This window comes from Pseudomonas sp. 31 R 17 (genome assembly GCF_900004915.1).
GTDB classification, from domain to species: domain Bacteria; phylum Pseudomonadota; class Gammaproteobacteria; order Pseudomonadales; family Pseudomonadaceae; genus Aquipseudomonas; species Aquipseudomonas orientalis_A.
The window spans coordinates 1-57,282 of sequence record NZ_CVTN01000073.1 but is presented as its reverse complement, the minus strand read 5'-3'; the positions used below and the strand labels follow the sequence as shown (position 1 = coordinate 57,282).

54 protein-coding genes (1 of these 54 only partly in view) are annotated in these 57,282 nt (G+C 59.2%); 33 read left to right on the top strand and 21 right to left on the bottom strand.

The genetic code is table 11. The features are described 5' to 3' along the window. Together BFP89_RS17630 and BFP89_RS17625 are read left to right on the top strand one after the other, a co-directional pair. Positions 1–989 carry the 3' portion of a fimbrial protein gene (locus BFP89_RS17630; RefSeq protein WP_065886705.1) on the top strand. Its footprint begins 325 nt before the window's first position, so only the last 989 of its 1,314 coding nucleotides appear in the window; its start codon lies beyond the left edge, outside the window; its stop codon occupies positions 987–989. Continuing rightward, positions 986–1,750: a fimbrial biogenesis chaperone gene (locus BFP89_RS17625; protein ID WP_083208097.1), complete on the top strand. Its 765-nt coding sequence runs from the start codon at positions 986–988 to the stop codon at positions 1,748–1,750. Before BFP89_RS17630 ends, BFP89_RS17625 begins: the two co-directional genes overlap by 4 nt. A 179-nt stretch (positions 1,751–1,929) precedes the next feature. Here the strand turns inward: BFP89_RS17625 and gyrB are convergent, their stop codons facing one another. The 4 genes from gyrB to dnaA are packed head-to-tail and all read right to left on the bottom strand — an operon-like array spanning position 1,930 to position 8,123. Continuing rightward, a complete protein-coding gene (gene gyrB, locus BFP89_RS17620) occupies positions 1,930–4,347 on the bottom strand; it encodes a DNA topoisomerase (ATP-hydrolyzing) subunit B (protein WP_065886704.1) in 2,418 nt (805 codons plus the stop codon). Between the two features lie 4 nt (positions 4,348–4,351). After that, complete coding sequence (recF, locus tag BFP89_RS17615) at positions 4,352–5,455, bottom strand: DNA replication/repair protein RecF (RefSeq protein WP_065886703.1); 1,104 nt, start codon at positions 5,453–5,455, stop codon at positions 4,352–4,354. A 20-nt stretch (positions 5,456–5,475) separates the two neighbouring features. After that, complete coding sequence (gene dnaN, locus BFP89_RS17610; RefSeq protein ID WP_065886702.1) at positions 5,476–6,579, bottom strand: DNA polymerase III subunit beta; 1,104 nt, start codon at positions 6,577–6,579, stop codon at positions 5,476–5,478. Positions 6,580–6,617: 38 nt separating this feature from the next. Continuing rightward, complete coding sequence (gene dnaA / locus BFP89_RS17605; RefSeq protein ID WP_065886701.1) at positions 6,618–8,123, bottom strand: chromosomal replication initiator protein DnaA; 1,506 nt, start codon at positions 8,121–8,123, stop codon at positions 6,618–6,620. 585 nt (positions 8,124–8,708) lie between these two features. Between dnaA and rpmH the strand changes: the two genes are divergently transcribed. The 5 genes from rpmH (at position 8,709) to mnmE (ending at position 12,637) form a co-directional block, all read left to right on the top strand. Beyond that, on the top strand, positions 8,709–8,843 hold the full coding sequence (rpmH, locus tag BFP89_RS27670) for a 50S ribosomal protein L34 (RefSeq protein WP_003213577.1): 135 nt from the start codon (positions 8,709–8,711) through the stop codon (positions 8,841–8,843). 13 nt (positions 8,844–8,856) lie between these two features. Further along, on the top strand, positions 8,857–9,264 hold the full coding sequence (rnpA, locus tag BFP89_RS27665) for a ribonuclease P protein component (protein ID WP_020302575.1): 408 nt from the start codon (positions 8,857–8,859) through the stop codon (positions 9,262–9,264). Then, positions 9,257–9,502: a membrane protein insertion efficiency factor YidD gene (gene yidD / locus BFP89_RS27660; RefSeq protein WP_003233592.1), complete on the top strand. Its 246-nt coding sequence runs from the start codon at positions 9,257–9,259 to the stop codon at positions 9,500–9,502. Before rnpA ends, yidD begins: the two co-directional genes overlap by 8 nt. 2 nt (positions 9,503–9,504) lie before the next feature. After that, a complete protein-coding gene (yidC, locus tag BFP89_RS17595; RefSeq protein WP_065886700.1) occupies positions 9,505–11,187 on the top strand; it encodes a membrane protein insertase YidC in 1,683 nt (560 codons plus the stop codon). A 79-nt stretch (positions 11,188–11,266) separates the two neighbouring features. Continuing rightward, positions 11,267–12,637: a tRNA uridine-5-carboxymethylaminomethyl(34) synthesis GTPase MnmE gene (gene mnmE, locus BFP89_RS17590; protein ID WP_065886699.1), complete on the top strand. Its 1,371-nt coding sequence runs from the start codon at positions 11,267–11,269 to the stop codon at positions 12,635–12,637. A gap of 8 nt (positions 12,638–12,645) precedes the next feature. On the opposite strand, the gene BFP89_RS17585 is transcribed toward mnmE, so the two are convergent. The 3 genes from BFP89_RS17585 to BFP89_RS17575 all read right to left on the bottom strand — a co-directional run bounded on the left by BFP89_RS17585 (position 12,646) and on the right by BFP89_RS17575 (position 16,618). Continuing rightward, entirely contained in the window at positions 12,646–15,078 is a 2,433-nt protein-coding gene (locus BFP89_RS17585) for a TonB-dependent siderophore receptor (protein ID WP_065886698.1), read from the bottom strand. Between the two features lie 89 nt (positions 15,079–15,167). Continuing rightward, complete coding sequence (locus tag BFP89_RS17580) at positions 15,168–16,112, bottom strand: FecR domain-containing protein (RefSeq protein WP_065886697.1); 945 nt, start codon at positions 16,110–16,112, stop codon at positions 15,168–15,170. Beyond that, positions 16,112–16,618, bottom strand: a complete 507-nt coding sequence (locus BFP89_RS17575; RefSeq protein ID WP_065886696.1) for a sigma-70 family RNA polymerase sigma factor — start codon at positions 16,616–16,618, stop codon at positions 16,112–16,114. The genes BFP89_RS17580 and BFP89_RS17575 overlap by 1 nt, the downstream gene beginning before the upstream one ends. A 541-nt stretch (positions 16,619–17,159) precedes the next feature. On the opposite strand from BFP89_RS17575, the gene mnmG reads away from it, so the two are divergent. From mnmG to BFP89_RS17490, 17 genes are all read left to right on the top strand, one after another. Next, the gene (gene mnmG / locus BFP89_RS17570) at positions 17,160–19,052 is read left to right on the top strand and encodes a tRNA uridine-5-carboxymethylaminomethyl(34) synthesis enzyme MnmG (RefSeq protein ID WP_065886804.1); all 1,893 of its coding nucleotides are present in this window, start codon (positions 17,160–17,162) and stop codon (positions 19,050–19,052) included. Continuing rightward, on the top strand, positions 19,049–19,693 hold the full coding sequence (rsmG, locus tag BFP89_RS17565; protein WP_065886695.1) for a 16S rRNA (guanine(527)-N(7))-methyltransferase RsmG: 645 nt from the start codon (positions 19,049–19,051) through the stop codon (positions 19,691–19,693). Before mnmG ends, rsmG begins: the two co-directional genes overlap by 4 nt. A gap of 18 nt (positions 19,694–19,711) precedes the next feature. After that, positions 19,712–20,509 carry a ParA family protein gene (locus BFP89_RS17560; RefSeq protein WP_057725767.1) on the top strand — a complete coding sequence of 266 codons (798 nt, stop codon included), beginning with the start codon at positions 19,712–19,714 and terminating at the stop codon, positions 20,507–20,509. A gap of 9 nt (positions 20,510–20,518) precedes the next feature. Beyond that, entirely contained in the window at positions 20,519–21,391 is an 873-nt protein-coding gene (locus tag BFP89_RS17555; RefSeq protein ID WP_065886694.1) for a ParB/RepB/Spo0J family partition protein, read from the top strand. Between the two features lie 160 nt (positions 21,392–21,551). Then, positions 21,552–21,959, top strand: coding sequence for a F0F1 ATP synthase subunit I (locus tag BFP89_RS17550; protein WP_065886693.1), 408 nt, complete (start codon positions 21,552–21,554; stop codon positions 21,957–21,959). Between the two features lie 16 nt (positions 21,960–21,975). Continuing rightward, the gene (gene atpB / locus BFP89_RS17545; protein WP_057725770.1) at positions 21,976–22,845 is read left to right on the top strand and encodes a F0F1 ATP synthase subunit A; all 870 of its coding nucleotides are present in this window, start codon (positions 21,976–21,978) and stop codon (positions 22,843–22,845) included. 133 nt (positions 22,846–22,978) lie between these two features. Further along, positions 22,979–23,236 carry a F0F1 ATP synthase subunit C gene (gene atpE / locus BFP89_RS17540; RefSeq protein ID WP_002555987.1) on the top strand — a complete coding sequence of 86 codons (258 nt, stop codon included), beginning with the start codon at positions 22,979–22,981 and terminating at the stop codon, positions 23,234–23,236. 56 nt (positions 23,237–23,292) lie between these two features. Beyond that, the gene (locus tag BFP89_RS17535; RefSeq protein WP_003195835.1) at positions 23,293–23,763 is read left to right on the top strand and encodes a F0F1 ATP synthase subunit B; all 471 of its coding nucleotides are present in this window, start codon (positions 23,293–23,295) and stop codon (positions 23,761–23,763) included. A 12-nt stretch (positions 23,764–23,775) separates the two neighbouring features. Beyond that, on the top strand, positions 23,776–24,312 hold the full coding sequence (locus BFP89_RS17530; RefSeq protein ID WP_003195833.1) for a F0F1 ATP synthase subunit delta: 537 nt from the start codon (positions 23,776–23,778) through the stop codon (positions 24,310–24,312). A gap of 21 nt (positions 24,313–24,333) precedes the next feature. Further along, positions 24,334–25,878, top strand: coding sequence for a F0F1 ATP synthase subunit alpha (atpA, locus tag BFP89_RS17525; RefSeq protein ID WP_003177064.1), 1,545 nt, complete (start codon positions 24,334–24,336; stop codon positions 25,876–25,878). A 50-nt stretch (positions 25,879–25,928) separates the two neighbouring features. Further along, positions 25,929–26,789, top strand: coding sequence for a F0F1 ATP synthase subunit gamma (atpG, locus tag BFP89_RS17520; RefSeq protein WP_003195829.1), 861 nt, complete (start codon positions 25,929–25,931; stop codon positions 26,787–26,789). Between the two features lie 27 nt (positions 26,790–26,816). Next, a complete protein-coding gene (gene atpD / locus BFP89_RS17515; RefSeq protein WP_065886692.1) occupies positions 26,817–28,193 on the top strand; it encodes a F0F1 ATP synthase subunit beta in 1,377 nt (458 codons plus the stop codon). A gap of 44 nt (positions 28,194–28,237) precedes the next feature. Further along, complete coding sequence (locus BFP89_RS17510; protein WP_003195825.1) at positions 28,238–28,654, top strand: F0F1 ATP synthase subunit epsilon; 417 nt, start codon at positions 28,238–28,240, stop codon at positions 28,652–28,654. Between the two features lie 123 nt (positions 28,655–28,777). Beyond that, entirely contained in the window at positions 28,778–30,145 is a 1,368-nt protein-coding gene (gene glmU, locus BFP89_RS17505; RefSeq protein ID WP_065886691.1) for a bifunctional UDP-N-acetylglucosamine diphosphorylase/glucosamine-1-phosphate N-acetyltransferase GlmU, read from the top strand. Between the two features lie 220 nt (positions 30,146–30,365). Further along, entirely contained in the window at positions 30,366–31,133 is a 768-nt protein-coding gene (locus tag BFP89_RS17500; RefSeq protein ID WP_065886690.1) for a DeoR/GlpR family DNA-binding transcription regulator, read from the top strand. Between the two features lie 10 nt (positions 31,134–31,143). Next, the gene (glmS, locus tag BFP89_RS17495) at positions 31,144–32,976 is read left to right on the top strand and encodes a glutamine--fructose-6-phosphate transaminase (isomerizing) (protein ID WP_065886689.1); all 1,833 of its coding nucleotides are present in this window, start codon (positions 31,144–31,146) and stop codon (positions 32,974–32,976) included. A gap of 72 nt (positions 32,977–33,048) precedes the next feature. Continuing rightward, positions 33,049–33,408 (top strand): hypothetical protein, encoded by a 360-nt coding sequence (locus tag BFP89_RS17490; RefSeq protein WP_065886688.1) that lies wholly within the window; start codon positions 33,049–33,051, stop codon positions 33,406–33,408. A gap of 133 nt (positions 33,409–33,541) precedes the next feature. On the opposite strand, the gene BFP89_RS27655 is transcribed toward BFP89_RS17490, so the two are convergent. The 10 genes from BFP89_RS27655 to BFP89_RS17445 all read right to left on the bottom strand — a co-directional run bounded on the left by BFP89_RS27655 (position 33,542) and on the right by BFP89_RS17445 (position 43,520). Continuing rightward, positions 33,542–33,715, bottom strand: coding sequence for a DUF3077 domain-containing protein (locus tag BFP89_RS27655; RefSeq protein WP_083208096.1), 174 nt, complete (start codon positions 33,713–33,715; stop codon positions 33,542–33,544). 237 nt (positions 33,716–33,952) lie between these two features. Next, the gene (locus tag BFP89_RS17485; protein ID WP_065886687.1) at positions 33,953–35,164 is read right to left on the bottom strand and encodes a multidrug effflux MFS transporter; all 1,212 of its coding nucleotides are present in this window, start codon (positions 35,162–35,164) and stop codon (positions 33,953–33,955) included. Beyond that, the gene (locus BFP89_RS17480; protein WP_065886686.1) at positions 35,157–36,134 is read right to left on the bottom strand and encodes a diiron oxygenase; all 978 of its coding nucleotides are present in this window, start codon (positions 36,132–36,134) and stop codon (positions 35,157–35,159) included. Before BFP89_RS17480 ends, BFP89_RS17485 begins: the two co-directional genes overlap by 8 nt. 2 nt (positions 36,135–36,136) lie before the next feature. Further along, a complete protein-coding gene (locus BFP89_RS17475) occupies positions 36,137–37,216 on the bottom strand; it encodes a SagB/ThcOx family dehydrogenase (RefSeq protein ID WP_057726031.1) in 1,080 nt (359 codons plus the stop codon). Between the two features lie 622 nt (positions 37,217–37,838). Beyond that, entirely contained in the window at positions 37,839–38,771 is a 933-nt protein-coding gene (locus BFP89_RS17470) for a phosphatidate cytidylyltransferase (RefSeq protein ID WP_065886685.1), read from the bottom strand. 1 nt (position 38,772) lies between these two features. Next, entirely contained in the window at positions 38,773–39,393 is a 621-nt protein-coding gene (locus tag BFP89_RS17465) for a lysophospholipid acyltransferase family protein (protein ID WP_065886684.1), read from the bottom strand. 9 nt (positions 39,394–39,402) lie between these two features. Then, positions 39,403–39,846, bottom strand: a complete 444-nt coding sequence (locus BFP89_RS17460) for a hypothetical protein (RefSeq protein ID WP_065886683.1) — start codon at positions 39,844–39,846, stop codon at positions 39,403–39,405. Further along, a complete protein-coding gene (locus BFP89_RS17455) occupies positions 39,836–41,134 on the bottom strand; it encodes a phosphatase PAP2/dual specificity phosphatase family protein (protein ID WP_065886682.1) in 1,299 nt (432 codons plus the stop codon). The genes BFP89_RS17460 and BFP89_RS17455 overlap by 11 nt, the downstream gene beginning before the upstream one ends. A gap of 2 nt (positions 41,135–41,136) precedes the next feature. Continuing rightward, positions 41,137–42,885 (bottom strand): bifunctional alpha/beta hydrolase/class I SAM-dependent methyltransferase, encoded by a 1,749-nt coding sequence (locus BFP89_RS17450; protein ID WP_065886681.1) that lies wholly within the window; start codon positions 42,883–42,885, stop codon positions 41,137–41,139. A gap of 11 nt (positions 42,886–42,896) precedes the next feature. Beyond that, entirely contained in the window at positions 42,897–43,520 is a 624-nt protein-coding gene (locus BFP89_RS17445; protein ID WP_065886680.1) for a CDP-alcohol phosphatidyltransferase family protein, read from the bottom strand. Positions 43,521–43,830: 310 nt separating this feature from the next. Here BFP89_RS17445 and hflK (BFP89_RS17440) point away from each other — a divergent pair, with 310 nt between their 5' ends. The 8 genes from hflK (BFP89_RS17440) (at position 43,831) to cfaB (ending at position 52,973) form a co-directional block, all read left to right on the top strand. Continuing rightward, on the top strand, positions 43,831–45,735 hold the full coding sequence (gene hflK, locus BFP89_RS17440) for a protease modulator HflK (protein WP_065886803.1): 1,905 nt from the start codon (positions 43,831–43,833) through the stop codon (positions 45,733–45,735). Between the two features lie 12 nt (positions 45,736–45,747). Next, the gene (hflC, locus tag BFP89_RS17435; protein ID WP_065886679.1) at positions 45,748–46,737 is read left to right on the top strand and encodes a protease modulator HflC; all 990 of its coding nucleotides are present in this window, start codon (positions 45,748–45,750) and stop codon (positions 46,735–46,737) included. Beyond that, entirely contained in the window at positions 46,734–47,768 is a 1,035-nt protein-coding gene (hflK, locus tag BFP89_RS17430) for a protease modulator HflK (RefSeq protein ID WP_065886678.1), read from the top strand. Before hflC ends, hflK (BFP89_RS17430) begins: the two co-directional genes overlap by 4 nt. Further along, positions 47,765–49,648, top strand: coding sequence for a cation-translocating P-type ATPase (locus tag BFP89_RS17425; protein WP_065886677.1), 1,884 nt, complete (start codon positions 47,765–47,767; stop codon positions 49,646–49,648). Before hflK (BFP89_RS17430) ends, BFP89_RS17425 begins: the two co-directional genes overlap by 4 nt. 114 nt (positions 49,649–49,762) lie before the next feature. Then, entirely contained in the window at positions 49,763–50,014 is a 252-nt protein-coding gene (locus BFP89_RS17420) for a BufA2 family periplasmic bufferin-type metallophore (protein ID WP_065886676.1), read from the top strand. A gap of 62 nt (positions 50,015–50,076) precedes the next feature. Then, complete coding sequence (locus tag BFP89_RS17415; RefSeq protein WP_065886675.1) at positions 50,077–50,922, top strand: MNIO family bufferin maturase; 846 nt, start codon at positions 50,077–50,079, stop codon at positions 50,920–50,922. Further along, positions 50,913–51,701 carry an HvfC/BufC N-terminal domain-containing protein gene (locus tag BFP89_RS17410; RefSeq protein ID WP_065886674.1) on the top strand — a complete coding sequence of 263 codons (789 nt, stop codon included), beginning with the start codon at positions 50,913–50,915 and terminating at the stop codon, positions 51,699–51,701. The genes BFP89_RS17415 and BFP89_RS17410 overlap by 10 nt, the downstream gene beginning before the upstream one ends. An 87-nt stretch (positions 51,702–51,788) precedes the next feature. Then, on the top strand, positions 51,789–52,973 hold the full coding sequence (cfaB, locus tag BFP89_RS17405; protein ID WP_065886673.1) for a C17 cyclopropane fatty acid synthase CfaB: 1,185 nt from the start codon (positions 51,789–51,791) through the stop codon (positions 52,971–52,973). A gap of 136 nt (positions 52,974–53,109) precedes the next feature. Here the strand turns inward: cfaB and cls are convergent, their stop codons facing one another. After that, positions 53,110–54,549 carry a cardiolipin synthase gene (cls, locus tag BFP89_RS17400; protein WP_065886802.1) on the bottom strand — a complete coding sequence of 480 codons (1,440 nt, stop codon included), beginning with the start codon at positions 54,547–54,549 and terminating at the stop codon, positions 53,110–53,112. A gap of 130 nt (positions 54,550–54,679) precedes the next feature. On the opposite strand from cls, the gene BFP89_RS17395 reads away from it, so the two are divergent. Next, positions 54,680–55,201, top strand: coding sequence for a DUF3617 domain-containing protein (locus BFP89_RS17395; protein ID WP_065886672.1), 522 nt, complete (start codon positions 54,680–54,682; stop codon positions 55,199–55,201). 38 nt (positions 55,202–55,239) lie between these two features. Here BFP89_RS17395 and BFP89_RS17390 read toward each other — a convergent pair whose 3' ends face one another. The 3 genes from BFP89_RS17390 to BFP89_RS17380 all read right to left on the bottom strand — a co-directional run. Beyond that, on the bottom strand, positions 55,240–55,800 hold the full coding sequence (locus tag BFP89_RS17390) for a gamma carbonic anhydrase family protein (RefSeq protein ID WP_065886671.1): 561 nt from the start codon (positions 55,798–55,800) through the stop codon (positions 55,240–55,242). Further along, complete coding sequence (locus BFP89_RS17385) at positions 55,797–56,675, bottom strand: metal ABC transporter substrate-binding protein (RefSeq protein ID WP_065886670.1); 879 nt, start codon at positions 56,673–56,675, stop codon at positions 55,797–55,799. Before BFP89_RS17385 ends, BFP89_RS17390 begins: the two co-directional genes overlap by 4 nt. A gap of 11 nt (positions 56,676–56,686) precedes the next feature. After that, positions 56,687–57,282 (bottom strand): metal ABC transporter permease (locus BFP89_RS17380; RefSeq protein ID WP_065886669.1); only part of this gene is annotated, 596 nt, incomplete at its 5' end.

Below are 57,282 nucleotides of genomic sequence, written 5' to 3'. Positions count from 1 at the left end.
AAATCGGCAACGGTTCAGGGGCTTCGGTCAACGATGGGTTGCCCGGTTACTACGCCACTTGGTTCCCCTATGTCGGGATCAAACTGACGCACCTGAACTCCGGCAAGGTGTTCACACGCTATTGGCAGGACGCCAAAATTACCCAGTACGACACGGTCGGCAGCAAGATCCAGATCAAAGCCAAACACTTGAGCATGATCCAGGGCGACCTGGCTCGCGTGTCCAGCCTGCCGCCTGCGTCGGGCTCGGGAAGCAACTATTGCGGCGGCCAGGCGGCCTCCAGTGGCAGCGGCACCTACAGCTACACGTGTACCCAACCCAATGGCTATGTGCAGTTTCGCGGCGGCGGCATCGCCTCGGACCCCATTGGCTCGGACTCCAATAACCACTACAACTTCTGGGGCGCGGCCAACGGCATCGCATTTGGCATGCGCTCCGCGTCTTCGATCAGCTACACCGCCACCTGCGTGGCCCGCAACGTCACGCCGGTGGTGAGTTTCTTGCCGATCACCGCAACTGAACTGAACCAGGGCATGACGCGCAGCAGTGACTTCACTATCGGCCTGGAATGCAGCAACACCGCAAGCTCCGGCACTGCCAACAACCAGACTGCATTGGGTATTCAAGTGGCCTACAGCGCGTATACCCAGGCCCAGTCGCTGGGACTGTTGACGGGTGGCGGCGGGGTTACCTACCTGGTATCCAACGGCTACGGCACCGACCCGTCGGTCGCGACCGGCGTGGGGATCAGATTGCGCAACGCCAGCAACGGCAACGCGATGAATTTCCTCGGATGGTCAGGCACCGGCACGGGCGCCACCGGTGGCTGGTACCCGGTGCTGGCGGGCGCCAGCAATGCCGGCAGCAGTACGTCCGGCTACACCAGCTACCTGCAGACGATCACCGCGACCCTCAGTACTTTGCCAGGCGCAACGGCCAAGCCGGGCAGGGTGAACGCCACCGCTTACGTCTTGGTGAAGGTGCAATGATCAAGTTGATGTTCTACGCAGTGCTGGTGTGGGCATGCTTTGCAATGAGCGCGTCCTCCATTTCGCATGCCGGCGTGATGCCCGAGCAGACCCGGTTGATCTTCCATGAGGGCCAGACCCAACGCTCGTTGATGCTCGCCAATACCAACCCGTATCCGGTGGTGGTGCAAACCTGGGTCGACGACGGCGAAGGCAACCGTGCGCCGGAAAACTCAACCTCGGCGATGATCGCGCTGCCCTCGGTATTTCGTCTGCAACCTCAAGCGTTGCAGGGCCTGCGCATTGTTTACGACGGCAGCGCGTTGCCCAAGGACCGCGAGTCGGTGAGCTGGCTGAACCTGTACGAAATCCCGCCAGCCAAGACCGATGCGCCGGCGCTGCCTACGCGCATTGCCGTAGCGATGAACACCCAAATGAAAATTTTCTACCGTCCCGCTCACCTGCCCAGCCAACCGGAAAGCATGGCGAGTAGCCTGACGTTTCGGATTGAACAGCAGGCCGGTGCCTGGGTGCTGGTATGCCATAACCCAAGCCCCTATCACGCTTCGTTTTCTTCTTTACGCGTGAGTGCCACAGGACATGAATATCCTGTGGCAAAGGCACTCGACATGATGACCCCGCCTTTGAGCGAGAAAACCTACCCACTGGGCCATTTCACCGACGACGCAAGGGCCAGCGTGCCCGTCAACTACACCCTAATCGATGATGACGGCCATTATCTGGATGGTCACGCAACCGCCTACGTGCACCGAGCGCAGTAATGGACATGGCGAGATTCGCTCCCCCTGTGGCAACGTCACCATCGCGCATCCCACTGTCTTATGAGCAAAAAAAAGCCCGCTATCAGCGGGCTTTCTTCTGAAATGACTACCTAACCCCAGGGGCTGGTCGAACCATTTCTTTGTGAAACGTCGCAACTATTCTGTGAACCTGCACCTGATCAGAAATCCAGGTTGGACACCGCCAGCGCATTGCTCTCGATGAAGTCACGACGAGGCTCGACCGCATCACCCATCAGGGTGTTGAAGATCTGGTCGGCGCCAATGGCGTCTTCGATGGTCACGCGCAGCATGCGGCGCTGAGCCGGGTCCATGGTGGTTTCCCACAGCTGATCCGGGTTCATTTCGCCCAGGCCTTTGTAGCGCTGGATGGTGTGACGCTTGGTGCTTTCAGCCATCAACCAGTCCAGGGCTTCCTTGAACTCCTTGACCTGCTTCTTGCGTTCGCCACGCTGAATGTAAGCGCCGTCGTCCAACAGGGTGCTCAGTTGCGCGCCGAGGGTGACGACCGTCTTATAGTCATTGCTGCCGAAGAAGTCGCGGTTGAAGGTGACGTAGTTCGACAAACCGTGGGAGATCAATTCGATCTCCGGCAGCCATACGTTACGTTCACGGTCTTCGCGCAGGCTGGCTTTGTACACCAGGCCAGACTTCTCCACCGTGCGCAGACGCACTTCGTACTGGGCCAGCCAATCCTGCATGTGTGCATGATCGCCCAACTGTTCCAGGGTAATGGCCGGCAGGTAGATGAAGTGCTCGGTCAGCTCCTGAGGGTACAGGCGCGACAAGCGCTTGAGCGTTTTCATCACCATGCGGAAGTCATTGACCAGGCGCTCCAGCGACTCACCGGAGATACCTGGGGCTTCGTCGTTCAAGTGCAGGCTCGCATCTTCCAGGGCCGACTGCGTCATGTACTCTTCCATGGCATCGTCGTCTTTGATGTATTGCTCTTGCTTGCCCTTTTTCACTTTGTACAACGGCGGCTGGGCAATGTAGATGTAGCCGCGCTCGATCAGCTCAGGCAACTGACGGAAGAAGAAGGTCAGCAGCAGGGTACGGATGTGCGAACCGTCGACGTCAGCATCGGTCATGATGATGATGTTGTGGTAGCGCAGCTTGTCGATGTTGTACTCGTCACGGCCGATGCCGCAGCCCAGTGCCGTGATCAAGGTGCCGACTTCCTGGGAGGAAATCATCTTGTCGAAGCGCGCTTTCTCGACGTTGAGGATCTTGCCCTTCAACGGCAGGATGGCCTGGGTGCGACGGTTACGACCCTGCTTGGCGGAACCGCCAGCAGAGTCACCTTCCACCAGGTACAGTTCGGAGAGGGCAGGGTCCTTCTCCTGACAGTCAGCCAACTTGCCCGGCAGACCGGCGATGTCAAGAGCGCCTTTGCGACGGGTCATTTCACGGGCTTTACGCGCCGCTTCACGGGCACGCGCGGCGTCGATCATCTTGCCGACAACCAGCTTGGCTTCGTTCGGGTTCTCCAGCAGGAAGTCGGAGAAGTACTTGCCCATCTCCTGTTCCACAGCGGTCTTCACTTCGGAAGACACCAGCTTGTCTTTGGTTTGGGAGCTGAACTTCGGATCCGGCACTTTTACCGAGATGATCGCCGTCAGGCCTTCACGGGCATCATCACCGGTGGTGGCGACTTTGTGCTTCTTCGCCAAGCCTTCCGCTTCGATGTAGGTATTGAGGTTACGCGTGAGCGCGGAACGGAAACCCACCAGGTGAGTACCGCCATCGCGCTGCGGAATGTTGTTGGTGAAGCACAACAGGTTCTCGTTGAAGCTGTCGTTCCACTGCAGGGCGATTTCAACGCCGATGCCGTCTTCACGCTGGATGTTGAAGTGGAACACCTGGTTGACTGCAGTCTTGTTGGTGTTCAGGTATTCAACGAACGCACGCAGGCCGCCTTCGTACTTGAACAACTCTTCCTTGGCGCTGCGCTCATCCTTGAGGATGATGCCGACACCGGAGTTGAGGAACGACAGTTCACGAATCCGCTTGGCCAGGATGTCCCAGCTGAAGTGGATGTTCTTGAAGGTTTCAGCCGAGGGCTTGAAGTGGATCTGGGTGCCTGTGGTTTCACTGTCACCGACGATTTTCATCGGTTCCTGTGGCACACCGTGAACGTAAGTCTGTTCCCAGATCTTGCCGCTGCGGCGTACGGTGAGCACCAACTCTTCGGACAGCGCGTTCACTACCGATACACCTACACCGTGCAAGCCACCGGATACTTTGTAGGAGTTGTCGTCGAACTTACCGCCGGCGTGGAGCACGGTCATGATGACCTCTGCCGCCGAGACGCCTTCTTCTTTATGCACATCTACCGGAATACCGCGGCCGTTGTCGCGCACGGTAATGGATTCGTCCGGGTGGATGATGATGCTGATGTCGTCGCAGTGACCGGCCAGAGCTTCGTCGATGGAGTTATCGACCACCTCGAACACCATGTGGTGCAGACCGCTACCATCATCGGTGTCGCCAATGTACATACCGGGACGTTTGCGTACGGCATCCAAACCTTTCAGCACTTTAATGCTGGTCGAGTCGTACGTGTTTTCTTCGCTCATGCCTTCACTCCCGATGGTCGTGGGTCTGGGTGATACGGCCTTGTTCCACGTGGAACAAAGCGACTGGCGTTTCCGTCTGCCAGCCTTCCCTCAATAATTCGTGGTCTACACAGGTGATAAACACTTGGCAGCGTAAGTCTTCCAATAAGCGGCATAACGCGCGGCGGTGTTGCTCGTCGAGTTCGGACGGCAAGTCATCCACCAGATAAATACACTGACCGCGTCGGGCCTGGCTGACCAGGTGCCCCTGCGCGATACGCAATGCACACACCACCAACTTCTGCTGGCCGCGGGACAGAATATCCGCAGCATTGTGAGCGCCTAATCTAAGACGCAAATCAGCACGTTGGGGTCCGGCCTGGGTGTGGCCAATCTGCTGGTCACGGTGCAGGGAGGTCGCGAGCACTGCACTCAGCTCGCGTTCCTTGTCCCAACCACGGTAATAACTCAGCGTCAGCCCCTCGAGGTCCAACAGCTCGCTCAAGGTCTGCTCAAAGACTGGTTTCAAGGCTTTGATATAGGCACGGCGGTATTCATCTATTTCGTCGCTGGCCAGGCACAGCTCCCGGTCCCAGGCCGCTTGTGAAGCGGCGTCAAGTGTACCATGCCGCAGCCATGAGTTCCGCTGCCTGAGGGCCTTCTGCAAGCGCTGCCACGTGGCCATGAAACGGGGTTCCACGTGGAACACTCCCCAATCGAGGAATTGTCGGCGGATTTTTGGTGCTCCTTCCAACAGACGGAAGCTGTCGGGGTTGATCAACTGCAACGGCAGGATTTCCGCCAACTGCGCTGCGCTGCGTGCATTTTGCCCATCGATGCGAATCTGAAACTCCCCGCTGCGATCACGGGATATCCCCAATGCGCTGTGCCCACCTTCAGCCAATTCAACTTGGCCAAATACCGTGCACGCTAACTGCTCGTATTGGATCACCGGCAACAAGCGAGCGCTGCGAAAGGAACGGGCGAGCCCCAGCAGGTGGATGGCTTCCAGCACGCTGGTTTTGCCACTGCCATTGGCGCCATGAAGAATGTTGATGCGAGGGGAAGGGGAGAAGGTCACCGGGTGCAGATTGCGCACCGCGGTGACCGAGACACGACTGAGGGACATCTAGCTTCTGCTGAGCATGATTACAGACGCATCGGCATAACAACATAAGCCGAGTCGTCGTTATCGGATTCTTGTACCAGTGCGCTGCTATTGGAGTCCGACAGAATCAGGCGAACCTGTTCGGTGGTCATCACCCCCAGCACGTCCAGCAGATAGCTCACGTTAAAGCCGATCTCCAGGTTGCCGCCGTTGTAGTCGACGCCGACTTCTTCTTCCGCCTCTTCCTGCTCCGGGTTGTTCGCCTGGATCTTCAGCTGACCATTGGCCAGCTGCAGACGAATACCCCGATACTTCTCGTTAGACAGAATGGCGGTACGGCTGAACGCTTCACGCAAGGCCTGGCGATCGCCAAGTACCAGCTTGTCGCCACCTTTAGGCAACACGCGCTCGTAGTCGGGGAACTTGCCGTCGACCAGCTTGGAGGTGAAGGTGAATTCGCCAGTGGTCGCGCGGATGTGGTGCTGACCCAGAACGATGCTGACGTTGCCGTCCGGCTCAGTCAGCAAACGCGCCAATTCGAGGATACCTTTACGCGGCACGATGACCTGGTGACGATCCGGCTGGCCGATATCGGCGCGCATCGAACACATCGCCAGGCGGTGACCGTCAGTGGCGACCGCGCGGATGATCCCTTCGGACACTTCCAGCAGCATGCCATTAAGGTAGTAGCGCACGTCCTGCTGGGCCATGGCGAAACTGGTGCGCTCGATCAAGCGACGCAGCTTGCTCTGCTCCAGGCTGCAAGTCAGCGAACCTGGACCTTCTTCCACCGTCGGGAAATCGTTGGCCGGTAATGTAGAGAGGGTAAAACGGCTGCGCCCGGCTTTGACCACCAGTTTCGATTCATCAACCTTGATGTCGATCAGCGCGTCGTTCGGCAGGCTCTTGCAGATATCCATCAGCTTGCGTGCCGGCACGGTGATCTCGCCAGGTTCGGCGGGCTCTTCGAGCTGCACACGGCCAACCAGCTCGACTTCAAGGTCAGTACCGGTCAGGGACAACTGCTGGCCTTCGACCACCAGTAATACGTTGGAAAGCACCGGCAAGGTCTGTCGGCGCTCGACGACGCCTGCGACCAGTTGCAGGGGTTTCAACAGGGCTTCGCGTTGAATGGTGAAATGCATGGTCTAGTCCCTTGCCTTAATAAGCTGCGCTGGTGTCATCAGGTAGTCAGTGTACGCAGCAGGTTCTTGTAGTCCTCGCGAATATCCGCGTCGGATTCCTTAAGTTCGTTGATCTTGCGGCACGCGTGCAAAACCGTGGTGTGGTCGCGACCACCAAATACATCACCGATTTCCGGCAGGCTGTGGTTGGTCAACTCTTTGGAGAGGGCCATGGCCACCTGACGCGGGCGTGCGACCGAGCGCGAACGGCGCTTGGACAGCAGATCGGAAATCTTGATCTTGTAGTACTCGGCAACGGTGCGCTGGATGTTATCCACACTCACCAGTTTGTCCTGCAGCGCCAGCAAGTCTTTCAGGGATTCGCGAATCAGCTCGATGGTGATGTCGCGCCCCATGAAGTGGGAGTGCGCAATGACCCGCTTGAGCGCACCTTCAAGTTCACGCACGTTTGACCGAATACGTTGGGCAATAAAGAACGCGGCGTCGTGGGGCAGGTCGACTTTGGCCTGGTCGGCCTTTTTCATCAGGATCGCGACGCGGGTTTCCAGCTCGGGCGGCTCGACGGCAACCGTCAGACCCCAGCCGAAGCGCGACTTCAGGCGCTCCTCAAGGCCTTCAATTTCTTTCGGATAACGGTCACTGGTGAGAATGACCTGCTGTCCGCCTTCGAGCAGGGCGTTGAACGTGTGGAAAAACTCTTCCTGGGAACGTTCCTTGCGCGCGAAGAACTGAATGTCATCGATCAGCAGCGCATCAACGGAGCGGTAGAAACGCTTGAACTCGTTGATGGCGTTGAGTTGCAGGGCCTTGACCATGTCAGCCACGAAGCGCTCCGAATGCAGGTAGACCACCTTGGCATTCGGGTTCTTCTTTAACAGATGGTTACCCACAGCGTGCATCAAGTGCGTTTTACCCAAGCCGACGCCGCCATAAAGGAAGAGCGGGTTGTAACCGTGCTTGGGGTTGTCGGCCACTTGCCAGGCGGCCGCACGGGCCAACTGGTTGGACTTGCCCTCGACGAAATTCTCGAAAGTAAACGTGCGGTTCAGGTAGCTGGTGTGCTTGAGCGCGCCCTCGACCTGCACCGTGCGCTGCTCGGCACGAACGGGAGCTTGTTGAGAGCTGGCTCCGGCCATGGGATCGAAGCTGTCACGGGACGGCTCTTCATTCTGCGGTGCATTTTTAGGCGCAGATGATTTGGCCGGCGTCGGTGCCGGCGCTGCAGCAACCGGTGCAGCCTGGGACTGCGATGCAGCCGCAGCCAATGGCGCATTCGGGGCAGCGCGAGGGGCGGAGCTGCGTTTGCTGCCTATTAATAAGGAAAGCACGGGGGCGATGCCGTTGCCATGTTCGTCGAGCAATTCGAGAACGCGGCTCAGGTACTTCTCGTTGACCCAGTCGAGAACAAAACGATTGGGCGCGTAGACACGCAACTCGTCGCCTTCGGCTTCGACCTGTAGCGGACGGATCCAGGTGTTGAATTGCTGGGCAGGCAGCTCATCGCGCAAAAGCTCCACGCACTGCTGCCAAAGTTCCACTGACACGGATATCCCCTAAGTTGAAAGCCGGTGAGGCAAAAACAGCCGCCATTGTAGCGGCCAGCCGTCCACTTATCCACATGAAGGTTGCTCACAGGGCACCCAAAATCAACGCCTTAACGGGAATAAAGGCGACCGCCGGTGTGTGAATAAGCTCTGTGGATAACCGTACCTGAGCTCGTTGCACAAGTAGGGGCAAAAGTCTGTGGGTAACTGGCCTGTGGATAACAACCCATTCCACCCACAGCTTATCCGACAGCGCAGCACAGGCAGAGCACCGTTTCTCCCCTGTGTTGTCATCCTCTGTACACCACGTTTAATCTGGCCTGAAGGTAGTTATCCACAGAAGAACGCCTCTATAGCTTTTATAAGCTTTACAGAAAAGCTTTAAATAACTTCCTTCTTTATTTTTATATCTATGTCACTCCTCGTGGAAGCCAGGCGGATGGAAAGGGGGAGGTGGCCTCCAGATATCTAATTGAAGGAAAAGCTGGTTGGAAATTGACCTAGAGGCTTGCTTTCTCTAGAATCGCCGGTCTCTTAAAACGGGGGCCATTCCGGCCCGTTGTGGACGAACCAGGTAACAACGCCATGAAACGTACTTTCCAACCAAGCACCATCAAACGCGCCCGTACTCACGGCTTCCGTGCTCGCATGGCTACCAAGAACGGCCGTGCTGTCCTGTCGCGTCGCCGCGCCAAAGGTCGTGCGCGTCTGGCAGTTTGATAATCCGGTACTGGTGGTGAGTCAGGACTTCAGTCGGGAAAAGCGTCTGCTAACCCCCCGGCACTTCAAGGCAGTCTTTGACTCCCCCACCGGCAAGGTTCCGGGGAAAAATCTCCTGCTCCTTGCGCGTAACAACGATCTTGATCACCCCCGTCTCGGGTTGGTGATCGGCAAGAAGAGCGTAAAGCTCTCCGTTGAGCGCAATCGCCTCAAGCGTCTGATGCGCGAATCGTTTCGCCTCCACCAGGACACTCTGGTTGGGTGGGATATTGTTATCGTCGCGCGCAAAGGCTTGGGGGATGTAGAAAACCCCGAATTGATTCAGCATTTCGGCAAGCTCTGGAAACGTCTGGCGCGTACCCACAAACCAGCACCAGCAGTCAGCACCGAAACTGTAGGGGTAGACAGCCTTGATGCGTAAACTGGCAATCGTTCCGATCCAGTTTTATCGCTATGCCATTAGTCCTCTGATGGCCAGCCACTGTCGTTTCTACCCCAGTTGTTCCTGCTACGCGTTAGAAGCCATAGAAAACCATGGTCTTCTGCGCGGTGGCTGGCTGACCTTTCGTCGTTTAGGTCGCTGTCATCCGTGGAATGCCGGTGGTTATGACCCGGTTCCACCTATCCCTACCTCCCGTTCTTCTTCGATGGCCGAGTAATCATGGATATTAAACGCACGATCCTGATCGTCGCCCTGGCAATCGTGTCCTACGTCATGGTCCTGAAATGGAACCAGGACTACGGCCAGGCTGCCCTGCCGACTCAGAATGTTGCTACCAATCAGGCTGCGCCGGCTATTCCGGACACCCCGCTGGGTAACAATGCGTCCGCGAGTGCCGATGTTCCCAGCGCGAATGGCGAGACAAGTGCCCCGTTGGAAACGCCAGTGGTCACCAACAAAGACCTCATCCACGTTAAAACGGATGTGCTCGACCTGGCGATCGACCCGCAGGGTGGCGATATTGCCCAGCTGAAGCTGCCGCTTTATCCACGTCGCCAAGACCATCCGGATGTTCCGTTCCAGCTGTTCGATAACGGCGGTGAACGTACCTACCTGGCGCAAAGTGGCCTGACCGGCACCAATGGTCCGGACGCTCGTGCTACCGGTCGTCCGATTTATTCGACCGAGCAGAAGAGTTATCAACTGGCTGATGGCCAGAACCAGTTGAACGTCGACCTGAAATTCAGCCTCGACGGCGTCAATTACATCAAGCGTTTCAGCTTCACCCGTGGTTTGTACGATCTGAAGGTCACTTACCTGATCGACAACACCAGCGACAAGGCCTGGAGCGGCAACCTGTTTGCCCAGCTCAAGCGTGACGCCAGCTCCGACCCTTCTTCCAGCACCGCCACCGGCACCGCGACTTACCTGGGCGCCGCCCTGTGGACAAGTAACGAGCCGTACAAAAAAGTGTCGATGAAAGACATCGACAAGGGCGCGCTGAAAGAAACCGTTCAAGGTGGCTGGGTAGCGTGGCTGCAGCACTACTTCGTAACCGCGTGGATCCCGAACAAGGGTGAAGCGAACGTGGTGCAAACCCGCAAGGACAGCCAGGGCAACTACATCATTGGTTTTACTGGCCCGGCATTGACCGTCGCACCAGGCGCCAAGGCTGAAACCAGCGCCACCCTGTATGCCGGCCCGAAAAGCCAGGCGGTACTGAAAGAGTTGTCCCCAGGCCTGGAACTGACTGTGGATTACGGCTTCCTGTGGTTCATTGCCCAGCCGATCTTCTGGCTGCTGCAACATATCCACAGCATTGTCGGTAACTGGGGCTGGTCGATCATCTTCCTGACCATGCTGATCAAGGGGATCTTCTTCCCGCTGTCGGCCGCCAGCTACAAGTCGATGGCACGCATGCGTGCCGTGGCGCCGAAACTGGCTGCGCTGAAAGAGCAACATGGTGACGACCGGCAGAAAATGTCGCAGGCCATGATGGAGCTGTACAAGAAAGAGAAGATCAACCCGCTGGGTGGATGCTTGCCGATTCTGGTACAGATGCCGGTATTCCTGTCGCTGTACTGGGTACTCCTGGAAAGCGTGGAAATGCGCCAGGCACCGTTCATGCTGTGGATAACCGACCTGTCGATCAAGGACCCGTTCTTTATCCTGCCGATCATCATGGGCGCAACCATGTTTATCCAGCAGCGTCTGAACCCGACTCCGCCGGACCCGATGCAGGCCAAGGTAATGAAAATGATGCCAATCATCTTCACCTTCTTCTTCCTGTGGTTCCCAGCGGGCCTGGTACTGTACTGGGTAGTCAACAACGTGTTGTCGATCTCCCAACAGTGGTACATCACACGTAAAATCGAAGCGGCTACCAAAAAAGCCGAGGCGTAATTTACTCTGTGGATAACCACTCAAGACGCCCCCTAGTGGGGCGTTTTGCATTCCGACACTTTAATTCTGGAACCTGCTGATGAGCGCTCCCCGTGAAACCATCGCTGCTGTCGCAACCGCTCAAGGTCGCGGCGGCGTCGGTATCGTTCGAATTTCCGGGCCGCTCGCCAGCGCGGCCGCCAAGGCGATCAGTGGACGGGAATTAAAGCCGCGGTTCGCCCATTACGGCCCGTTTCTGGATGGCGACGCAAGTGTGCTGGACGAAGGCCTGGCGCTCTACTTCCCGGGGCCAAACTCCTTCACGGGTGAAGATGTACTGGAGCTGCAGGGCCATGGTGGTCCGGTTGTCCTGGACATGTTGCTGCAGCGTTGCCTGCAATTGGGCTGCCGCCTGGCCCGTCCGGGTGAGTTCAGCGAGCGCGCATTCCTCAACGACAAACTCGACCTGGCCCAGGCCGAGGCCATCGCCGACCTGATCGAAGCCAGTTCTGCACAGGCTGCGCGCAACGCTTTGCGTTCGTTGCAGGGGGCGTTTTCCCTGCGTGTGCATAACTTGACCGAGCAGCTGATCAGCCTGCGTATCTATGTCGAGGCGGCCATTGATTTTCCCGAAGAGGAAATTGATTTCCTCGCCGATGGCCATGTCCTGGCAATGCTGGATAAGGTCCGCGATGAGTTATCCACAGTGCTGCGCGAAGCCGGGCAGGGTGCATTGCTGCGTGACGGCATGACCGTGGTGATTGCGGGGCGACCCAATGCCGGCAAGTCCAGCCTGCTGAATGCGTTGGCGGGGCGCGAAGCAGCCATCGTTACCGAAATTGCCGGTACCACTCGCGACATCCTGCGCGAACATATCCACATCGATGGCATGCCGTTGCACGTGGTTGATACGGCAGGGTTGCGCGACACCGATGACCAGGTGGAGAAGATTGGCGTAGAACGCGCGCTCAAAGCCATTGGCGAAGCCGACCGTGTGTTGTTGGTGGTGGACGCCACTGCCCCCGAGGCGGTGGATCCTTTTGCGTTGTGGCCGGAATTCCTCGAGCAACGGCCAGACCCGGCCAAAGTGACCTTGATCCGGAACAAGGCCGACCTGACGGGTGAAACCATCGCGATGCAAACCAGTGAGGATGGCCATGTGACTATCAGCCTGAGTGCCAAATCCGCGGGTGAGGGTCTGGAGTTGCTACGTGACCACCTCAAGGCCTGCATGGGCTACGAGCAGACCTCGGAAAGCAGCTTCAGTGCACGCCGCAGGCATCTGGAGGCGCTTCGCCATGCCAGTGCGGCGTTGGAGCACGGGCGAGCACAGCTGACCCTGGCGGGCGCTGGAGAGCTGCTGGCTGAGGATTTGCGTCAGGCGCAGCAGCTGCTAGGTGAGATTACCGGCGCATTCAGCTCCGATGACTTGCTTGGCCGAATCTTTTCCAGTTTCTGTATCGGCAAATAGTCAGGTCTTTACCAGTTGTAGGACACCGTACCCAACAGGGTGCGGCTGTCACCCCAATAGCAGCGCCCCGCATCGTTGCAACCAGACACATACTCCTTGTCGAACAGGTTCTTGGCGTTCAGGTCCACTGACCAGTGCGGGTCGATCTGATACCCCACCACGGCATCCACCAACGTGACACTGCCCGCATCCAGCTTCCCGTAGAGCGTCGGCGCCGTGTAGGAAAAAGTGCTGTCGAAATAACGCACACCTCCCCCCACGGACAGGCCCTTGAGCTGACCCTCCAGGAAACGATATTTGCTCCATACCGAAGCCTGATTGCGAGGAACGCCGGTCATCTGGCGCCCTTCGACCAGGGAGGTGGCGGAATCCTTGGTAATCCGCGCGTCAGTGTAGGTATAAGCCGCCGTTACGTTCAGGTTGGGCGTAAGGTTGCTGTTGATTTCAACTTCGGCGCCCTTGGCGCGGCTCTCACCCACCTGGCGATAACTGTTGGTGGTGGCATCCAGGTAGGTGTCGTCCTGTTTGCGCAAGTCGTACACCGACAGCGTCATCGCCGTGTCCCAGCCGATCGGCTCGTACTTCACACCCGCTTCATATTGGCTGCTGGTGATGGGTTTCAACGGGGCGCCGGCATTGGAAATCTGCTGAACCGGAACGAATGCCGTGGAATAGCTGACATACGGCGTAAGGCCGTTGTCGAACTGGTACATCACGCCACCTTGGTAGGTGAACTTGCGGTCTTGACTGCCGGTGCTGCTGGCCTTGTTGACCTTGTCGCGGAAATCGCTGTCGACCCAGTCCTGCCGCCCCCCGAGCAGGAACAGCCAGTGGTCATACTTGCTCTGGATCTGAGCGTATGCGCCTTTCATCTGTTGCTCGAGCAAGGTGTTTTGCACCGCGATCGGCGTGAGCGGTTCGCGCAGGTACACCGGGTTATACACATTGATGGTACCGGCGAAACCGGCGTCCCAATCCTGGTTGAACGAGGTGCGGTCGTAACTGGCGCCTAACAACACGGTGTTTTCCGATGCACCGATATCGAATTTGCCCTCGAGCTGGTTATCCAGGGAATAAACCATGGATTTGTTATAGCGATCGTAGGCGGTCATGTTCAGCTGAGTACCGAAGCCCCGATTATTCAGCGCGCTCGGCCAGGTTTCATGGCGGTTGATGCGTGACTGCATGTACCGGGAATTCTGGCGGAACTGCCAGTCGTCGTTGAAGCTGTGGCTGAACTCGTAACCGGTGCTCCAGGCTTCGCGCTCAAAGGTATTCCAATCCGGGTCGCCGAGCATGGTGTGCTTGGACAGTTTACCGTTGAGATTAGTAAGCAAAGTGCCTGCAGCCGGCAGGCCAAGTTCCAGGTTGGTGTGGTCCTTCTGGTAGTTGGCCAGGAGGGTCAGGGTGTTGTAGTCGTCGAAATTCAGGGTCAGGGAAGGGGCGATGTAAACACGATCATCCGGTACATGGTCGGTCTGCGTGTCGGATTTGCGGCCCAGCATTACCAGGCGGCCGAGAACATTGTCGCTGTCATTGAGCGGACCGGAGATATCCACACCCAGTTGGTGTCGGTTGTTTGAACCATACCCCAATTGCACCTCGCCGCGCGGGTTGGCGGTCGGATGTTTGCTCACCAGGTTGACCAAGCCGCCCGGTGCGTTCTCACCGTAGAGCAGCGAAGAAGGACCGCGAAACACTTCGACCCGCTCCAGGCCATACGGCTCGCTGGTGGTGTCGTACCGATTACCTTGCACACGTAGGCCGTCTCTCAACAGGCCGTAACCGTAGTCCGTGGCGTTGAAGCCTCGAATGAAAAAGAGATCGCCCGCCAGCCCATCGCCCGCGGCAAAAGGCGGCGCGAAGATGCCGGGTACATACCCCAGCACTTCGGTCAGTGTTTGCGATTTCTGATCCTTGATACGTTGCCCGGTCACCACCGATACCGAACGGGGTGTCTGCGACAGAGGCGTACTGGTTTTGGTGCCGACCCGGCTGTTCTGCGCCTTGTAGCCCACATCCCCTGCTATGTCCTGATTGAAGCCATCCGGTTGATAAGCACTGACGGTGGTCGGTGCGAGCGTGAGCTGGCCCGTAGGGACTGTGTGCAATCCATAGCTGCCGGGGGCCTGGGCGACGGCTTGCAACCCGGAATTCTGCAGCAACAGGGCAAAACCTTGATCCACCGAATAATCACCATTGAGTCCGGAAGTGGTCAGCCGTGAAGTCTGTTGTGGCGAGAAGGACAGGATCACATTGGCCCGGGCGGCAAACTGGCTTAACGCACTGTCCAGGGGACCGGCTGCGATGACGTAGTGCTGGGTGGTGCTGGCGGCCATGACCCCTGTGGATAACAACGTACCGCCGGTGCTGGCAAGCAGCAGGCCGTAGGTGATGGCATGGCAGGAAAGTCGCTGACGGAGCGGGATGGAAAGGCGCATAGATGGGTAAGCCCTGAAGGTAGCGTCGTGATTACCTGAAGGGCCGTGCGTGATAAAAAAAAGATAACCCCCCTGAGGATTATTTTTTATCAACCGATCCGGTTAACCGACACCCAGTAGCGCGTGAAGTACTTCACCTGGATCGGCAAGGTCGCTTGCAGGTTGGCCAGTACCGCGTCGGTCGAGTCCAGACGGAACGTGCCGGAAACGCGCAGTCGAGCCGAAGCCGGGTCACAGTGCAGCACGCCCGGCCGGTAGCGCGCCAACTCATCAATGACATCGCCGAGTCTGGCATCGAGCACGATCAGTTGACCGTCCGCCCAGGCGGCTTGTGCCACGCCATATCGCTGGGGGAGGCTAATCGTGTATCGATTAAAATCAGCGCTTTCCCCAGCTCCGAGGGTCTGGTTGTGGTCGGGTTGATCGCCTGGGGACAAATTGACCCGATCTTCCAGCACACCGACCCGGGTGAAATCCGGCAATTGGCGAACAGTAAACCGAGTGCCCAGTGCCTGAACCCGCCCGTGGCGAGTCTCCACATACAAGGGCGTGTTGGCGCCACGTTTGCCACTGTGGATAAGTACTTCACCGTCACGCAGTCGAATCAAGCGTTGGCGCGAGTCGAACATCACATCAATGGCTGTGCTGGTGTTGAGATCAACCTGAGTGCCGTCGGCCAGTTCGACCCTTCGATGTTTACCCACAGGCGTGCGGTAGTCGGCCCATACGTTACCCACGGACGTGTGTTGTTGAACATTCCAACCCAAATATCCGCTGCCGCCCAGTACCAGCATCCACTTGAGCACCTGGCGGCGTTTCTGCGTGCTGGTCAATGCGCGGCGTGTGAAGTCCTGGGGCAGGGCGCCAAGGCTGCGCTGCAACTGCTCCAACTGGTTCCACGCCGCCTGATGGGAAGGGTCGCCATTGAGCCATTGTTGCCAGGCCAGCCGATCAGCCGGCGTCGGCGATTGCGCCTGGAACTGCACATACCAACTGGCGGCCGTCTCGAATGTCTTGCGATCAGGGGCGGGCATCAGAGGCTGGCCATGATCAGTGAACACTCGGTCAGGGCACGGACCATATGTTTCTTCACAGTGGTCAATGACACCCGCAGTTGATCGGCGATCTGTTGATAAGTCAGCCCCTCGATCTGCGACAGCATGAAAATCCGTCGAGCACGTTCGCCTAAGCTGCACAGTGCCTTATCCACAGCCACCAGGGTTTCGATAATGATTGCCTTGTCTTCTTCACTGATGGCGGTGGCTTCAGGACGCTCGGCCAGGGTTTGCTTATAAGCCTGCTCAATGGCGTGCCGGCGATAGCGATCAATCACCAGGCCCCTTGCAATGGTCGCCAGGTAATCCCGTGGCTCAAGGATCTGCACGGCGTCGCGTCCACCGAGGATACGCACGAACGTATCGTGGGCCACGTCGGCGGCATCGCAGGCGTTATGCAATTTGCCCTTGAGCCACCCGTGTAACCACGAATGGTGTTGCTCATAGATGCGCTGCACAGCTGCCGTGTGTGAAGGAGGGGACATAGGCGCGACGAGGTAGGTTAATGATAATCGCTATTATTAACTGCCCTCGTGTGTTCCCACAATAGCCGTCTTGACCGCGAATCCGCGCTGAATCCTTGGGCTGGTCGACATTGAATCAGCCGTTTCTGTGGATTAAGCCCTGTGAATAACCGCCCTTGTGCCCGGTTGATAACCACGCTTGAAACCTGAGTAAAAACCCGTCTGTGGATAACCACCCGTTTAATCCACAGGCTTAAAGCACTTATCCAAGCCCCTCATTGGCACATGACCACAGACTTTTGAATCTCTGTACACGACGTAAATAAAGGCCTGTATAAATCTATCCACAGAAAGGATGCTCAGTAGAAATAAACATAAAAACAAAGATTTAATAAATTTCTCTCTTTTAATTTCTATTGTCCGTGATCCATCCACAGCTGGTTAAATTTTGTGCAAAGGGTTCTTTAGGCAGGGCGAAGTCCCTATACTTGCCGCCATAAGCTGCAAAACTCTTTCAACCAACAATTCCTGATTACCTACATAAGCAGGCACGAGGTGCGTGGTGGATTTCCCTTCCCGTTTTGAAGTGATCGTCATCGGCGGCGGTCATGCCGGTACCGAGGCAGCACTGGCGTCAGCACGCATGGGCGTAAAAACCCTGTTGCTGACGCACAACGTGGAAACCCTCGGCGCCATGAGTTGCAACCCTGCCATTGGTGGCATCGGCAAAAGCCATCTGGTCAAGGAAATCGATGCCCTTGGCGGCGTAATGGCCATGGCCACCGACAAAGGTGGTATTCAATTTCGCGTGCTCAACAGCCGCAAAGGCCCGGCCGTACGTGCCACTCGTGCACAAGCCGACCGTATTCTGTACAAGGCCGCCGTACGTGAAACCCTGGAAAACCAGCCGAACCTGTGGATATTTCAACAGGCCGCAGACGACCTGATTGTCGAGCAGGACCAGGTACGCGGGGTTGTCACGCAAATGGGCCTGCGCTTCTTCGCAGAATCCGTGGTGTTGACCACCGGGACCTTCCTTGGCGGACTTATCCACATCGGCATGCAGAACTATTCCGGTGGTCGCGCCGGTGATCCGCCGTCGATTGCCCTGGCACACCGTCTGCGTGAATTGCCGCTGCGCGTGGGCCGCTTGAAAACCGGGACTCCGCCGCGTATCGACGGACGTTCTGTGGATTTTTCGGTGATGACCGAACAGGCCGGCGATACGCCGATCCCGGTCATGTCCTTCATGGGTTCCAAGGAGCAGCACCCCAAACAGGTCAGCTGCTGGATTACCCATACCAATGCGCGTACCCACGAAATCATTGCCGCGAACCTCGACCGTTCGCCGATGTATTCCGGGGTGATCGAAGGCATCGGCCCGCGTTACTGCCCGTCGATTGAAGACAAGATCCATCGCTTTGCCGACAAGGAAAGCCACCAGGTGTTTATCGAGCCTGAAGGCTTGACGACTCACGAGCTGTACCCGAACGGGATTTCCACTTCCCTGCCGTTCGACGTACAAATCCAGATCGTGCAATCGATTCGCGGCATGGAAAATGCCCACATCGTTCGCCCTGGCTACGCCATCGAGTACGACTATTTCGATCCGCGTGACCTGAAATACAGCCTGGAAACCAAGGTGATCGGCGGTTTGTTCTTCGCCGGGCAAATCAATGGCACCACCGGTTACGAAGAAGCCGGCGCCCAGGGTTTGCTGGCCGGTACCAACGCCGCATTGCGTGCCCAGGGCAAAGACAGCTGGTGCCCGCGTCGCGATGAAGCGTATATCGGCGTGTTGGTCGACGACCTGATTACCCTGGGCACCCAGGAACCGTACCGGATGTTCACGTCCAGGGCCGAATATCGCCTGATCCTGCGCGAAGACAACGCCGATCTGCGCTTGACCGAAAAAGGTCGCGAGCTGGGTCTGGTCGATGACGCGCGCTGGGCGGCCTTCTGCAAAAAACGCGAGAGCATCACCCTCGAAGAGCAGCGCCTGAAGAGCACCTGGGTTCGCCCGGGCACTGAACAGGGTGATGCGATCGCCGAAAAATTCGGCACGCCGCTGACGCACGAATACAACTTGCTCAACCTGCTATCGCGTCCGGAGATCGATTACGCTGGCCTGGTCGAAGTGACCGGCGGCGGCGCAGAAGATCCACAGGTCGCCGAACAGGTGGAAATCAAGACCAAATACGCCGGTTACATTGATCGCCAGCAGGACGAAATCGCCCGCCTGCGCGCCAGTGAAGACACCAAGCTGCCTGTGGATATCGACTACACCGGGATTTCCGGGCTGTCGAAGGAAATTCAAAGCAAGCTGGGGATAACTCGGCCGGAAACCCTCGGCCAGGCTTCACGTATCCCCGGCGTTACCCCTGCAGCAATTTCGCTGTTGATGATTCATTTGAAAAAACGCGGCGCGGGCCGTCAGTTGGAGCAAAGCGCTTGAGTTCGTTGGTTACCTCGCAACACGCCGAAGAGTTATCCACAGGTGCGCGCCAGTTGGGCGTCGACCTGACCGAAGCCCAGCACGCCCTGCTGATGGGCTACCTGGCCCTGTTGATCAAATGGAACAAGGCTTACAACCTGACCGCAGTGCGTGATCCGGACGAAATGGTCTCGCGCCATCTGCTCGACAGCTTGAGCGTGATGCCGTTTATCGAAAACGGTCGCTGGCTGGACGTCGGCAGCGGCGGCGGCATGCCTGGCATTCCACTGGCCATCCTGTTTCCCGAGTCGCAAGTGACCTGTCTGGACAGCAACGGCAAGAAGACCCGCTTCCTAACCCAGGTCAAACTCGAACTCAAGCTGGACAACCTGCAAGTTGTCCACAGCCGCGTCGAAGCCTTTACGCCTGAACAGCCCTTCAACGGAATTGTTTCCCGGGCATTCAGCAGCATGGAGAACTTCAGCAACTGGACTCGCCACCTGGGCGACCACGACACCCGCTGGCTGGCAATGAAGGGCGTCCATCCAAGCGACGAGCTGTTAGCATTGCCGGCGGACTTCCACCTCGATAGCGAACACGCCTTGGCCGTACCCGGTTGCCAAGGCCAACGCCATCTGCTGATACTGCGCCGCACGGCATGATTGGGAACACAAGCAAGAATGGCTAAGGTATTCGCGATAGCGAACCAGAAAGGTGGCGTGGGTAAAACCACCACCTGCATCAACCTCGCAGCATCCCTGGTCGCGACCAAGCGCCGGGTGCTGTTGATCGATCTCGATCCACAGGGCAACGCCACCATGGGTAGCGGTGTGGATAAACACGGCCTGGAAAACTCGGTCTACGACTTGCTGATTGGCGAGTGTGACCTGGGCCAGGCCATGCACTACTCCGAGCACGGCGGTTATCAACTGCTGCCGGCCAACCGCGACCTGACGGCGGCGGAAGTGGTGCTGCTGGAAATGCAGATGAAAGAAAGCCGTCTGCGCAGCGCGCTGGCGCCCATCCGCGAGAATTACGACTACATCCTGATCGACTGCCCGCCGTCGCTGTCGATGCTCACGCTCAACGCCCTGGTGGCCGCCGACGGGGTGATTATCCCCATGCAGTGCGAATACTTTGCGCTTGAAGGCTTGAGCGACCTTGTGGATAACATCAAGCGTATCGCCGAATTGCTCAACCCGAACCTGAAAGTCGAAGGCCTGCTGCGGACCATGTATGACCCGCGCCTGAGCCTGATGAATGACGTTTCGGCGCAGCTCAAGGAACATTTCGGCGACCAGCTCTACGACACGGTGATTCCACGCAACATCCGCCTGGCCGAAGCGCCAAGCTATGGCATGCCGGCGCTGGCCTACGACAAATCATCCCGTGGCGCCATTGCCTACCTGGCGCTGGCCGGTGAGATGGTGCGTCGCCAACGTCGCAATTCACGCACCGCTGCAGCCCAGCCAACTTAAGGAATCCCCATGGCCGTCAAAAAACGAGGTCTCGGACGTGGACTGGATGCACTCCTGAGTGGTCCGACCGTCACTTCGCTGGAAGAGCAAGCGGTGCAGGCCGACGAGCGTGAGCTGCAGCACCTGCCGCTGGACCTGATCCAGCGCGGTAAATATCAGCCGCGCCGGGACATGGACCCGCAGGCACTGGAAGAGCTGGCCAACTCGATCAAGGCCCAGGGCGTGATGCAACCCATCGTGGTGCGCCCCATTGGCGGCGGCCGCTTTGAAATCATCGCCGGCGAACGCCGCTGGCGCGCCAGCCAGCAGGCGGGCAAGGACACCATCCCGGCGATGGTGCGCGACGTACCGGATGAAACCGCCATCGCCATGGCGCTAATCGAAAACATCCAGCGCGAAGACCTCAACCCGATCGAAGAAGCGATCGCGTTGCAACGTCTGCAGCAGGAATTCCAGCTGACCCAGCAACAAGTGGCCGAGGCAGTGGGCAAATCCCGCGTGACCGTGTCCAACCTGCTGCGCCTGATCGCGTTGCCGGAAGTCATCAAGACCATGTTGTCCCACGGCGATCTGGAAATGGGTCACGCCCGTGCTTTGCTCGGTTTGCCGGAAAATCAACAGGTTGAAGGGGCGCGACACGTTGTCGCACGCGGGCTTACCGTTCGTCAGACCGAAGCCCTGGTTCGCCAATGGTTGAGCGGCAAACCTGCTCCGGTCGAAACCGTCAAAACTGATCCGGACATCGCGCGCCTTGAGCAGCGCCTGGCCGAGCGCCTAGGCTCTGCGGTACAAATTCGCCACGGCAAGAAAGGCAAAGGGCAATTGGTCATCGGATATAACTCCCTTGATGAGCTTCAAGGCGTCCTTGCCCACATCCGTTGAAACATTCGCTGAAACATTTACTCATGTAGCGTGTGATCGGAAATCACTACCCGGCAGTTGAATAGGGGCAGAACCGCCCCTATACTCTGCGCGCATTTTGTCGGCACAAAGTATGCCAAGTTATTGATTTCCGGCAGCCGACCATTGAGGAGCAAGCGTGATGGAAACCCGCACGCCAAACACGTTGCCGTTCCATCGCTTGGCTGTTTTTCCGGTTTTATTGGCGCAACTTGTCGTTTTGCTGATCGCTGCATTGGCGCTTTGGTACTGGCATGGAGTCGTAGCCGGATATTCAGGACTCTGCGGAGGCCTGATAGCCTTGCTGCCCAATATGTATTTTGCTCACAGGGCCTTTCGGTTTTCCGGCGCCCGAGCAGCCCAGGCCATCGTCCGGTCTTTTTATGCCGGCGAGGCGGGGAAACTGATTTTGACGGCAGTGCTGTTCGCACTGACCTTTGCAGGTGTGAAGCCATTGGCGCCGCTGGCTGTATTCGGCGTCTTCGTGTTGACCCAATTGGTCAGCTGGTTCGCTCCCCTGCTAATGAAAACAAGACTTTCGAAACCTTAGGGCGTTTGAGGCAACCATGGCAGAAACAACCGCTTCGGGCTATATCCAGCACCACTTGCAGAACCTGACCTTCGGTCAGCTTCCCAACGGCGGCTGGGGCTTTGCCCACACCGCAGCAGAAGCCAAGGAAATGGGTTTCTGGGCCTTCCACCTGGATACTCTGGGCTGGTCGGTCGCATTGGGTCTGATCTTCGTCCTGATTTTCCGCATGGCGGCAAAAAAGGCGACTTCCGGTCAGCCAGGTGCTTTGCAGAACTTCGTTGAAGTATTGGTCGAATTCGTCGATGGCAGCGTGAAAGACAGCTTCCATGGCCGCAGCCCGGTGATCGCACCGCTGGCACTGACCATCTTCGTCTGGGTGTTCCTGATGAACGCCGTCGACCTGATCCCGGTTGACTGGATTCCTCAGCTGGCCATCCTGATCTCCGGCGATGCGCACATTCCATTCCGTGCCGTATCGACCACTGACCCGAACGCTACCCTGGGCATGGCCCTGTCGGTGTTCGCGTTGATCATTTTCTACAGCATCAAGGTCAAGGGCATCGGCGGCTTCATCGGCGAACTGACCCTGCACCCGTTCGGCAGCAAGAACATCTTCGTTCAAGCCCTGCTGATCCCGGTGAACTTCCTGCTGGAATTCGTGACCCTGGTTGCCAAGCCGATTTCCCTGGCCTTGCGACTGTTCGGCAACATGTATGCCGGCGAGCTGGTGTTCATTCTGATCGCTGTGATGTTCGGCAGCGGTCTGCTCTGGCTTAGCGGCCTGGGCATCGTTCTGCAGTGGGCGTGGGCTGTGTTCCACATCCTGATCATCACCCTGCAGGCCTTCATCTTCATGATGCTGACCATCGTCTACCTGTCGATGGCGCACGAAGAGAACCATTAAGACCAGTCTCGACTAGTCTGATGTCCTTCCCGGTGAAACGGGAAGGTGGCCCAACAGGGCTATGAAACGATTTGTTTTACCGCTTTAAAATCTAAAAAACCTAAACCATACGACGTAAAAGTCGGGAGGAAAGATGGAAACTGTAGTTGGTCTAACCGCTATCGCTGTTGCACTGTTGATCGGCCTGGGCGCCCTGGGTACTGCCATTGGTTTCGGCCTGCTGGGCGGCAAATTCCTGGAAGGCGCAGCGCGTCAGCCGGAAATGGTTCCAATGCTGCAAGTTAAAATGTTCATCGTTGCCGGCCTGCTCGACGCCGTGACCATGATCGGCGTTGGTATCGCACTGTTCTTCACCTTCGCGAACCCCTTCGTTGGTCAACTCGCTGGCTGATCACTCGACTTTTCGAGTGATTGGGGTGATGGACAACGAATGAGCGAGGTGTTGGCGTGAACATTAATGCAACCCTGATTGGCCAATCCGTTGCGTTCTTCATTTTTGTAGTGTTTTGCATGAAGTTCGTGTGGCCTCCGGTCATCGCGGCTTTGCACGAACGTCAGAAGAAGATCGCGGACGGTTTGGACGCTGCTAGCCGTGCAGCTCGCGACCTGGAGTTGGCCCACGAGAAAGTGGGTCAGCAACTGCGCGAAGCTAAAGCACAGGCAGCCGAGATCATTGAGCAAGCCAAGAAGCGCGGTAACCAGATCGTCGAAGAGGCTGTTGAAAAAGCCCGCGTCGAAGCTGACCGTGTAAAGGCTTCGGCTCATGCCGAGATCGAACAGGAACTGAACGGCGTCAAAGACGCGCTGCGTGCCCAACTGGGTGCTCTGGCGGTCGGCGGTGCCGAGAAGATCCTCGGTGCCACAATCGATCAAAACGCGCACGCGGAGCTGGTTAACAAACTGGCTGCTGAAATTTAAGCGAGGGCGATCATGGCAGAACTGACCACGTTGGCCCGACCTTACGCTAAGGCAGCCTTCGAGCACGCCCAGGCCCACCAGCAGCTGGCCTCTTGGTCAGCCATGCTCGGCCTGGCTGCAGCAGTGTCGCAAGACGACACCATGCAGCGCGTGCTCAAGGCCCCGCGCCTGACGAGCGCAGACAAGGCCGCCACTTTTATTGAAGTGTGCGGCGACAAGTTTGATGTGAAAGTGCAGAACTTCATTCACGTCATTGCCGAAAACGACCGTCTCCCGCTCTTGCCGGAGATTGCCGCTCTGTTCGACCTGTACAAGGCCGAAGCAGAGAAATCGGTAGACGTTGAAGTGACCAGTGCTTTTGCATTGAACCAAGAACAGCAAGACAAACTCGCCAAGGTTCTCAGTGCACGACTCAATCGGGAAGTGCGCCTGCAAGCTTCGGAGGACGCATCCCTGATTGGTGGTGTCGTTATCCGTGCCGGCGACCTGGTTATCGATGGCTCGATTCGCGGAAAAATCGCGAAACTTGCCGAAGCATTGAAATCTTGAGTTTGAAGGGGCAGCAGAGCAATGCAGCAACTCAATCCTTCCGAAATAAGTGAAATTATCAAGGGCCGCATCGACAAGCTCGATGTGACCTCCCAAGCCCGTAACGAAGGCACTGTCGTCAGCGTATCTGACGGCATCGTGCGGATTCACGGTCTGGCCGACGTCATGTACGGCGAGATGATCGAGTTTCCGGGCGGCGTCTACGGTATGGCCCTCAACCTGGAGCAAGACTCCGTAGGTGCCGTTGTATTGGGCGCATACACCAGTCTGGCCGAAGGCATGAGCGCCAAGTGCACAGGCCGCATCCTGGAGGTTCCGGTTGGTAAGGAACTGCTGGGTCGCGTAGTCGACGCACTGGGTAACCCTGTTGACGGTAAAGGTCCACTGGGCAACACCGAGACCGACGCGGTCGAGAAAGTTGCTCCAGGCGTGATCTGGCGTAAGTCGGTAGACCAGCCTGTACAGACTGGCTACAAGGCTGTCGATGCCATGATCCCTGTCGGCCGTGGCCAGCGTGAGCTGATCATCGGTGACCGTCAGATCGGTAAAACCGCTCTGGCCATCGACGCGATCATCAACCAGAAGAACAGCGGCATTTTCTGCGTCTACGTAGCCATTGGTCAGAAGCAATCGACCATCGCCAACGTGGTTCGCAAGCTGGAAGAAAACGGCGCCCTGGCCAACACGATCATCGTGGCTGCCAGTGCTTCGGAATCTCCTGCGCTGCAATTCCTGGCACCGTACTCCGGTTGCACCATGGGTGAATTCTTCCGCGACCGCGGTGAAGACGCGCTGATCGTTTATGACGATCTGTCCAAGCAAGCAGTGGCTTACCGCCAGATTTCCCTGCTGCTGCGCCGTCCACCAGGCCGTGAAGCCTACCCAGGCGACGTGTTCTATCTCCACTCCCGTCTGCTGGAGCGCGCATCCCGCGTTTCCGAAGAGTACGTAGAGAAGTTCACCAACGGCGCAGTGACCGGCAAAACCGGTTCCCTGACCGCATTGCCGATCATCGAAACCCAGGCTGGCGACGTTTCCGCGTTCGTTCCGACCAACGTGATTTCCATCACCGACGGTCAGATCTTCCTGGAATCGGCCATGTTCAACTCAGGCATCCGTCCTGCTGTGAACGCCGGTGTTTCGGTATCCCGTGTGGGTGGTGCCGCTCAGACCAAGATCATCAAGAAGCTCTCCGGTGGTATCCGTACCGCTCTGGCTCAGTACCGTGAACTGGCGGCATTCGCCCAGTTCGCTTCTGACCTGGACGAAGCGACCCGTAAGCAACTTGAGCATGGTCAGCGCGTTACCGAGCTGATGAAGCAGAAGCAATACGCCCCGATGTCGATCGCTGACATGGCGTTGTCGCTGTATGCCGCTGAGCGTGGGTTCCTGACCGACGTTGAAATCGCCAAGGTCGGCAGCTTTGAACAAGCGCTGATTGCTTACTTCAACCGCGATCACGCCGAATTGATGGCGAAGATCAACGTGAAGGGTGACTTCAATGACGATATCGACGCTGGCATGAAAGCCGGTATCGAGAAGTTCAAGGCCACCCAAACCTGGTAAGCCGCAGCGGGAGCCGCAAGGCTCCCGCTTGCTAACCTGATAGGTGTTACATGGCAGGCGCAAAAGAGATTCGCAGTAAGATTGCGAGCATCAAAAGCACGCAAAAGATTACCAGCGCCATGGAAAAAGTGGCGGTCAGCAAAATGCGCAAGGCACAAATGCGCATGGCTGCTAGCCGTCCTTATGCGGAGCGTATCCGCCAGGTAATTGGGCATCTGGCCAACGCCAACCCGGAATACCGCCACCCGTTCATGATCGAGCGCGCCGTCAAGCGTGTCGGTTATGTGGTAGTGAGCAGTGACCGTGGTTTGTGCGGTGGCTTGAATACCAACCTGTTCAAGGCCCTGGTCAAGGACATGGCGGTAAACCGCGAAAACGGCGTCGAGATCGATCTGTGTGTTGTGGGTAGCAAGGGTGCGGCCTTTTTCCGTAACTTCGGCGGTAACGTCGTTGCAGCTATCAGCCACCTGGGTGAAGAGCCGTCGATCAATGATTTGATCGGCAGTGTGAAGGTGATGCTGGATGCGTATCTGGAAGGCCGGATTGACCGCCTGTCCGTGGTATCCAACAAGTTCATCAACACCATGACCCAGCAGCCAACCGTGGAGCAATTGATTCCACTGGTGGCGACCCCGGATCAGGAACTCAAGCACCACTGGGACTACCTCTACGAACCAGACGCCAAAGAGCTGCTTGACGGCTTGATGGTGCGCTACGTGGAGTCGCAGGTGTACCAGGCGGTGGTCGAGAACAACGCAGCTGAACAAGCGGCGCGGATGATCGCGATGAAAAACGCTACCGATAACGCCGGTGATCTGATCAGCGATTTGCAGCTGATCTACAACAAGGCGCGTCAGGCTGCGATCACCCAAGAGATCTCGGAAATCGTCGGCGGCGCTGCCGCGGTTTAACGGTTCAAATATTCAGAGGATCCAGCTATGAGTAGCGGACGTATCGTTCAAATCATCGGCGCCGTTATCGACGTGGAATTCCCACGCGACAGCGTACCGAGCATCTACAACGCGCTGAAAGTACAAGGCGCGGACACTACTCTGGAAGTTCAGCAACAGCTGGGCGACGGCGTAGTTCGTACCATTGCGATGGGTTCCACCGAAGGCTTGAAGCGCGGTCTGGACGTTGTCGACACGGGTGCTGCCATTTCCGTACCGGTCGGTAAAGCGACCCTGGGCCGGATCATGGACGTACTGGGCAACCCTATCGACGAAGCGGGCCCGATCGACACCGAAGAGCGCTGGGGCATTCACCGTCCAGCACCTTCGTTCGCCGAGCAAGCAGGCGGCAACGACCTGCTGGAAACCGGCATCAAGGTTATCGACCTGGTTTGCCCGTTCGCCAAAGGCGGTAAAGTCGGTCTGTTCGGTGGTGCCGGTGTAGGCAAGACCGTCAACATGATGGAACTGATCCGTAACATCGCCATCGAGCACAGCGGTTATTCCGTGTTCGCCGGTGTGGGTGAGCGTACCCGTGAGGGTAACGACTTCTACCACGAGATGAAGGACTCCAACGTTCTGGACAAAGTGGCACTGGTTTACGGTCAGATGAACGAGCCGCCGGGAAACCGTCTGCGCGTAGCACTGACCGGCCTGACCATGGCCGAGAAGTTCCGTGACGAAGGTAACGACGTTCTGCTGTTCGTCGACAACATCTACCGTTACACCCTGGCCGGTACTGAAGTATCCGCACTGCTGGGCCGTATGCCTTCGGCAGTAGGTTACCAGCCGACCCTGGCTGAAGAGATGGGCGTTCTGCAGGAACGTATCACTTCGACCAAGGAAGGTTCGATCACCTCGATCCAAGCGGTATACGTACCTGCGGATGACTTGACCGACCCGTCGCCTGCCACCACCTTCGCCCACTTGGACGCCACCGTCGTTCTGTCCCGTGACATCGCTTCCCTGGGTATCTACCCGGCGGTCGATCCACTGGACTCGACGTCGCGCCAGCTGGACCCGAACGTGATCGGCCAGGAGCACTACGACACCGCTCGCGGCGTTCAGTACGTGCTGCAGCGTTACAAAGAACTGAAGGACATCATTGCGATCCTGGGTATGGACGAGCTGTCGGAAGCCGACAAGCAGTTGGTAAACCGTGCTCGTAAGATCCAGCGTTTCTTGTCGCAGCCGTTCTTCGTGGCTGAAGTCTTCACCGGTGCCTCGGGTAAATACGTTTCCCTGAAAGACACCATTGCTGGCTTCAAAGGCATCCTCAACGGTGACTACGACCACCTGCCAGAACAAGCGTTCTACATGGTCGGCGGCATCGAAGAAGCGATCGAGAAAGCCAAGAAACTGTAATCCTGGCGCCCGGAAACGGGCGCTCATCAGGTTGAGGCAATCAGATGGCTATGACAGTCCATTGCGATATCGTCAGCGCGGAAGGGGAAATCTTCTCCGGTCTGGTCGAGTTTGTAACAGCGCACGGTGACCTGGGTGATCTTGGTATCGCCATGGGTCACGCTCCGCTGATTACCAGCTTGAAGCCAGGTCCGATCACGCTGACCAAGCAAGGCGGGGAACGTGAGGTGTTTTACATCTCCGGTGGTTTCCTCGAGGTTCAGCCGAACATGGTCAAGGTACTTGCCGACACTGTGCAACGTGCCGGCGACCTGGATGAAGCCTCCGCTCAGGAAGCCGTCAAGGCTGCCGAGAAGGCGCTGAACGAAAAAGGCGCAGACTTCGACTACAGCGCTGCTGCAGTCCGTCTGGCCGAAGCTGCAGCGCAGCTGCGTACGCTCCAGCAGATCCGCAAGAAGTAAGCGGCGTTGCCGTTACGCTTCACGCGTGATTGATTAAAAAGGGTAGCCTCGGCTACCCTTTTTCTTTTTTTGCAAAACACTTCTCTGGTCTGAAGCCGGACCGCCCAGGATTGGTAGCCATTCATGTCTCTTGAAATCGTAATTCTCGCCGCAGGCCAGGGCACCCGCATGCGTTCAGCCCTGCCCAAGGTGCTGCACCCGGTCGCAGGCAATTCCATGCTCGGTCATGTTATCCACAGCGCCCGGCAGTTGGATCCGCAACGCATTCACGTCGTCATCGGGCACGGTGCCGATGTGGTACGTGAGCGCCTGGCCGCAGACGACTTGAATTTCGTATTGCAGGACAAGCAACTGGGCACCGGCCACGCCACTGCGCAAGCCGTGCCGTTCATTAGCGCTGACACCGTGCTGATTCTCTACGGTGACGTGCCGCTGATCGAAGTGGAAACCCTGCAACGCCTGCTCAAGCATGTGGTGCCGGGCCAGATGGGCCTGCTCACCGTTGAGCTGGACGACCCTACCGGCTACGGACGCATCGTGCGCAACGCCGACGGCAAGGTCGCCGCGATCGTCGAGCACAAGGACGCCAGCGAAGCCCAGCGCGCCATCACCGAAGGCAATACCGGCATTCTCGCCGTGCCGGCCGATAAGCTGGGCGACTGGATGAGCCGCCTGTCCAACAACAACGCCCAAGGCGAGTACTACCTCACCGATGTTATCGAGATGGCGGTCAGTGACGGCCTGGTGGTCGCCACCGAGCAACCTCACGACCCAATGGAAGTGCAGGGCGCCAACGACCGCAAGCAGCTGGCAGAGCTGGAGCGCCACTACCAACTGCGCGAAGGCCGCCGCCTGATGGCCCAGGGCGTCACCCTGCGTGACCCGGCGCGTTTCGATGTGCGTGGTGAAGTGACAGTGGGCCGCGACGTGTTGATCGATATCAACGTGATCCTCGAAGGCCGCGTGATCATCGAAGACGACGTGGTGATTGGTCCTAACTGCGTGATCAAGGACAGCACCTTGCGCAAAGGCGTGGTGGTCAAGGCCAACAGCCATATCGACGGAGCGGTGATGGGCGAGGGCAGCGATGCCGGCCCGTTTGCGCGGTTGCGTCCGGGAACGGTGATGGGCGCGCGGGCGCACGTCGGCAATTTCGTCGAGCTGAAAAACGCGAAAATGGGCGACGAGGCGAAGGCCGGGCACCTGGCTTACCTCGGTGATGCGGTGATCGGTGCTCGCAGCAACATTGGCGCCGGTGCAATTACCTGCAACTACGACGGCGCCAACAAATACCAGACGACGATTGGTGAAGACGTATTCATCGGCTCCAACAACTCGCTGGTTGCTCCTGTGACCATCGGTGATGGTTCCAACACCGCAGCGGGCTCAACCATCAACCAGGATGTGGATAAGTCGCAACTGGCCGTGGCCCGTGCGCGCCAGCGCAACATCGACGGCTGGAAACGCCCGGTCAAAATCAAAAAGACCTGACGCCCTTGGCAGCAACAGAACTCCAATGTGGGAGGGGGCTTGCCCCCGATAGCGGTGGGTCAGTCAATAAAGGGCTGACTGATAAACCGCTATCGGGGGCGAGCCCCCTCCCACATTTGCCTGCGTTATTTCAAAAATAATGATCGCCACCGCTTGACGATCTTTCGCCAATAGGTTTTGATTGCCTTCGTTATCTTTCGAAACGAAACTTATCACTCCCATGTCGAAACGAAATACCCCCCAACGTCGCCACAACATCCTGACCTTGCTCAATGAACAGGGCGAAGTCAGCGTGGACGAATTGGCCAAGCGTTTCGAAACATCGGAAGTGACCATCCGCAAGGACTTGGCCGCCCTCGAAAGTAATGGCCTGCTCCTGCGCCGCTACGGTGGCGCAATCACCATGCCTCAGGAACTCGTGGGCGACGCGGCGCAGCCGGTCTCGGCCTACAAGCGTGCGATTGCCCGCGCCGCCGTGGTGCGCCTGCGTGAACACGCGCGCATCATCATCGACAGCGGCAGCACCACCGCCGCGATGATCCCCGAACTGGGCCATCAACCCGGCCTGGTGGTCATGACCAACTCCCTGAACGTGGCCCGCGCCTTGAGCGAGCTGGAGCATGAACCGGTGCTGCTCATGACCGGCGGCACCTGGGATCCACATTCGGACTCGTTCCAGGGCCAGGTCGCCGAGCAGGTGCTGCGTTCCTACGATTTTGATCAACTGTTCATCGGCGCCGACGGCATCGATTTGCAGCGCGGTACCACCACCTTCAACGAATTGCTGGGCCTGAGCCGCGTCATGGCCGAGGTCGCCCGTGAAGTCGTGGTGATGGTCGAATCCGACAAGATCGGCCGCAAGATTCCCAACCTGGAACTGCCCTGGAGCAGCGTCCATACCCTTATCACCGATGATCGCCTGCCGCTCGAGGCCCGCGACCAGATCCAAGCCCGCGGCATTACGCTGATATGCGCGGCAGTCATCTAGGAGAAATACCATGTGTGGAATTGTTGGCGCAGTCGCCGAACGTAACGTAACGGCCATCCTGATCGAAGGCCTCAAGCGCCTGGAATACCGTGGCTATGACAGCGCCGGTGTGGCGGTCTTCACCAACGCCGGCAAGCTGGAGCGTATGCGCCGTCCGGGCAAAGTCAGCGAGTTGGACCAGGCCCTGGCCGGTGAGCCACTGGCAGGCCGCCTGGGCATCGCCCACACCCGTTGGGCCACCCACGGTGCGCCGTGCGAGCGCAACGCTCACCCGCATTTCTCGGGTGACCTGGCCGTGGTTCACAACGGCATCATCGAAAACCACGAAGTGCTGCGCGAACAACTCAAGGGCCTGGGCTATGTATTCACCTCGGACACCGATACCGAAGTCATCGCCCACCTGCTCAACCACAAGCTCAAGGACCACAGCGACCTGACCACCGCCCTCAAGGCCACGGTCAAGGAACTGCACGGCGCCTACGGCCTGGCCGTGATCAGCGCCAGCCAGCCGGACCGCCTGGTTGCCGCGCGCAGTGGCAGCCCACTGGTGATCGGCCTGGGCCTGGGCGAGAACTTCCTCGCTTCCGACCAACTGGCCCTGCGTCAGGTCACCGACCGCTTCATGTACCTGGAAGAGGGCGATATCGCTGACATCCGCCGTGAAAGCGTGCAGATCTGGGACATCAACGGTCAGTCCGTCGAGCGCGAAGCCGTGCAATACCGTGATGGTGCCGAAGCCGCCGACAAAGGCGAGTTCCGCCACTTCATGCTCAAGGAAATCCACGAGCAGCCTTCCGTGGTACAGCGCACCCTCGAAGGTCGCCTGAGCCAGAACCAGGTGCTGGTCAACGCCTTCGGCCCACAAGCCGCCGAGCTGTTCGCCAAAGTGCGCAACGTGCAAATCGTCGCCTGCGGCACCAGCTACCACGCCGGCATGGTTGCGCGTTACTGGCTCGAAGAACTGGCCGGCATCCCGTGCCAGGTCGAAGTTGCCAGCGAGTTCCGCTACCGCAAAGTGGTGGTGCAGCCCGACACCCTGTTCGTGACCATCTCCCAGTCCGGCGAAACCGCCGACACCCTCGCTGCCCTGCGCAACGCCAAGGAACTGGGCTTCCTCGGCAGCCTGGCGATCTGCAACGTCAGCATCAGCTCCCTGGTGCGTGAATCGGACCTGACCCTGCTGACCCAGGCCGGTCGTGAAATCGGCGTCGCCTCGACCAAAGCCTTCACCACCCAACTGGTCGGCCTGTTGCTGCTGACCTTGTCCCTCGGCCAGGTGCGCGGCACCCTCGCCGAAGGCGTTGAGGCCACCCTGGTGGAAGAACTGCGCCGCCTGCCGACCCGCCTGGGCGAAGCCCTGGCCATGGACGGCACCGTGGAAAAAGTCGCCGAACTGTTCGCCGACAAGAACCACACCCTGTTCCTCGGCCGTGGCGCGCAATACCCGGTGGCCATGGAAGGTTCGCTGAAGCTCAAGGAAATCTCGTACATCCACGCCGAAGCCTACCCGGCCGGCGAGCTGAAGCACGGCCCACTGGCCCTGGTGGATGACGACATGCCGGTGGTCACCGTGGCGCCGAACAACGAACTGCTGGAAAAGCTCAAATCCAACCTGCAGGAAGTGCGCGCTCGTGGCGGCCAACTGATCGTGTTCGCCGACGAAAAGGCCGGCATGACCAACGGTGAAGGCACTCACGTGATCAACATGCCGCACATCCATGACACCCTGTCGCCGATCCTCTACACCATCCCGCTGCAGTTGCTGTCGTACTACGTCGCCGTGCTCAAGGGCACCGACGTGGACCAGCCGCGCAACCTGGCGAAGTCGGTGACGGTGGAATAAGCCTGACTGGCGTTACCGAGAGGGGCTGTTTCGACAGCCCCTTTTTACGTTCCGATCAAAGGAAGCTGACGGATGCAAAATTCCACTGTCTACGCACGTCTGCACAATCGTCGGTTTGTGGTCGCCAACAACGCTCAAGGGCTGTCCGGGACCGGCACCGTGTTTCATTACCTGGTCGACGGTGACACGATTTCGAGCACTTATCAGGGGGGCCGGATTTGCCTGGGCACTCAAGTCGGACGGGTGACCGGTCCAGATACCATCGAGCTGCTGTATCAGTGCCTGACCCTGGAAGGGGAACTGCTTGCTGGCTGGTCACGTGGCACGGTAGGCGTGGATCACGCAGGGCGCACGATGTTGAGTTTCGTCTGGGGCTGGCTATCGGGTGCGACAGGAGGCGGAGAGTCTAGCTACTTCGAGATCACTGCTTAAAGAGCCCGTAGTTCAGGGCTAGGCTGCACCGCATTTACTGTAGGAGCGAGCTTGCTCGCGAAAAACCTGAGAACGCCACCTGGCAACAATCTTTGCGCGTTACGCCCTCGCCAGCAAGCGCGCTCCTACGACGCTATGCGCCCACGTCTGCTGAAGCAATGCAGTTCAACGACCGGTCTACCATCACCTTGGCCATTTCAACCAGATAGCGGGCTGCCTGCCGGGAATCGAGTAACTGCTCAGCGCAGTGAAGCAGATCGGAGGCGTAGGCCAAGGCATCCTCGAAGCTGAGTTCAGGATGGGTGATGAAAAAAGGATGCGGTGGATCGGGAAGTAACTATTCGCTCCAACTTTAGAAAAAAGAACTGGTAGCATTGCGGCCTCTATTTACAGCGGCTCGAATTTAATTGCCACAGGCCCAGGCTATCAGCATATGACCAAGGGCGGTTTAGGACCACGGACAAATGCCAGCCGTAAGCTTCTTGTCGCGAAGCTCGGCCGCACTTTGACGGGGATGCATACCCTGGGGCGCTGCAAATCAGAATCATGCCAAACTCGACACCTTAGCGTGGCGATTTATGTGTTGGTTTAACAGCAGACCTATGCCGCTTAAGATGATGAAACTCAGTGCCAGGGTAATTTGCAAGTTGTTGGTGCTGAGGTTGACTAGGGCACTGATCAATCCGCCTGAGATAAAAATTAGAGTATTGCCTGCCGAGGCCGAGGCACCAGCGTTATCCGGGAATAGCTCCATAGCTTTGGACGTGGCTGCAGGCCGCGTTATGGTAGTGCCTGCTGTACAGATAATCATTGGGACCAGCATGGTGAAGACGGACAGGCCAAATTGGCTCCGTAATAGAAGCATCACTAACCCCGCAACGAAAATCAGTAATAGTCCTATAACAATTTGTGTACCCGCCTCCAGATGCTTATTCATTACGCCTGCAAGGACACCGCCAGTCACATAGGCTGCTCCGTACAATAACAGCGTCTGAGAAAACTCATAGCTGCTTAGTTGCAACTGCTCCATGAATATTAGGGGCGATATGACGATGAATGAGAAATGGCAAGCAAAAACAATTGCAGCGATTAGCCAGTAGGCCACGAAACTGAAGTTACTGCAGATTCGCCGGTAGGCTCTCAAGATACTGATACGCGGCCCCGTGTTATTGATAGGCAGGTTTTCCAGCGATACCAGAGCCTTCACGAATACCAAAGCGGCAATCACTGCGAAGACATAGAAACTACCTTGCCAATCCATCAGCTCCTGCAACAAGCTTCCGGCCAGGGGGGAGACCGAAATGAAGATTCCACTGGCCGTTACCATGAGAATTCGTAAACGATCCCGCTCTTTGCCGATAAATAGATCCTGAACCAATGCCTGGGACAGTACGAAACAGCCACACCCTACTGCCTGGATCACACGGAATAGCAAAAAATACTCATAGTTCGTGGCCCATACGCAACCCAAGGCGCCAGCCATGGATACTGCCATGCCAGCCAGTAACAACGTTTTACGGCCGAGTATGTCCGACAAAGGGCCAATCAGTAGCTGAGATAACGAGATACCGATGGCAAAGAAGCTGATCGACAAGGCGATCTCGGACGTTGTGGTGCTGAAGTGCTGCGATAACGAAGGAAACGAAGGCAGAAGCACGTCCACCGGAAACACGCCCAGCATGACCATCGCCATCAGTAGTACGGTGGCACCGACTTTCCTGGCCTTGACAACGGAATGATCCTTTATTTCAAGCATCAATGAGTCCTGATTGGCTGAATAATTCCCGATGAGCTTGCAACTCAAAGAAACCGGCGCGCGTCATCGCTTGAAGCGTGCCCATGGCAATAGAGCGTGCTCGCTGTGTGCGTACATCCAGTGCCTGTAGTGCTTGGACTATCCTGGTGGCTTCGAACACAGGGATGCCGACGCTCGTTAGGCTAGCGCTCAACCAAGGCTCGTCCACTTCAGCAAAGATAAAAATAATTTTAATCAATAGGCTCGCGGAGTGTTCTTGCTGGACAAGGGATAACTTCGACCATAGGTAATGGAAAACTTCGGAAAAATAGCGGCTATGTCGGGCTTCATCTTCCAGATGCTCTCGAAACATCTGATATACCGTGGAGATTAGCGTGTCACCGGTTATGCTCAATAACTCCTTGGCGATGATAGTTTCAGAGACAAAGCCGAAAAAAAACCAAGCCAGTGGACGATGTTCGTCCAAAGTCGCGTCCATCAACTCGAGTAGCAGAGTGATACGTTTAGGTGGATCCTCCCAGGTTGGCATGTCATAAAAATGCGCCACCTGTTCCGCGATCTTAAAGGAGAAAAGGGCGTGATAACCCTCGTCAGTGTAAAGCTGCAAGGCTGTAAGTTTCATCGCTTGAGGCAAATTAATTCCCAGCTCTTCATGAATCAGGGTCTCAACCGAGCGGTTAACGATCTTATGCTCCAGGATCGTCGTATATCGGAGAAAATAGACTAGATGATTCGCAGCCAATCGATGCTGGATATGCTCACCCGACTTCTGGATAGTGTTGTCGTTGAAGTATGGAATAAAGGCTGGAGGAAACCATTTCCTGGTCTGTAATTGCAGAAGAATCTCCGCATCAGCTGGAAGCAAGAAGGTACTATTCTTACTGCGTACGGCCGAACGGTTGTCCCAATCACCCAGTGTATATTGGCGGATCTCGTTAGATGCAAAGACGAATGTATTTGTAACTGACATTATTACCCTCGCTCTCGACTCTCTATCAAGGCCCTGAGTTCCTTGCATTGCACCTGCCCATCGCCATAACCGCCGCCTACGAAGAACAGCGGTTGTTCTGCAGACTCTTCCAAGCCTAATAACAGCTCAACTCGCTCATCACTCAACGCGCCAGTCAACCAGGTAGCCAACCCTAGCGCAGTTGCAACGAGCTGAAAGGTTTGAGAGATATGTCCGGCTTCGACGTAAGCCATGCGGTAGGCACGCGAGTGCTCGTATTTCCACCATAATTTGTCAAAACGTGACGTTATGAACAGTCCCATAGGAAGTTCGTTGATAAAGTGTTGTCCGGCGAGCAGTAATCCCAAAGGCTCGTTGGGAAGCGGGTGAACTTGCCTTAAAGCATGAAGGTCTGGGTGGTAGTAATAGATACCGGGCTCCAGCCCCAATATCCTGGCAGCATAGACGTAGCCTTCGCATGCATTCAGCCCGCCACCGGAAGGGCTGCTGCGTCTCGCCCTGAGTGTTTCAGGAATTGTGTCGTCGGCTCCGGCTTCGCGCTCTTTGAGGTAACCTAAGGACAGGTAGAGCAGTGAGCTTAAGTCGTCCAGAGTAACGGCCTGGTCTGAAAACGAACGCGACGTTTTTCGGTCGAGCAGAGTGGTTGTAAGGGGGCTAGTTTGCTTTTCCGAATTGGGTGCCGGTAGCGAGATCAACCCCTCATGGGAGTGCTTGGCAAAACGGTCTATCGGTGCAGGGGTATCAAGGACTTGTTCACAGTGATCTAAGTATAGAGAAGCCCACTCGTGAATGTCGTTCGGTAGTTGTTCGATGGGCAGATTTTTAGTCCCAATATGAAAAATTTTCGAAAGATCGTCCCACCCCCATTCATTCTGCGGGGATATATCTGTGAGTAACAGTCCGGCGGCGAGAAATGCCGCATCCATTTCGCTTGTACTATCGAATCTAGAAGGGTCTTCAACAAGCTGTATAAAACGAGTGGAATAAGCTAAGTCAAGTTCAAACTGAGTGTGATTTTTGTAATCCCAAATGACGATGAACGGTGTGCGAGCCAGCATGAAAACATTCGGATTTATTAGCATTTTTTAACTCTGCGCCAGGTTAATGATGAGACTGGGTAGCCGGCACTCCCCAGCTCATCAACTACTCAGCTCAGCAATCAGCGGGATTTGGCCGCTGCGAGGCAAGCCAAGTTAGCGATTTTTTTCGATTCCAGAGAAATAGATTTCATAGGTATTACTCCTAATTTTGAGTGAGTGTCACTTTTCTAAGTGACGTTGAAAGGCTAGCCCAAAAGAAAATTAAGTAAAATTAAAAAACCAAGATCAAATGTAAGACATCGTTTCTGGCATGTAGGAGATTACCGATTATCTATATTTTGCCGTGGCCGATGAGCACATCAACCTGCTCTGCCATGGCGCAAAAGTGAAGGGTCAGAAACGGAGAATCCCACCATATGCAATCCTCGGTGAGGTAGGCCTCACGTTAACTGCGCTGCTCACGCTGGCCGTAACGCTACAGCTGTGAAAGAAATCCCATGAGCGGTTCATCCATGTTCTTGTCGATGCAACCTAAGGCGTGTGAGTTTTTCGCGAGCAAGAGCTAGGCGCCCCCCTCGCTCCTACAAAAAGCCTTAACTGAACTGGCATTAGGGCAAGCCCCTCCCACAGTTTGATCTTCATTGGTTTTGAGACAGGGGGTGGCTCAGGTCCACCAGTAGCGCACGAGGTGGAAGAAAATCGGCGCTGCAAAGCATACCGAGTCCAGCCTATCCAGCATGCCGCCGTGCCCTTCGATCATGTGTCCCCAGTCTTTAACCCCGCGATCGCGCTTGATCGCCGACATCACAATCCCGCCGGCAAAGCCCAGCAGGTTGATCAGCAGCGCGATCAGGAACGACTGCCAGGGATTGAACGGCGTGGTCCACCACAGCGCTGCACCGATCAGCGATGACAGCAGGATGCCGCCGACAAAACCTTCCACGGTTTTCGACGGCGAGAGGTTGGGCGCGATCTTGTGTTTGCCGAACAGCTTGCCGCACACGTACTGCAGCACGTCGGACAGTTGCACCACGATCACCAGGTAGGCAATCAGCAGCAGGTTGCGGCCTTCATAGCCGGGGATGTCCAGCGTCAGCAGCGCCGGGACGAACGACACGCAGAACACCGCGATCATCAGGCCCCATTGCACCTTCGATGCGCGCTCAAGGAAGTGGGTACTGTCGCCGCCCAGGGAGGCGAGGATCGGCAGCAGCAGGAATACGTAGACCGGGATGAAGATCGAGAACAGTCCGTACCAATCGGCGTAGATCAGCACGTACTGCAGCGGCAGGGCCAGGTAGAACGCCGCTACCAGGGCCGGGTAGTCGCTGCGCCGGGTCGGCGTGAGGGTGAGGAATTCGCGCAGGGCGTAGAACGACACCGCGTAGAACAGCAGGATCACCGCGCCGGTGCCGAGCCAGAAGGCAATACCGATGACGACCACCATCACCCACCAGGCGTTGATGCGCGCGTTGAGGTTGTCGATCACCGCATTGGGGTTGCCACCGGTGCGCAGCTTGAGGATCAGGCCGATCAGCGAGGCGGTGACCAGAATCGCGCCGATCCCGCCGAATAACATCAGGGTTTGGCTATCCATCTCAGGAGTGCTCCGGGGCGAGGGCGAGCAGGGCGTCGCGAGTGCGGGCAAGGAACGCGGTTTTGTCTTCGCCTTCTTCCAATTGCAGAGGCGCGCCGAAGCTGGTTGTGCATAACAGCGGCAATGGCAGGACACGCCCCTTGGGCATCACGCGGTTGAGGTTGGCTATCCACACCGGGATCAACTCGGCCTGTGGGTAACTGTTTGCCAAGTGATACAAGCCGCTTTTGAACGGCAGCAGGCCGTCTTCCAGATTGCGCGTACCTTCAGGAAAGATGATCAGCGAGTCGCCGCCTTCCAGGGCTGCGAGCATTGGCTGCAGCGGGTTATCCACAGGGTCTTTGCGCTCGCGATCAATCAGTACGCCGTTGAATACGCGGTTGATGATGTAGCGGCGCAGCGCGCTTTTATTCCAGTAGTCGCTGCCAGCCACAGGGCGGGTGAATTTGCGCAGGTTCTGCGGCAGCGACGCCCATACCAGCACGAAGTCGCCGTGGCTGCTGTGATTGGCGAAATAAATGCGTTGCACCGGCACCGGCGCGCAACCCAGCCACAGGCTGCGAGCGCCCGTGACGGTGCGGGCCATGGAGGTAATCAGTGTGGCGACCACGGGTTCGAACATGGGAACTCCTTATCCGGCGAAAGGTAACCAAGGGCTGGCAAGTATCACGCCCAGGGTCAGCAGCACTTGCGCGCCAAGCAGCCAGGCCTGTTTGCGCAGCAATTTGAGTGCACCACGACGGCGTTCGGTCCAGGGCCTGCCGGCGCGCTCGGCCGATTGCAGGCCAAGGGTTTGCAGGGCTTGGTCAAGGTCGGCGGTGCGCTGGGTGTCGCGGGCCAGCAGGGCGAACAAATCGGCGTCGAACGCGACGCGCAGCGCCCAGTATTTCTGTAGAAGCCCCAGGATGATCATCCACAAGGCCAGCAGCAGGCAGATCGTCGAAACGCTCGCCATCAGCAACTGGGCCAGGCCGAATAGCAAACCGATCACTGTCAGGCCTGTGGATAACTGGTCCAGCGAACGGCCACGCCGCAGCAGGCTGGCAACCACATGCAGTTCCATGTCAGCGGGCATGGGACAACCCCTCCAAAGCCAAGCGATGTGCAGGATGCAGAACCACACGGGTGCGTGCTGTACGAATAATAGCCAGCGCCTGATCGATCGTCGCCGCGCGCCCGCTGTGCAACAGCCAGGCAGCGATGGCCGTGGCACTGCGCGAGTAGCCCAGTGCGCAGCACACCAGCAGCGGCCCGTCCGAGCGCAAGCGTTCGATGGCCTGGGCGGCTTGCAGGCATTCGGCGGAGGTTGGCGCAATCAGGTCCAGAACGGGGATGCATTGGTAGCGCCGGCCTTGTGGATCAATCGGCAGTTCGGCGCAGAGATCGACGATGGCCTGGAATGGCTGTTGCTCGCCGGCCGCTGGAATCCGGCCCAGCCAGACGTTATCCACAATCGGTTCAGGCTGTGGATGGCCACGTGTCCACAGCCGCGAATTGATCCAGGCAGCCGCCAGATAAGGCGCATACAGCCAACGCGCGGCTGGGGTCAGCTGGCCATCGCTGCGTTTCTGAAAGCCCTCGGCACCCAGCAGCCAGTAGTTGGTCGCGACCAAACCCAGCGATACTGCCGGCCACAGCAGCCATAACCCCCAACCGCCCAAGGCCAGCGCGAGCAGCATCAGCGCCAGCGCGCCAAGGGCGTAGCGCGCACCCAGCCAACCGCGTTTAGGGTCGCGTGTCAGTCGGGCATTGCGCAGCGGGTTGGGGTGTTCCAGCGGCCATAGCCACACGCACAACCAGCCGGCGAGGGCGCCTGTGGGTAAGTCGATAAAGTGATGTTGATAAGTGGTCAGTACGGAAATACCGATCAGTGCAAACCAGCCGTGCACCGCCCAGCGCCAGAAACCCTGGGTATGTCGCTGGTACATGACCCACAGGATCACCAGCAGCGCGATATGCAGTGAAGGCGCCTGGTTGAAGGGTTTGTCGAAGCCCGCCAGCACCGCAAACAACCAGCCGAACACGCCATCCAGTTCCGGTCGTTCGAAGGTGAAGCGCAGCGGCCAGACCAGGAAGCAACTGACGGCAACCACCTGGGCCGTCAGCAGGCGCAGGGCGTGCTGCCTGAGTTCATGGCGGGTGCTCGGCAGCAACAGGGAGAAACCGTAGAGCAGGTCGATGGACCAATAAGGCACGATAGTCCAGGCCCAGAACGGCATGTGGGTTTCCCAGCCGAACACCAGCGTGCCCACATCGCTGCGCTGGGTGGTGACCCAGGTGGCGAGGCCGTAGGTGCTGAAAAACAGCGGTGCCAACAGCAGCAGCCAAAGAAGCGCTGGTTTGAATAAGCCGGGTTCGCGCATGCTCAGATCTTCTGCGCCAGGGACACGGTGAAAATGCCCCATTCATCCACACGCTGAGTGATCTTGCGAAAGCCCGCAGCCTCCACCAATTGGTCCATTTCCGCTTGGCTGCGCCGACGCATCACCCAGGCCTGGCCCTGGCGGTGGCTGGTCAAGGCGCGGGCGATCAGTTCCAGCTGCGGGTGCCACGGTTGGCCGGTATAGACCAGATAACCGCCGGGCTCCACCGCTTCGGCGAGGCCCGCCAACGAACCGCCGACCATCGCGTTATCGGCAAACAACTCATATAACCCGGACACCACCGCCAACGTCGGCTTGGGCGCCAGCGCCGCCAGGCTCGCCCGGTCAAACGCATCGCCTTTGATGAACTGGGCAATGTCTCCCAGGCCTTTTTCACGGATCAGCGCACTGCCGTCGCGCACGTTGATGTCGCTGTAGTCGCGCAGCAGGATCGATTCCGGCAGCGGCGCTACACCCTGCAACGCTTCCAGGATGTAACGCCCGTGGCCGGCGGCGATATCGACGATACGCACGTCGCGCTCGTCCGCACGCAACCGGGCCATGGCCAGGCGCAGCAGCTCTTCGACATTCAGCTTGCGTTGACGAATACCGCGCCAGCCGATGGAGTTCAGGTAGTTGGTGTCGATCATCCGCCCCAGCGCGCCTTTGCCGGTGGGCGTGTTGCGGTACACGTAATCCAGGGTGCTGCCGGAATCGAAGCCGGTGTCGAAACCCAGTTTCACCCCGTCCGACAGGTTCTTGCCCAGGCCCATGCTGGCGCGCGTCATGCGCCAGTACAGATCGCGCAGGGAATTGCGCGGCAGCGGTGCGGCGAGGGCTTCGGATTCGGCGCAGGTGGCGCCCAGTTTGTCGGCGTCCAGCAGGCTGGCGCGGTCCAGCGGTTGCGTGAAGTTTTGCAGGATAAAGCGCCTGGCGCTGTTGACGGCCGTGGCGCGGTCACGTTCACCGAGGGTGTCGTGGAAGAAACCGGGCAGCACATGCAGCTCTTTTTTCAGGCTGCCCAGACGCTCGAAAAACTGCTGCTGGGGTTTGCGGTGCACCACGAAGTCGGAGCCGGAGATCAGCAATTGGGTCGGCACATGAATGGCCTGGGCGTCGGCTACAACCCGGTCGGCCGCTTCGTACAGGCCCAGCAGCACGTTCACCGAAATGGCCTTGGTGATCAGTGGATCGCTGTCGTAGGACGCCACACGCTGCGAGTCATGGCTGAGGAACTTGGCCTTGACGTAGCTGTTGACGAAAAAGTTGCCGCGAAACTTGCGCATCAGTGCCAGGCCCGGGCGGGCGAAAGGCACGTACAGCTTGACCTTGAAGGCAGGGGAGGCGAGTACCAGGGCGCGGATCCTGGGTGCGTAGTCATGCACCCAGGTGGCCGCGATCACCGCGCCGACGCTTTGGGCGACAACGGCGAGGTTGTCCTCGTCGATACCGTAGGCGGCGCCTATGTGGTCGCAGAAGGTCTGTACGTCGCGGGCGCTGGTGGCAAAGCTGGGGCTGTCACCGCGCTCGCCGGGGGATTGGCCGTGGCCACGGGCGTCCCAGGCGAAGAAGTCAAAGTCGGGCAGGCCCAGTTCGTCCACCAGGTGCGCGATTCGACCTGAGTGCTCATGACCGCGATGGAACAACACAATGGCCTTGCGCGGCCCGGCGTCTGCCGTAGCCGGCCAGTGCCGGTAAAAAAGCTCGACGCCATCATGGGTGCTGAAGGTGTGCTGTTGCTGTTCGCGCATCGCAAAAATCCTTATGCAATCGGTGAGGTTGCTGATTGTTCCTTGAGGCCGTGGCGCACCCGGTTGACCAGGGTGTAGGCCAGCAGGGCGGCGACCAGCCACATCACCGTGTCGACCCAGCCGGCGCCGAGCCAGCCCAGCGCCACGCCAGTGGCCAGCACGCCGAGTACGAACGCCCGGTCACTCTTGCCCATCGGCCCGTCATAGCGGCGCGATGCGCCCACCATCGGCCCCAGTACGCCGGCGTATTCGCTGAATACCGCGAGCAACGTCACCAGCAGCACGGGCGCCAGGCTCACGCCGGGGATCAGCGCAAACGGCAGAATCAATGCGCTGTCGGCGATCACATCGCACAGTTCATTGAGGTAGGCGCCCAGACGTGACTGCTGGCCGAATTCCCGCGCGAGCATGCCGTCGATGGCGTTGAGGGCCATGCGCACGATCATCCACAGCGGGATCAGCGCAAACAGCCAGAGGTGCTGGGCGAAGCCGGCGATCAGCAGGCCCACCAGCACGGAAATGACGCCGGCCAGCACGGTAATCTGGTTGGCGGTGGTGCCGTTGTCATAGAGGCGTTGCACGAGGGGGCGCAGCAGGTTTTGAAAACGCGGCTTGAGCTGATAGATGGAGATCATGAGGGGCGATGCTTCCTTGTCCGTGGACCCGCGAAAAGCTGTTCTGGAGTGTGCCGATTAATTGCAGCGTGCACCAGTGATGTCGCGTGTTTATGGGGGTTTAGTCACGGTCTGGAGAAAGCGCAGATTCAAATGTGGGAGGGGGCTTGCCCCCGATAGCGGTGTGTCAGCCAAGACCTGTTTTAACAGACCCATGGCCATCGGGGGCAAGCCCCCTCCCACAAGGATCGGCGGCGTGGCCAAAAGCGAACAAAAATTTCACGCCCTGTGTTATATCGTAACGAATTATGTACAAGCGGGCGTTGAGTGGATGCAAGTGGATCTAGAAGCTGACGGCGCTTCGGTTGAAGGCCTGCCGCGCTTTCAGCAAGGGGTGTTCCATGCCCGTCGATTGAGGCAAGCCGGCATCAGCCTGACGGCCGCGGCCGTCACCGGCTGGGTATTGGCGCTGTTCGTCGCGCTGTTTGCGCCGGTATCGATCTGGCCGGTGGTGCTGATCAATTGCTCATCGGCGCTGTTGGTGCTGGTCGCCGGGCTGCAGTCGGCGTGGTGGGTCGCCGATTGGCGGGCCCAGGCGCTGGAAGAGCCGGCGGTTGATGCGCCGGTTACAGAAACCGGCCGCTACGCTCGCCTGGTTGAGCGCGTCAGCGATCAGATTGGCGCGCCGGTGTTGTGGTTGTGCGGGTGGTCATTGTTGGCGCTGATCAGCATCATCGAATTCTGGAACCTGACGCTACCCGCCGCAGCCGTCGGTCAGTCCGCCAGCATCGGCGCGGCGCTGGGGTTGGCGCTGGCGTTCGGTTTGCTGGTGTTCGAGCGGCGCCTGGCCCAGCAAACACCTGCGCAGTGGCCTGAAGCCTCAGCCCTGGCGCAGCTGTGCCGCGTGGCGCTCGGTTGCCTGTTGGTCAGCTCGATTTGCTTGCTGTTCGCCGGTGCCGAGTCGGTGTGGCCGTTGCGCCTGGCAGTGCTGATCGGCCTGCTGCCCGCGCTGGTGGCGCTGGAGTTTCTGCTGCGCGGCGTGCTGTCGCTGTTCAGCCCGCGCCAGCCGCGCCTCGAACCGCGCCTGATCGCGCAGAGCTTTGTCGCAGGCCTGCTGCGCTGGCCACCGCAACCCTTGCTGGCGTTGCAGCATGAACTGCATAACCGCTTCGGCATCGACCTGCGCCAGATTTGGGCGTTTACCTACATGCGCCGCGCGTTCCTGCCGGTGCTGCTGGTGGTGCTCGCGGTAGGCTGGGCGCTGACGGGCGTGCATGAAGTGCCTTTGCAGGGCCGTGGAATCTATGAGCGTTTCGGCAAACCGGTAGAGGTGTTCGGCCCGGGCCTGCACGCCGGGTTGCCCTGGCCGCTGGGCCGCGTGTTGAACATAGAGAACGGCGTGGTGCATGAGCTGGCGACCAGCGTCAGCGAAACGGCCGCACCCGAGTTGGCCAGCGCCGAAGGTCCGGCGCCGCTGATCGCCAACCGCCTGTGGGACGCCAGCCATGTGAATGACAAATCCCAGGTCATCGCCAGCAGCAGCGGCGACAAGCAGAGCTTCCAGATCGTCAATATGGACGTGCGGTTCGTCTATCGCATCGGCCTGACGGACCAGGCGGCGCTGGCCGCCACCTACCACAGCGCCGATGTCCCGACCCTGATTCGCAGCACCGCCAGCCGGATCCTGGTGCATGAGTTCGCCTCGCGCACCCTCGACGAATTGCTCGGCGAACAACGCACCAGCCTCGCCGACGAGATCGGTCGCAGCGTGCAAGCGGACCTGAACGCACTCGACAGTGGTGTGGAAATTCTCGCCACCGTCGTTGAAGCGATCCACCCACCGGCCGGCGCCGCCAACGCCTACCATGGCGTGCAAGCCGCGCAGATCGGCGCGCAGGCATTGATCGCGCGCGAGCGCGGCGCGGCCAGCGAGCAGACCAACCAGGCGTTGCTGCAGGCCAGCACGGCCCGCGACCAGGCCCAGGCCACCGCCCGCGAAGTGAATGCCGGTGCCCAGGCGGCTAACCTGCGCTTTGTTGCCGAACAAAAGGCCTATGCCACGGCGGGCCGAGCCTTCGTGCTGGAGCAGTACCTGGGCCAGCTCAGCCAGGGCCTGGCCCACGCCAAACTGCTTATTCTGGATCATCGCCTGGGCGCCGACAGCGCGCCGACGATCGATCTGCGTTCTTTTACCTTGCCGGCCGATCCCTCGGTGCCGCGTAAAGCCGTTCAATAAGGAGTCTGTCTGTTGAGCGCTCATTCCCACGATCACGGTCATCATCACGGCCATCACCACCATCACCATCACGGCGATGAACAGGCGGCCGGACCTTTTCCCTGGCGACGCATGGCCTGGGCGGCAGTGCTTGTGCTGTTCGCCATCGCGGCGGCGAGCCTGGTGCAGGTGCGTTCCGGCGAGGCCACGGTGATTACCCGGTTCGGCAACCCGGTGCGGGTGCTGCTGGAACCGGGCCTGGGCTGGCGCTGGCCGGCGCCGTTTGAAGCGGCGATTCCGGTGGACCTGCGCCTGCGTACCACCTCCAGCGGGTTGCAGGATGTGGGCACCCGCGATGGCTTGCGCATCATCGTGCAAGCCTACGTGGCGTGGCAGGTGCAGGGCGATACCGACAATGTGCAGCGCTTCATGCGTGCGGTGCAGAACCAGCCGGACGAAGCGGCGCGGCAGATCCGTACCTTCGTCGGCTCGGCGCTGGAGACCACGGCAGCCAGTTTTGACCTGTCCAGCCTGATCAACACCGACGCCAGCCAGGTACGCATCGCCGAGTTCGAAGCCCAACTGCGCCGGCAGATCGATCAGCAATTGCTCGCCACCTATGGCGTCCGCGTGGCCCAGGTCGGCATCGAGCGGCTGACCTTGCCGTCGGTGACGCTCACCGCCACGGTCGACCGCATGCGCGCCGAACGTGAAACCATCGCCACCGAACGCACTGCCGTGGGCAAGCGCGAGGCGGCGCAGATCCGCTCGGCGGCCGAGCGTGATGCGCGGATCGTGCAAGCCGAGGCCACGGTCAAGGCCGCTGATATCGAAGCGCAATCGCGGGTCGAGGCGGCGCAGATCTACGGACGTGCCTACGCGGGCAACCCGCAGCTGTATAACCTGCTGCGCTCGCTGGATACCCTGGGTACGGTGGTGACGCCAAGTACCAGGATCATTCTGCGTACCGATGCCGCGCCGTTCCGCGCGCTGGTGGATGGACCGAAGGATGTTCAGCCATGAGTGAGCGTGACAGCCCGGACAGCCCCTGGATCCAGGCCGGACGCCTGACGTTCCTGGCGCTGTACGCAGTCACCGTATTGGCGGCGTTGGCCTGGGCGTTTTCCAATGTGCGCCAGATCGACCCGCAGAACCGCGCCATGGTGCTGCACTTCGGCGCCCTCGACCGCATTCAGAACGCCGGGCTGCTGCTGGCATGGCCGCAACCGTTCGAGCAGGTGGTGTTGCTGCCGGCGGCGGACCGGGTGATCGAGCGTCGGGTGGAGAACCTGTTGCGTTCGGATGCGGCGGCGCAGGCGGACCGCGTGGCCAGTTTCGCCACACCCTTGAGCGATACGCTGGCCGGCTCCGGCTATCTGCTGACCGGTGATGCCGGGATCGTGCAACTGGATGTGCGAGCCTTCTACAAGGTCACCGAACCCTATGCCTTTGTATTGCAGGGCGAGCATGTGCTGCCTGCGCTGGACCGCCTGGTGACGCGCAGCGCGGTTGCCCTGGCGGCGGCGCGGGACCTGGACACTATCTTAGTGGCGCGCCCTGAATTGATCGGCACTGACAACGGCGCCGCCGAGCGCCGCGAACGGCTGCGCGGTGATTTGGTGCAAGGCATCAATCAGCGTCTGGCGCAGTTGACCGCCAGCGGCTTGGGGTTGGGTATCGAAGTGACCCGGGTCGATGTGCAATCGAGCCTGCCGGGCCCGGCGGTGAACGCGTTCAACGCGGTACTCACGGCCAGCCAGCAAGCCGACAAAGCGGTGGCCAACGCGCACACCGATGCGCAAAAGCTCACCCAGACCGCCAACCAGGAGGCTGATCGCCAAGTGCAGGTCGCCCATGCCCAGGCCAGTGAACGTCTGGCCAATGCCCAGGCGCAGACCGCCACGGTCGCCGGCCTGGCGCAAGTGAAAGACCCGGGCTTGTTGCTGCGCCTGTACCGTGAACGCTTGCCGAAGATTCTCGGCCAGGCCGGCTCGGTGACCACGGTCGATCCCAAAGACGACGCCCGTTTGATCCTCCAGGGAGCCGAGCAATGAGCGCATCCATGCTGACCACGACTGAACAGCGCAGCGCCGCCCGGCAATTGACCCTGGCCATGCTGGCCCTGGGTTTATTGCTGTTGGGCCTGGTATGGCGCTGGCTGGCGGCGGACCAGAGCGGGGTCAGCCAGTTGTTGCTCGGTGTTGCCTCGCTGCTGGTGGCCGTGCCGGTCATGCGTTCGGCCTGGTACAGCCTGCGCTACCCGAGCCTGCATGGCATCACCGACCAATTGATCGCGCTGGCGATGATGGGCGCCTGGGCCACGGGCGATCTGCTGACCGCTGCCTTGCTGCCGATCATCATGATTTTCGGGCATGTACTTGAAGAGCGCAGCGTGATCGGCTCCCAGGAAGCGATCCATGCGCTGGGCAAGCTCACCCGCAGCCATGCACGCCGGGTGCAGGCTGACGGCAGCATTGTGGAAGTGGACAACGCCACCCTGAACAGCGGTGATGTGGTCGAAGTGCGTGCCGGCGACCGCGTGCCGGCCGATGGCGTGGTGCTGTCGGGCCAGGCCAGCCTGGACACCGCGCCGATTACCGGGGAGTCGGTGCCCCTGGAGGCCAGTGTGGGCGTACAGGTGTTCGGCGGGGCGATCAATCTGGACGGCCTGCTGCGCCTTGAAGTGACGCGCACGGGCAATGAGTCGACCCTGGGCAAGGTCATTGCGCTGATGCAGAACGCCGAGCGGGCCAAGCCGCCGATCACGCGGTTACTGGAGCGCTATGCCGGTAGCTACATGGTGTTGGTACTGTTGCTGGCGGCGGTCACCTGGTTTGTCACTCATGACGCCCAGGCGATGCTTGCCGTGCTGGTGGCGGCGTGTCCCTGTGCATTGGTGTTGTCAGCGCCGGCGACCGCGATTGCCGGAATCGCGGTCGCCGCGCGCCATGGCATCCTGATTCGCAGCTCGGCGTTTCTGGAAGAGTTGGCGGACCTCACCTCGCTGGTTGTCGACAAGACCGGCACCCTGACCTTCGGTACCTTGCGTCTGCAGTCCATCCAAACCGCTTCGACCGATCGCCAGGCGTTGCTCAACCTGGCGGCCAGCCTCGGTTCGGCCAGCAGTCATCCGGTCAGCCGTGCGCTGGCGGGGTTGGCGACGCAGGAGCAACTGTTGGCGCTGAGCGATATTCGCGAGCGCCAGGGGCTCGGCGTGGTTGCGCACACGGAACAGGGCGAGGCGGCGTTGGGCCGTCCCGAACTGTTCGAGCAATTGAATATCGTCACCACCTCGGTGCCTGAGCACGACGGCCCGATTGCCGGGCTGGCGCTGAACGGGCAATTCCTGGCCTGGCTGCTGCTGGCCGACAGCGTCAAACCGGAGGCGCGCCAGGCCTTGCAGGAACTGCGCGAGCTGGGACTGGGTCGCCAACTGCTGCTCACCGGCGACCGCCAGAGCGTGGCCGACAGCCTCGCCGTAAGTGTGGGCATCAGTGAGGTTCAGGCCCAGGCGTTACCGGAAGACAAACTCAACCGGGTGCTGGGAGAGATCGGCAGCGGTTTCCGGCCGATGGTGGTGGGGGATGGGATCAACGACTCCCTTGCACTGAAAGCCGGCGTGGTCGGCGTAGCGATGGGCGCCGGCGGTGCCGATATCGCGCTGGCCTCGGCCGACGTGGTGCTGATCGGCAGCGACCTGCGCCGCCTCGGTACCTGCGTGCGCTTGAGCCGGCAGTGCCGACGCACCTTGCAGGTCAACGTGATCATCGGCCTGGGCTGGACGCTGGCCATCGTGGTGTTCGCCGCCTTCGGCTGGCTGGGCGCCGCCGGGGCCATGATTGCCGCCGTGCTGCATAACCTCAGCACCTTGCTGGTACTCGGTAACGCCGGGCGCTTGCTGCGCTTTCAGGAGCCGTTGCTGAAGCTCGACTAATAATTTTTACAAATCTTTGTACAGGGCTGTAACGCGCAAAGGGCGCCTCACTCTAGTGGTGTGTCGAGACTGGGCAATCCGTCCAGACCGACACCATCACCTGAGGACTACACAATGAATATCAAACACGCCGTTTCCGGTGCTGCCCTGGCGATCGCTGCCGCTTCCCTGTTTGCCGGCGTCGCCACCCAGGTACAGGCCGCCGATGCTCCGGTTCATTGCTACGGCGTCACTTCCTGCAAAGGCATGAACGACTGCAAAACCGCTGAAAACGCCTGCAAAGGCCAGGCGGTCTGCAAGGGCCACGGCTTCAAGGCCATGACCCAGGCCGAATGCGACAAGGCCGGTGGCAAAGTCGGCGAGTAACCGACACGCGAGTGCGACCGCAGCGGACACCGCGCCGCTGCGGACACTTCCAGGAGCGCATGATGGTCAGTTCATTCCCCTCCCTGGGTTACGGCCTGGGTTTACGCAACGAATACTATGAACAGATCCTGGCCCAATCCCCTGCAGTGGATTGGTTCGAAGTGATCTCCGAGAACTACCTGGTGCAGGGCGGCAAAGCCTTGTACTACCTGGACGCGATAGCCGAGCGCTATCCCCTGGTGATGCACGGTGTGTCCCTGTCGATCGGTGGCCCCCATGCCATCGATACCGAATACCTCAAGCACATCCAGCAGCTTGCCGCGCGCATCCAGCCGGCGTGGATTTCCGATCACCTGTGCTGGAGCCGCGGCAGCGCCCACCAGTTGCATGACCTGCTGCCCCTGCCTTACACCGAGGAAAGCCTGTACCACGTGGCCAGTCGCGTGCGTCAGGTGCAAGACGTGCTGCAACGCCCGTTGGTGCTGGAAAACGTCTCCAGCTACGTACGCTCCAAGGCAGATGAATTCACCGAGTGGCAATTTCTCAATGCGTTGACGCACCTGACCGGATGCCAACTGCTGCTCGACGTGAACAATGTGTACGTCAGCTCGCGCAACCACGGGTTCGATGCCTGGGAATTCATTCGCAACCTGCCGCCCGAAAGCATTCGCCAGCTGCACCTGGCGGGGCATGTGGATTACGGCGACTACGTGGTCGATACCCATGATCACCCGGTGTGCGACCCGGTGTGGGCGCTCTATCAGCGCACCCTGGAACATCTGGGGCCGGTGTCGACGCTGCTGGAACGCGACGATCATTTTCCGCCCTTCGAGGCGTTGCTGGCTGAATTGAGCAAGGCCCGGGAACTGGGGGCCACCGCTTTGGCCGGGGGTGCGCAATGCGCCTGATCGATTGGCAACTGGCCTTCGAGGCGCATCTGTTGTCTGAAACGTCCACCGCCGCCAGTGGCTTTTCTGCCACCCTGCTCGGCGGCCCGACGCTGGATGTAGACACGGGCCTGGCGATTTATCACAACGCTTACCTGTCGCGCTTACAGGAAGTGTTACGTCATGATTTCGCCGCCATCCGCTACTGGCTGGGTGATGAAGAGTTTGCCGCATTGAGCCAGGCGTATGTTCGGCGCTACCCGTCGGACCATTACAGCCTGCGTTGGCTGGGTGAGCGCTTTGCAGTGTTTATTCTTGAGCATCTGGTGGCCGAACAAAGTATTCCCCTGGCCGAACTGGCGCAGTTGGAATGGGCGTTCACCCTGGCCTTCGACGCGCCTGCGGGCGAGCCGCTGACCCTCGACCATATGGCGCAACTGACGCCCGAGGACTGGCCGCACTTGCGCGTATCGCTGGCGCCTTCAGTGCAACACGTGCTGTGCCGTTTCAATACAGTGGCGATCTGGCGGGCCAACAAGGATGAATCGGACTTTCCCGGCAGCCAGGCGCTGGACGTGGCACAGGTGTGCCTGGTGTGGCGTCACCGCAACCTGTGTCAGTACCGCAGCCTTGAGCCGGATGAGGCCCGAGCGCTGGCAGGCATGACGACCACCGGCTGGAACTTTTCAGAACTGTGCACCGAGTTGGCAGTCATTTATGGAGAGGGTGCGCCACTGCGAGCGGCCACGTGGTTGAAACAGTGGATCCAGGACGGGTTGCTCGAACGTCGGGCTTCATAGCAGGCAGTTATTTAATCGATAGCTTCCTACTTTATTTGGGATGGTCTACCCTCACTCCAGACGTCTGAAACAAGGGGGGGACTACTCATGCTCGCGCAACTTCCACCGGCCTTACAGAATCTTCAGCTACCGCTGCGTCTGCGACTCTGGGACGGCCATGAATTCAACCTGGGCCCTGAGCCCAGTGTGACCATTGTGGTGAAGGACCCTACGGTCGTCACACAGTTGACCCATCCCACGCTCGATTCACTGGGCGAAGCCTTCGTCGAGGGCAAGCTCGACCTGGAAGGCTCCATTGCCGAGGTGATCAGGGTATGTGACGAATTGAGTCACGCCTTGATCGACGACGACGACGGACCTCGCCCGGTGCGCTCGATCCACGACAAGGCAACCGACGCGGCGGCCATCTCGTACCACTACGACCTGTCCAACGAGTTCTATCAGCTATGGCTGGACCAGGACATGGCGTATTCCTGCGGTTATTTCGAAACCGGCAGCGAGTCCATCGACCAGGCCCAGCAAGACAAATTTCGCCACCTGTGCCGCAAATTGCGCTTGCAGCCGGGTGAATACCTGCTCGATGTAGGCTGTGGCTGGGGCGGTCTGGCGCGGTTTGCGGCGCGGGAATTCGGCGTCAAGGTGTTCGGGATTACCTTGAGCAAGGAACAACTGGCCCTGGCCAGAGAGCGGGTCAGGGCCGAAGGCCTTGAAGAGCAGGTCGACCTGCAGCTGCTCGACTATCGCGACCTGCCTCAGGATGGCCGTTTCGACAAGGTGGTGAGCGTGGGCATGTTTGAACATGTCGGCCACGCGAACCTGGCGCAATACTGCCGGATTCTGCACGGCGCCGTGCGCGAAGGCGGCCTGGTGATGAACCATGGCATTACCGCCAAGCATACCGACGGTCGTCCCGTGGGCCGTGGCGCCGGGGAGTTCATCGAGCGCTATGTCTTCCCCAATGGCGAGTTGCCGCACCTGGCGATGATGACGGCCGAAATCAGCGAAGTCGGGTTGGAAGTGGTGGATGTCGAAAGTCTGCGCCTGCACTACGCCCGCACGCTGGACCACTGGAGCGAGCGCCTGGAGGACAACCTCGAAGCGGCGGCGAAGAGGGTGCCGGAGCACGTCTTGCGTATCTGGCGCCTGTACCTGGCCGGTTGCGCCTATGCGTTTGCGCGGGGCTGGATCAACCTGCACCAGATCCTGGCGGTGAAACCCCATGCCGATGGCAGCCATGAACTGCCGTGGACGCGGGAAGATATCTACCGCTGAATGTGGGAGGGGGGCTTTTTGTAGGAGCGAGCTTGCTCGCGAAAAACTCACAGGCACCGTGTTCATTCAGAAAGCACGCGTTATCGTTGACGTTTTTCGCGAGCAAGCTCGCTCCTACAGAGGGCCTCCTGTGTGTTTAAAGAATCGGTGAGATCAAGCGTGCCACCCGCATGCCCAGCTGTTGCAGGCGCCGGGTTTCGCGGCTTTCTTCCTGGCTGACTTCATGGGCCTGGGCGAAGTCGTCCAGCAGCATCTGCTCCACCTCTTTGGCGAAGGCTTCGTCCACCGTCAGCAACATCACCTCGAAATTCAGCCGGAACGAACGGTTGTCCATATTCGCACTGCCAATGGCGCTGATTTCGCTGTCCACCAACACCACTTTTTGATGCAGGAACCCGGGGGTGTAGCGAAACACCCGCACGCCGGCGCGTACTGCTTCGATGGCATAGAGGCTGGAGGCGGCGTACACGATGCGGTGGTCGGGACGCGAGGGCAGCAGCACGCGCACATCCACGCCGCGCAGGACGGCCAGGCGCAGGGCGGCGAACACCGCTTCGTCGGGGATGAAATACGGGCTGGTGATCCACACGCGCTGGGTCGCGGCATGAATGGCCTCGACGAAAAACAGCGAGCAGGTTTCGTACGGGTCCGCCGGCCCGCTGGCGAGCAGTTGGCAGAGCACGCCGTCTTCCGGATAAGCGTCCGGCAGGATCAGCGGCGGCAATGCCCGCGCGGCCCAGAACCAGTCCTCGGCAAACGACTCCTGCAAGCACGCCACCACCGGGCCGGTGACCTGCACGTGGGTATCGCGCCACGGTGACAACGGCGGCTTTTTGCCGAGGTATTCATCGCCCACATTGTGCCCGCCGACAAACCCGGTGACGCCGTCCACCACCACGATTTTGCGATGGTTGCGAAAGTTGACCTGGAAGCGGTTCAGCCAGCCACTGCGGGTGGCGAAGGCCTTGACCTTCACCCCGGCGTCGCGCAGTGATTGTACGTAGCGATGGGGCAGGGCGTGGCTGCCGATACGGTCGTAGAGCACGTAGATATCCACGCCTTCTGCCGCTTTTGCCGTGAGTAACCGGTGCAGTTGGCGGCCGAGGTCATCGTCGTGAATGATGAAGAACTGGAACAGCACGGCGGTTTTCGCGTTGCCGATGGCCTCGAAGATGGCGCTGAAGGTGGCGTCGCCATCGACCAGCAACTGCACCTGGTTATTGGCCAGGCAGGGCATGCGGCCCAATTTGGGCATGGCGCGCAAGGACGCGTAGGCACTGGAGTTGCGTGCGGCCAGGGCTTCCTCGACCCACGGGCGCCAGTTCAGCTCGGCGATTGCCCGGTGCATTTCCTGGTTGGCCTGGCGACGCGCCTGGATGTAGGCATCGAAGGTGCTGCGCCCGAAAATCAGGTAGGGAATCAGCGTGAGATAGGGCATGAACATCAACGACAATGCCCAGGCAATCGAGCCTTGGGCGGTCCTGACGGTCAGTACCGCATGGACTGCGGCGAGGCTCCCGAAAAAATGCAGCGTGGCAATGAAGTAGGCGAGCAGGTGCGGGCCAAAAAAATCCATGAACGACATCACTCCGGGCAGTCCAGTGCGTAACAGACCATGTTCCACAGTGAATGTCGCTATTTTATTTGCCGTGCAACACTGGCGCCTTTGCGGCGTCTAACGCCCACCATTGCCCAGGAGTTACCCGATGAATGCTCGTCTGCTGTGTTTGTCCATGGTTGTTGGTTTGTCGCTGCCGGTGGCGGCGCAGGCGCAGATGTTGGCGCCGGGCTTGTGGGAATTGACCACCAGCAATATGAAAGTCGATAACCAGGACCTGCCGGACCTGTCGCTGATCCTCGGTCAGCTCAAGCAACAGATGACCCCCGAACAACGCGCCATGCTGGAAAAACAAGGCATTACCATGGCCGGTAAAGGCGTGCAGGTGTGCCTGACGCCGGCTCAGGTCGCCTCCGATTCCATCCCCCTGACCGACCCGCAATCGGGCTGCAAACAGCAAGTGACCGACAAAACCGGTAACCAGTGGAAATTCCGCTTCAGTTGCCCGAAAGCCCAGGGTACGGGGGTGGCGACGTTCCAGAGCCAGAAAGAATTCACCACCACCGTCAATGGCACCTTCAATGCCACCGGCATCCAGCAAAAGGGCAGCCTGGACACTCACGCCCAGTGGCTGGGTAACGATTGCGGCACCGTCAAACCTCGCGCCTGATCCAGCCGGGCATTGCCAATCAACACCCGGCTCCTGCTTCAGAACTCGTTTTGCAGGGCCTTGTAACCGCGCACCAGGTCGACATTGGTGCGCGCCACGTCTTCGGAAAACTCCGAGGCGCTGACACTCACCGGCGGGAATTGCGACAGGTCGGTAGTGGGCCCGATGCGGGTGGTGGAGGGGACATAGAAGGCTGCGGGCAGGTCGCGCCCGTCCACCACCGAGTTGTGCCGCACCACGCAGCCGTCGCCCACGGCACAGTTGAACAGCACGCTGTTGAAGCCAATGAACACGCGGTCGCCGACGGTGCAGGGGCCATGCACGATGGAGCGGTGCGCAATCGAGGTGAACTCGCCGATGGTCACGGCGGCGCCGGACTTGGAGTGGATCACCACGCCGTCCTGGATATTGGAATTGGCACCGATGGTAATGGGGTCCATGGCGCCGCTGGCGTCGACTTCGTCGGCGCGGATCACGGCGTAGGGGCCCACAAACACGTTTTCGCCGATGATGACCTTGCCGCAGATGATCGCGGTTTTGTCGACATAGGCCGATTCGGCTATTACCGGCAGATCGCCGGAAGGGTTCTTGCGAATCATGGTTTGCCCAGCGCGGCGCACAAGGTGTTGAGGTTGTACTCGAACAGCCCGGTAAAGGTGCTGGCCGGGCCTTCTGCGGCCAGGGCATCGGAGTACAGCGTGCCGCCGATCTGCGCGCCGCTTTCGTCGGCAATTTGCTTGAGCAGGCGTGAGTCCTTGATGTTTTCCATGAACACGGCCTTGACCTTGTCCTTGCGGATCTGGGTGATCAACGCGGCCACTTCGGCGGCCGACGGTTCGCGCTCGGTGGACAGGCCTTGGGGCGCGAGGAACTGGATACCGTAGGCCTGGCCCAGGTAACCGAAGGCGTCATGGGAAGTGACAATACGGCGGTTACCCGCAGGCAGCGCGCCGAACCTGGTCTTGGCTTCGGCCAGCAGGCGGTAGATGTCTTTCAGGTAGGCCTGGCTGTTGCGCATATAGTCCGCCTGGTTGGCAGGGTCGGCGGCCACCAGCGCCTTGGTGATGTTGTTGACATAGATCTCGGCATTGGCCAGGTTGTGCCAGGCGTGCGGGTCGGGAATGGTCTCGCCGTCCTCGTCCATGGTGTGGGAGATCACCCCCTTGCTGGCGGTGACCACCGTGGCCCGGGTTTCGGTGCTGGTCACCAGACGGTCCAACCAGGGCTCGAAGCCCAGGCCGTTCTTGATGATGAGCCTGGCCTTGAGTAGCGCCTTGGCGTCGTCCGGCGTGGGCTCGTAGGTGTGGGCGTCGGCGTCCGGGCCGACCATGTTGCTGATCTGGATGTGATCGCCACCAATCTGATGGGTGATGTCACCGAGGATACTGAAGCTGGTGACCACCTGGAGTTTGTCGGCGGCCTGGGCCATCGACAGCGGCAGCAGCAGGCTGAACAGCACGAGTAGAGCGCGCATCGGAAAACACCTCATTGGGATGACAGCAAGGGCGGGCGGCGCAGCAAGCCGTGCACCGGACCAAAGACCACGGACAGCAAATACCCGCCGCCCGCCACCAGCACGATGGCCGGGCCGCTGGGCAGTGAGTAATAGAACGACAACAGCAGACCCAGCCATACCGACAGGCATCCCAGCATTGCCGATACCGCGATCAATACCGGCAGGCGCCGGCTCCAGAAGCGTGAAGCGATGGCCGGCAGCATCATCAAACCCACCACCATCAAGGCGCCAATGGCCTGGAACCCGATCACCAGGTTCAGCACTACCAGGGTCAGGAACAGTCCGTGGGCGAGCGGGCCCAGGCGGCTGACGGTTTGCAGGAACAGCGGGTCGAGGGTATCGAGCAACAGCGGTTTGTAGATCAGCGCCATGGCAATCAGGCTGAAGCCGGTCACCCACAGCATGCCGGTAAGGGTGGTTTCATCCACGGCCAGCGCGGAGCCGAACAGCAGGTGCAGCAGGTCCAGGCGCTTGCCGGCGATGCCAAGAATCAACACGCCGGCGGCGAGGGAGATGGGGTAGATGGCGGCGAGGCTGGCGTCTTCGCGCAGGCCGGTGCGGCGGG

Coding starts and splice junctions, on each gene's coding strand:
- BFP89_RS17625 (WP_083208097.1), top strand. CDS start 986: ATGATCAAGTTGATGTTCTACGCAGTGCTGGTGTGGGCATGCTTTGCA.
- gyrB (WP_065886704.1), bottom strand. CDS start 4,347: ATGAGCGAAGAAAACACGTACGACTCGACCAGCATTAAAGTGCTGAAA.
- recF (WP_065886703.1), bottom strand. CDS start 5,455: ATGTCCCTCAGTCGTGTCTCGGTCACCGCGGTGCGCAATCTGCACCCG.
- dnaN (WP_065886702.1), bottom strand. CDS start 6,579: ATGCATTTCACCATTCAACGCGAAGCCCTGTTGAAACCCCTGCAACTG.
- rpmH (WP_003213577.1), top strand. CDS start 8,709: ATGAAACGTACTTTCCAACCAAGCACCATCAAACGCGCCCGTACTCAC.
- yidD (WP_003233592.1), top strand. CDS start 9,257: ATGCGTAAACTGGCAATCGTTCCGATCCAGTTTTATCGCTATGCCATT.
- yidC (WP_065886700.1), top strand. CDS start 9,505: ATGGATATTAAACGCACGATCCTGATCGTCGCCCTGGCAATCGTGTCC.
- mnmE (WP_065886699.1), top strand. CDS start 11,267: ATGAGCGCTCCCCGTGAAACCATCGCTGCTGTCGCAACCGCTCAAGGT.
- BFP89_RS17585 (WP_065886698.1), bottom strand. CDS start 15,078: ATGCGCCTTTCCATCCCGCTCCGTCAGCGACTTTCCTGCCATGCCATC.
- BFP89_RS17580 (WP_065886697.1), bottom strand. CDS start 16,112: ATGCCCGCCCCTGATCGCAAGACATTCGAGACGGCCGCCAGTTGGTAT.
- BFP89_RS17575 (WP_065886696.1), bottom strand. CDS start 16,618: ATGTCCCCTCCTTCACACACGGCAGCTGTGCAGCGCATCTATGAGCAA.
- BFP89_RS17560 (WP_057725767.1), top strand. CDS start 19,712: ATGGCTAAGGTATTCGCGATAGCGAACCAGAAAGGTGGCGTGGGTAAA.
- BFP89_RS17555 (WP_065886694.1), top strand. CDS start 20,519: ATGGCCGTCAAAAAACGAGGTCTCGGACGTGGACTGGATGCACTCCTG.
- BFP89_RS17550 (WP_065886693.1), top strand. CDS start 21,552: ATGGAAACCCGCACGCCAAACACGTTGCCGTTCCATCGCTTGGCTGTT.
- atpB (WP_057725770.1), top strand. CDS start 21,976: ATGGCAGAAACAACCGCTTCGGGCTATATCCAGCACCACTTGCAGAAC.
- atpE (WP_002555987.1), top strand. CDS start 22,979: ATGGAAACTGTAGTTGGTCTAACCGCTATCGCTGTTGCACTGTTGATC.
- BFP89_RS17530 (WP_003195833.1), top strand. CDS start 23,776: ATGGCAGAACTGACCACGTTGGCCCGACCTTACGCTAAGGCAGCCTTC.
- atpA (WP_003177064.1), top strand. CDS start 24,334: ATGCAGCAACTCAATCCTTCCGAAATAAGTGAAATTATCAAGGGCCGC.
- atpG (WP_003195829.1), top strand. CDS start 25,929: ATGGCAGGCGCAAAAGAGATTCGCAGTAAGATTGCGAGCATCAAAAGC.
- atpD (WP_065886692.1), top strand. CDS start 26,817: ATGAGTAGCGGACGTATCGTTCAAATCATCGGCGCCGTTATCGACGTG.
- BFP89_RS17510 (WP_003195825.1), top strand. CDS start 28,238: ATGGCTATGACAGTCCATTGCGATATCGTCAGCGCGGAAGGGGAAATC.
- glmU (WP_065886691.1), top strand. CDS start 28,778: ATGTCTCTTGAAATCGTAATTCTCGCCGCAGGCCAGGGCACCCGCATG.
- BFP89_RS17500 (WP_065886690.1), top strand. CDS start 30,366: ATGTCGAAACGAAATACCCCCCAACGTCGCCACAACATCCTGACCTTG.
- glmS (WP_065886689.1), top strand. CDS start 31,144: ATGTGTGGAATTGTTGGCGCAGTCGCCGAACGTAACGTAACGGCCATC.
- BFP89_RS17490 (WP_065886688.1), top strand. CDS start 33,049: ATGCAAAATTCCACTGTCTACGCACGTCTGCACAATCGTCGGTTTGTG.
- BFP89_RS17485 (WP_065886687.1), bottom strand. CDS start 35,164: ATGCTTGAAATAAAGGATCATTCCGTTGTCAAGGCCAGGAAAGTCGGT.
- BFP89_RS17480 (WP_065886686.1), bottom strand. CDS start 36,134: ATGTCAGTTACAAATACATTCGTCTTTGCATCTAACGAGATCCGCCAA.
- BFP89_RS17475 (WP_057726031.1), bottom strand. CDS start 37,216: ATGCTAATAAATCCGAATGTTTTCATGCTGGCTCGCACACCGTTCATC.
- BFP89_RS17470 (WP_065886685.1), bottom strand. CDS start 38,771: ATGGATAGCCAAACCCTGATGTTATTCGGCGGGATCGGCGCGATTCTG.
- BFP89_RS17465 (WP_065886684.1), bottom strand. CDS start 39,393: ATGTTCGAACCCGTGGTCGCCACACTGATTACCTCCATGGCCCGCACC.
- BFP89_RS17460 (WP_065886683.1), bottom strand. CDS start 39,846: ATGCCCGCTGACATGGAACTGCATGTGGTTGCCAGCCTGCTGCGGCGT.
- BFP89_RS17455 (WP_065886682.1), bottom strand. CDS start 41,134: ATGCGCGAACCCGGCTTATTCAAACCAGCGCTTCTTTGGCTGCTGCTG.
- BFP89_RS17450 (WP_065886681.1), bottom strand. CDS start 42,885: ATGCGCGAACAGCAACAGCACACCTTCAGCACCCATGATGGCGTCGAG.
- BFP89_RS17445 (WP_065886680.1), bottom strand. CDS start 43,520: ATGATCTCCATCTATCAGCTCAAGCCGCGTTTTCAAAACCTGCTGCGC.
- hflK (WP_065886803.1), top strand. CDS start 43,831: ATGCAAGTGGATCTAGAAGCTGACGGCGCTTCGGTTGAAGGCCTGCCG.
- hflK (WP_065886678.1), top strand. CDS start 46,734: ATGAGTGAGCGTGACAGCCCGGACAGCCCCTGGATCCAGGCCGGACGC.
- BFP89_RS17425 (WP_065886677.1), top strand. CDS start 47,765: ATGAGCGCATCCATGCTGACCACGACTGAACAGCGCAGCGCCGCCCGG.
- BFP89_RS17420 (WP_065886676.1), top strand. CDS start 49,763: ATGAATATCAAACACGCCGTTTCCGGTGCTGCCCTGGCGATCGCTGCC.
- BFP89_RS17415 (WP_065886675.1), top strand. CDS start 50,077: ATGGTCAGTTCATTCCCCTCCCTGGGTTACGGCCTGGGTTTACGCAAC.
- BFP89_RS17410 (WP_065886674.1), top strand. CDS start 50,913: ATGCGCCTGATCGATTGGCAACTGGCCTTCGAGGCGCATCTGTTGTCT.
- cfaB (WP_065886673.1), top strand. CDS start 51,789: ATGCTCGCGCAACTTCCACCGGCCTTACAGAATCTTCAGCTACCGCTG.
- cls (WP_065886802.1), bottom strand. CDS start 54,549: ATGGATTTTTTTGGCCCGCACCTGCTCGCCTACTTCATTGCCACGCTG.
- BFP89_RS17395 (WP_065886672.1), top strand. CDS start 54,680: ATGAATGCTCGTCTGCTGTGTTTGTCCATGGTTGTTGGTTTGTCGCTG.
- BFP89_RS17390 (WP_065886671.1), bottom strand. CDS start 55,800: ATGATTCGCAAGAACCCTTCCGGCGATCTGCCGGTAATAGCCGAATCG.
- BFP89_RS17385 (WP_065886670.1), bottom strand. CDS start 56,675: ATGCGCGCTCTACTCGTGCTGTTCAGCCTGCTGCTGCCGCTGTCGATG.